50 protein-coding genes, 2 tRNA genes and 2 pseudogenes (2 of these 54 only partly in view) are annotated in these 57,671 nt (G+C 70.5%); 10 read left to right on the plus strand and 44 right to left on the minus strand.

The window, feature by feature from the left end; genetic code table 11:
* The 6 genes from recO to leuA all read right to left on the minus strand — a co-directional run.
* Window positions 1–309, minus strand: the beginning of a protein-coding gene (recO, locus tag ACFT7S_RS21075) for a DNA repair protein RecO (RefSeq protein ID WP_382734059.1). The gene continues 438 nt to the left of window position 1, outside the view; the window shows 309 of its 747 coding nt (coding positions 1–309); the start codon lies at window positions 307–309; its stop codon lies beyond the left edge, outside the window.
* A gap of 40 nt (window positions 310–349) precedes the next feature.
* Entirely contained in the window at window positions 350–1,039 is a 690-nt protein-coding gene (locus tag ACFT7S_RS21080) for a response regulator (RefSeq protein ID WP_382734062.1), read from the minus strand.
* Window positions 1,036–2,316 carry a sensor histidine kinase gene (locus ACFT7S_RS21085; protein WP_382734065.1) on the minus strand — a complete coding sequence of 427 codons (1,281 nt, stop codon included), beginning with the start codon at window positions 2,314–2,316 and terminating at the stop codon, window positions 1,036–1,038. The genes ACFT7S_RS21080 and ACFT7S_RS21085 overlap by 4 nt, the downstream gene beginning before the upstream one ends.
* Before the next feature lie 14 nt (window positions 2,317–2,330).
* On the minus strand, window positions 2,331–4,418 hold the full coding sequence (locus tag ACFT7S_RS21090; RefSeq protein WP_382734068.1) for an MMPL family transporter: 2,088 nt from the start codon (window positions 4,416–4,418) through the stop codon (window positions 2,331–2,333).
* A gap of 434 nt (window positions 4,419–4,852) precedes the next feature.
* The gene (locus ACFT7S_RS21095; RefSeq protein ID WP_382734071.1) at window positions 4,853–5,530 is read right to left on the minus strand and encodes a TerB family tellurite resistance protein; all 678 of its coding nucleotides are present in this window, start codon (window positions 5,528–5,530) and stop codon (window positions 4,853–4,855) included.
* Between the two features lie 226 nt (window positions 5,531–5,756).
* Entirely contained in the window at window positions 5,757–7,532 is a 1,776-nt protein-coding gene (gene leuA, locus ACFT7S_RS21100) for a 2-isopropylmalate synthase (RefSeq protein ID WP_382734073.1), read from the minus strand.
* A 324-nt stretch (window positions 7,533–7,856) separates the two neighbouring features.
* Here leuA and ACFT7S_RS21105 point away from each other — a divergent pair, with 324 nt between their 5' ends.
* Window positions 7,857–8,966 (plus strand): M4 family metallopeptidase, encoded by a 1,110-nt coding sequence (locus ACFT7S_RS21105; protein WP_382734075.1) that lies wholly within the window; start codon window positions 7,857–7,859, stop codon window positions 8,964–8,966.
* Window positions 8,967–9,195: 229 nt separating this feature from the next.
* On the plus strand, window positions 9,196–9,462 hold the full coding sequence (locus ACFT7S_RS21110; protein WP_382734078.1) for a protealysin inhibitor emfourin: 267 nt from the start codon (window positions 9,196–9,198) through the stop codon (window positions 9,460–9,462).
* A gap of 147 nt (window positions 9,463–9,609) precedes the next feature.
* Here ACFT7S_RS21110 and era read toward each other — a convergent pair whose 3' ends face one another.
* The 8 genes and pseudogenes from era to ACFT7S_RS21150 all read right to left on the minus strand — a co-directional run bounded on the left by era (window position 9,610) and on the right by ACFT7S_RS21150 (window position 16,241).
* Window positions 9,610–10,560: a GTPase Era gene (era, locus tag ACFT7S_RS21115; RefSeq protein ID WP_382734080.1), complete on the minus strand. Its 951-nt coding sequence runs from the start codon at window positions 10,558–10,560 to the stop codon at window positions 9,610–9,612.
* A 61-nt stretch (window positions 10,561–10,621) separates the two neighbouring features.
* Window positions 10,622–11,137: pseudogene (locus ACFT7S_RS21120) on the minus strand (DUF916 domain-containing protein); the annotation flags it as partial.
* Window positions 11,138–11,446: 309 nt separating this feature from the next.
* Window positions 11,447–11,815, minus strand: a complete 369-nt coding sequence (locus ACFT7S_RS21125; RefSeq protein ID WP_382734082.1) for a cytidine deaminase — start codon at window positions 11,813–11,815, stop codon at window positions 11,447–11,449.
* Window positions 11,816–11,856: 41 nt separating this feature from the next.
* Window positions 11,857–12,210: an MmcQ/YjbR family DNA-binding protein gene (locus tag ACFT7S_RS21130; RefSeq protein WP_382734085.1), complete on the minus strand. Its 354-nt coding sequence runs from the start codon at window positions 12,208–12,210 to the stop codon at window positions 11,857–11,859.
* Window positions 12,207–13,490 (minus strand): hemolysin family protein, encoded by a 1,284-nt coding sequence (locus ACFT7S_RS21135; RefSeq protein WP_382734088.1) that lies wholly within the window; start codon window positions 13,488–13,490, stop codon window positions 12,207–12,209. Before ACFT7S_RS21135 ends, ACFT7S_RS21130 begins: the two co-directional genes overlap by 4 nt.
* Window positions 13,487–13,984: an rRNA maturation RNase YbeY gene (gene ybeY, locus ACFT7S_RS21140; protein WP_382734090.1), complete on the minus strand. Its 498-nt coding sequence runs from the start codon at window positions 13,982–13,984 to the stop codon at window positions 13,487–13,489. Before ybeY ends, ACFT7S_RS21135 begins: the two co-directional genes overlap by 4 nt.
* A gap of 12 nt (window positions 13,985–13,996) precedes the next feature.
* On the minus strand, window positions 13,997–15,010 hold the full coding sequence (locus ACFT7S_RS21145) for a PhoH family protein (protein ID WP_382734092.1): 1,014 nt from the start codon (window positions 15,008–15,010) through the stop codon (window positions 13,997–13,999).
* A 127-nt stretch (window positions 15,011–15,137) separates the two neighbouring features.
* A complete protein-coding gene (locus ACFT7S_RS21150; protein ID WP_382734094.1) occupies window positions 15,138–16,241 on the minus strand; it encodes a carbohydrate kinase family protein in 1,104 nt (367 codons plus the stop codon).
* Between the two features lie 323 nt (window positions 16,242–16,564).
* On the opposite strand from ACFT7S_RS21150, the gene ACFT7S_RS21155 reads away from it, so the two are divergent.
* Window positions 16,565–17,923 (plus strand): MFS transporter, encoded by a 1,359-nt coding sequence (locus tag ACFT7S_RS21155; RefSeq protein WP_382734097.1) that lies wholly within the window; start codon window positions 16,565–16,567, stop codon window positions 17,921–17,923.
* On the opposite strand, the gene ACFT7S_RS21160 is transcribed toward ACFT7S_RS21155, so the two are convergent.
* The 9 genes from ACFT7S_RS21160 to hrcA all read right to left on the minus strand — a co-directional run bounded on the left by ACFT7S_RS21160 (window position 17,887) and on the right by hrcA (window position 26,816).
* Window positions 17,887–18,879: an adenosine deaminase gene (locus ACFT7S_RS21160; RefSeq protein ID WP_382734100.1), complete on the minus strand. Its 993-nt coding sequence runs from the start codon at window positions 18,877–18,879 to the stop codon at window positions 17,887–17,889. The two genes, ACFT7S_RS21155 and ACFT7S_RS21160, sit on opposite strands and share 37 nt — an antisense overlap.
* A 35-nt stretch (window positions 18,880–18,914) precedes the next feature.
* A complete protein-coding gene (locus ACFT7S_RS21165; RefSeq protein ID WP_382734103.1) occupies window positions 18,915–19,823 on the minus strand; it encodes a ribonuclease Z in 909 nt (302 codons plus the stop codon).
* Window positions 19,824–19,838: 15 nt separating this feature from the next.
* Entirely contained in the window at window positions 19,839–20,198 is a 360-nt protein-coding gene (locus ACFT7S_RS21170; RefSeq protein ID WP_382734106.1) for a histidine triad nucleotide-binding protein, read from the minus strand.
* Between the two features lie 71 nt (window positions 20,199–20,269).
* Window positions 20,270–21,331: a tetratricopeptide repeat protein gene (locus ACFT7S_RS21175; RefSeq protein WP_382734108.1), complete on the minus strand. Its 1,062-nt coding sequence runs from the start codon at window positions 21,329–21,331 to the stop codon at window positions 20,270–20,272.
* Entirely contained in the window at window positions 21,328–22,635 is a 1,308-nt protein-coding gene (locus ACFT7S_RS21180) for a tetratricopeptide repeat protein (protein ID WP_382734111.1), read from the minus strand. The genes ACFT7S_RS21175 and ACFT7S_RS21180 overlap by 4 nt, the downstream gene beginning before the upstream one ends.
* Before the next feature lie 55 nt (window positions 22,636–22,690).
* Window positions 22,691–23,437: a 16S rRNA (uracil(1498)-N(3))-methyltransferase gene (locus ACFT7S_RS21185; RefSeq protein ID WP_382734114.1), complete on the minus strand. Its 747-nt coding sequence runs from the start codon at window positions 23,435–23,437 to the stop codon at window positions 22,691–22,693.
* The gene (locus ACFT7S_RS21190) at window positions 23,434–24,507 is read right to left on the minus strand and encodes a nitronate monooxygenase (RefSeq protein WP_382734116.1); all 1,074 of its coding nucleotides are present in this window, start codon (window positions 24,505–24,507) and stop codon (window positions 23,434–23,436) included. Before ACFT7S_RS21190 ends, ACFT7S_RS21185 begins: the two co-directional genes overlap by 4 nt.
* Before the next feature lie 155 nt (window positions 24,508–24,662).
* On the minus strand, window positions 24,663–25,799 hold the full coding sequence (gene dnaJ, locus ACFT7S_RS21195) for a molecular chaperone DnaJ (RefSeq protein WP_382734119.1): 1,137 nt from the start codon (window positions 25,797–25,799) through the stop codon (window positions 24,663–24,665).
* Window positions 25,800–26,816 (minus strand): heat-inducible transcriptional repressor HrcA, encoded by a 1,017-nt coding sequence (gene hrcA, locus ACFT7S_RS21200; protein ID WP_382734122.1) that lies wholly within the window; start codon window positions 26,814–26,816, stop codon window positions 25,800–25,802.
* Between the two features lie 163 nt (window positions 26,817–26,979).
* Between hrcA and ACFT7S_RS21205 the strand changes: the two genes are divergently transcribed.
* Both ACFT7S_RS21205 and ACFT7S_RS21210 read left to right on the plus strand, forming a co-directional pair.
* On the plus strand, window positions 26,980–27,702 hold the full coding sequence (locus tag ACFT7S_RS21205; protein ID WP_382734125.1) for an MBL fold metallo-hydrolase: 723 nt from the start codon (window positions 26,980–26,982) through the stop codon (window positions 27,700–27,702).
* A 25-nt stretch (window positions 27,703–27,727) separates the two neighbouring features.
* Window positions 27,728–28,546 (plus strand): DUF3097 domain-containing protein, encoded by an 819-nt coding sequence (locus ACFT7S_RS21210; RefSeq protein WP_382734128.1) that lies wholly within the window; start codon window positions 27,728–27,730, stop codon window positions 28,544–28,546.
* 217 nt (window positions 28,547–28,763) lie between these two features.
* Here the strand turns inward: ACFT7S_RS21210 and hemW are convergent, their stop codons facing one another.
* The 4 genes from hemW to lepA all read right to left on the minus strand — a co-directional run bounded on the left by hemW (window position 28,764) and on the right by lepA (window position 36,300).
* Entirely contained in the window at window positions 28,764–30,005 is a 1,242-nt protein-coding gene (hemW, locus tag ACFT7S_RS21215; protein ID WP_382734131.1) for a radical SAM family heme chaperone HemW, read from the minus strand.
* Window positions 30,006–30,043: 38 nt separating this feature from the next.
* Window positions 30,044–32,038, minus strand: a complete 1,995-nt coding sequence (locus ACFT7S_RS21220) for a SpoIIE family protein phosphatase (RefSeq protein WP_382734132.1) — start codon at window positions 32,036–32,038, stop codon at window positions 30,044–30,046.
* Window positions 32,039–32,259: 221 nt separating this feature from the next.
* Window positions 32,260–34,149, minus strand: a complete 1,890-nt coding sequence (locus tag ACFT7S_RS21225) for an AMP-dependent synthetase/ligase (protein ID WP_382734135.1) — start codon at window positions 34,147–34,149, stop codon at window positions 32,260–32,262.
* Window positions 34,150–34,425: 276 nt separating this feature from the next.
* Window positions 34,426–36,300, minus strand: coding sequence for a translation elongation factor 4 (lepA, locus tag ACFT7S_RS21230; RefSeq protein ID WP_382734138.1), 1,875 nt, complete (start codon window positions 36,298–36,300; stop codon window positions 34,426–34,428).
* 217 nt (window positions 36,301–36,517) lie between these two features.
* On the opposite strand from lepA, the gene rpsT reads away from it, so the two are divergent.
* On the plus strand, window positions 36,518–36,784 hold the full coding sequence (gene rpsT / locus ACFT7S_RS21235) for a 30S ribosomal protein S20 (protein ID WP_382734140.1): 267 nt from the start codon (window positions 36,518–36,520) through the stop codon (window positions 36,782–36,784).
* A gap of 379 nt (window positions 36,785–37,163) precedes the next feature.
* On the opposite strand, the gene holA is transcribed toward rpsT, so the two are convergent.
* Window positions 37,164–38,150 carry a DNA polymerase III subunit delta gene (gene holA / locus ACFT7S_RS21240; RefSeq protein ID WP_382734143.1) on the minus strand — a complete coding sequence of 329 codons (987 nt, stop codon included), beginning with the start codon at window positions 38,148–38,150 and terminating at the stop codon, window positions 37,164–37,166.
* 61 nt (window positions 38,151–38,211) lie between these two features.
* Here holA and ACFT7S_RS21245 point away from each other — a divergent pair, with 61 nt between their 5' ends.
* Entirely contained in the window at window positions 38,212–38,457 is a 246-nt protein-coding gene (locus ACFT7S_RS21245) for a hypothetical protein (protein ID WP_382734146.1), read from the plus strand.
* A 25-nt stretch (window positions 38,458–38,482) separates the two neighbouring features.
* Here the strand turns inward: ACFT7S_RS21245 and ACFT7S_RS21250 are convergent.
* The 7 genes and pseudogenes from ACFT7S_RS21250 to leuS form a co-directional block, all read right to left on the minus strand.
* Window positions 38,483–38,709: pseudogene (locus tag ACFT7S_RS21250) on the minus strand (YceI family protein); the annotation flags it as partial.
* Window positions 38,685–39,548 (minus strand): arylamine N-acetyltransferase, encoded by an 864-nt coding sequence (locus ACFT7S_RS21255; protein ID WP_382734148.1) that lies wholly within the window; start codon window positions 39,546–39,548, stop codon window positions 38,685–38,687. The gene ACFT7S_RS21255 and the pseudogene ACFT7S_RS21250, both read right to left, overlap by 25 nt.
* A gap of 126 nt (window positions 39,549–39,674) precedes the next feature.
* Entirely contained in the window at window positions 39,675–42,194 is a 2,520-nt protein-coding gene (locus ACFT7S_RS21260; protein ID WP_382734151.1) for a ComEC/Rec2 family competence protein, read from the minus strand.
* A complete protein-coding gene (locus tag ACFT7S_RS21265; protein WP_382734154.1) occupies window positions 42,191–42,979 on the minus strand; it encodes a helix-hairpin-helix domain-containing protein in 789 nt (262 codons plus the stop codon). Before ACFT7S_RS21265 ends, ACFT7S_RS21260 begins: the two co-directional genes overlap by 4 nt.
* Window positions 42,980–43,535: 556 nt before the next feature.
* Complete coding sequence (locus ACFT7S_RS21270) at window positions 43,536–44,381, minus strand: DegV family protein (RefSeq protein ID WP_382734156.1); 846 nt, start codon at window positions 44,379–44,381, stop codon at window positions 43,536–43,538.
* 126 nt (window positions 44,382–44,507) lie between these two features.
* Entirely contained in the window at window positions 44,508–45,269 is a 762-nt protein-coding gene (locus ACFT7S_RS21275; RefSeq protein WP_382734158.1) for a hypothetical protein, read from the minus strand.
* 124 nt (window positions 45,270–45,393) lie between these two features.
* Complete coding sequence (gene leuS / locus ACFT7S_RS21280; RefSeq protein WP_382734160.1) at window positions 45,394–48,267, minus strand: leucine--tRNA ligase; 2,874 nt, start codon at window positions 48,265–48,267, stop codon at window positions 45,394–45,396.
* 440 nt (window positions 48,268–48,707) lie between these two features.
* Here leuS and ACFT7S_RS21285 point away from each other — a divergent pair, with 440 nt between their 5' ends.
* Window positions 48,708–49,988: a hypothetical protein gene (locus ACFT7S_RS21285; protein ID WP_382734163.1), complete on the plus strand. Its 1,281-nt coding sequence runs from the start codon at window positions 48,708–48,710 to the stop codon at window positions 49,986–49,988.
* Window positions 49,985–51,559, plus strand: a complete 1,575-nt coding sequence (locus ACFT7S_RS21290) for an NADH-ubiquinone oxidoreductase-F iron-sulfur binding region domain-containing protein (RefSeq protein WP_382734166.1) — start codon at window positions 49,985–49,987, stop codon at window positions 51,557–51,559. The genes ACFT7S_RS21285 and ACFT7S_RS21290 overlap by 4 nt, the downstream gene beginning before the upstream one ends.
* 54 nt (window positions 51,560–51,613) lie before the next feature.
* Here ACFT7S_RS21290 and ACFT7S_RS21295 read toward each other — a convergent pair.
* From ACFT7S_RS21295 to ACFT7S_RS21335, 9 genes are all read right to left on the minus strand, one after another.
* Window positions 51,614–51,686: transfer RNA gene (locus ACFT7S_RS21295), tRNA-Ala, on the minus strand.
* A 107-nt stretch (window positions 51,687–51,793) separates the two neighbouring features.
* Entirely contained in the window at window positions 51,794–52,027 is a 234-nt protein-coding gene (locus tag ACFT7S_RS21300; protein ID WP_124268198.1) for a hypothetical protein, read from the minus strand.
* 379 nt (window positions 52,028–52,406) lie between these two features.
* Window positions 52,407–52,479: transfer RNA gene (locus ACFT7S_RS21305), tRNA-Ala, on the minus strand.
* 115 nt (window positions 52,480–52,594) lie between these two features.
* Entirely contained in the window at window positions 52,595–53,248 is a 654-nt protein-coding gene (locus ACFT7S_RS21310; RefSeq protein ID WP_382734267.1) for a histidine phosphatase family protein, read from the minus strand.
* On the minus strand, window positions 53,245–53,700 hold the full coding sequence (gene rsfS / locus ACFT7S_RS21315) for a ribosome silencing factor (RefSeq protein WP_382734169.1): 456 nt from the start codon (window positions 53,698–53,700) through the stop codon (window positions 53,245–53,247). Before rsfS ends, ACFT7S_RS21310 begins: the two co-directional genes overlap by 4 nt.
* Window positions 53,701–53,802: 102 nt before the next feature.
* A complete protein-coding gene (locus tag ACFT7S_RS21320; RefSeq protein WP_382734172.1) occupies window positions 53,803–55,584 on the minus strand; it encodes an LCP family protein in 1,782 nt (593 codons plus the stop codon).
* Between the two features lie 19 nt (window positions 55,585–55,603).
* Window positions 55,604–56,221 (minus strand): nicotinate-nucleotide adenylyltransferase, encoded by a 618-nt coding sequence (gene nadD, locus ACFT7S_RS21325; protein WP_382734175.1) that lies wholly within the window; start codon window positions 56,219–56,221, stop codon window positions 55,604–55,606.
* A 38-nt stretch (window positions 56,222–56,259) separates the two neighbouring features.
* On the minus strand, window positions 56,260–56,502 hold the full coding sequence (locus ACFT7S_RS21330) for a hypothetical protein (protein ID WP_382734277.1): 243 nt from the start codon (window positions 56,500–56,502) through the stop codon (window positions 56,260–56,262).
* Between the two features lie 6 nt (window positions 56,503–56,508).
* Complete coding sequence (locus ACFT7S_RS21335; protein WP_382734178.1) at window positions 56,509–56,661, minus strand: hypothetical protein; 153 nt, start codon at window positions 56,659–56,661, stop codon at window positions 56,509–56,511.
* A 112-nt stretch (window positions 56,662–56,773) separates the two neighbouring features.
* Here ACFT7S_RS21335 and ACFT7S_RS21340 point away from each other — a divergent pair, with 112 nt between their 5' ends.
* On the plus strand, window positions 56,774–57,671 hold the 5' portion of the coding sequence (locus ACFT7S_RS21340) for a M48 family metallopeptidase (RefSeq protein ID WP_382734180.1). It continues 200 nt past the right edge of the window; the window shows 898 of its 1,098 coding nt (coding positions 1–898); its start codon is at window positions 56,774–56,776; its stop codon lies off the right edge, out of view.

Here is a 57,671-nt window from a genome sequence, read left to right on the forward strand (position 1 = left end):
CAGCATCGCGGTGCCCGCGGTGTAGCGGCCGTAGTCGGCGACGATGCCGCCACCGTACGGAGCGATCGTTTCGCTCTGGGTGCACAGGGGAAGGCCGCGGCCGACCAGCTCGCTGCCGCGCGCAAAGAACTGCACGTCGACGTGGGAGAAGGGTTCGAGCCTGGCCCCGAATTTGGATTTGGTGCGTCGGACGCCGCGTGCGACGGCACGCACGCGTCCGTGGCCGCGGGTCAGGATCGTGATGATCCGGTCGGCCTCGCCCAGTTTCTGCGTACGCAGCACGACGCCGTCGTCGCGGAACAAGCTCATGCGTCCATTGTCGCCCACCGGGGGTCCCGGCCGGTCGCCGTCATCGTTCTCCGCCGCCTTCGGGGCCGGCGGCCGGCACGACGAGCCCGGACTCGTACGCCACGATGACCAGCTGCGCGCGGTCCCGGGCGCACAGTTTGCCCATGATCCGGCTCACATGGGTCTTCGCGGTGAGCGGGCTGAGGCCCAGGGTCTCCGCGATCTCGGTGTTGTTCAGGCCCCGGGCGACGAGACCGAGCACCTGGCGTTCCCGGTCCGTGAGGCAGTCCGGTCCTGCCACGACGCCCGGGGCGGGCGCGGTGGGGGCGCTCAGCACCCGGGCGATCAGCCGGGCCGTCGGGCCGGGCGAGAGGAGGGCCTCGCCCGCGGCCACCGTGGTGATGGCGGCGAGGAGTTCGGCCGGTCTGGTGTCCTTGACCAGGAAGCCCGAAGCGCCCGCGCGCAGCGCCTCGACGACGTGTTCGTCGGTGTCGTACGTCGTCAGGACCAGCACCTTCACTGCGGCGAGGTCCTCGTCGGCGGCGATACGGCGGGTGGCCTCGATGCCGTCGAGGTCGGGCATCCGGATGTCCATGACGACGAGGTCGGCCCGTGCGCTGCGGGCCAGTTCGACCGCTTCCAGGCCGTTGCCCGCCTGGCCGACGACCGTCATCCCTGGGTCGGAGTCGACGAGCATCGCGAAGGCGGCCCTTACGAGCGTCTGGTCGTCGGCGAGCAGGACCCGGATCACAGCGCCGTCCCCCGTACCGCCGGGGCGCCCTCGGCGGGGGCCGGCGCGCTCTCCTGGAACGGCAGCACCGCCGCGACCTGGAACCCGCCGCCGGGGCGCGGACCGACGCTCAGGGTGCCGCCGGTGCTGCGCGCCCGCTCGCGCATCCCCACGATGCCGAACCTCGGCCCTGCACCGCCCTCCTGGGGGCCCGCGCCGTCGTCGGTGACCGTGACCCGCAGCGCGGGGCTGCCGGGCTCCGGTGCGACGGCCACCGTGATCCGTACGCCGGGTCCCGCGTGCCGTACCGCGTTGGTCAGGGACTCCTGCACGATCCGGTAGGCGGCGGCCCCGGTCGCCGGGGCGAGCCGGCCCGGCGGGGTCCGTACCGAGAGATCCACCTGCGCCCCGGCCGCCTCGGCCGCCCGTACGAGCCCCGGCAGTGCGGCCAGGTCCGGCAGCGGACCGTCGCTCTCGCCGGAACCGGCGCGCAGGACCTGGAGGGTGGTGCGCAGTTCGGCGCGCGCCTCGCGGCAGGTCTCGGCGATGTCGTCGAGGGACCTGGCGACCGCCTCCCGGTCCAGGCGGTCAGGGTCGACGGTCAGGATGTGCGAGGCCACCGAGGTCTGCACGCCGATCACGGTGATGCTGTGGGCCAGCAGGTCGTGCAGATCGCGGGCGATCCGCAGCCGCTCCTCGGCCACCCGGCGCGCGGCCTCCTCCTCACGGGTGCGTTCGGCCCGTTCGGCACGCTCCACCATCGAGGCGACGTACTGGCGGTAGAAGCGGACGTCGACGCCGCAGAACAGCACGGCGATGACCCAGCCGGAGATCCGCAGGAGCTCGAGCCCCTGGTGGGCGTCGATGCTGCTGACCACCGACACCATGGCGCCGAGCACGACCGCGCCGGTCAGGATGGTGCGCAGCGGTCTGCCGGTCACCGCGACGGTGTAGAGCGCGATGAAGGTCTGCGGCATCGGCGCCGAGTGCGCGTTGTCGAGCCCGTGGTACGTCATGAGGACCGGGATCATCGCGAGCAGGACGAGGACCGGGTTGCTGCGCCGCCACACCAGCGGCAGGACACTGACCACCAGCAGGACCCAGCCGAGCGCGTCGGGGACCCGACCGTCGTCGGTGACGAGGGCGAGTACGACGGAGAGCGCACCGGCGCCCCCGGCAATGAGGGCGTCGGTGCGCAGCTTGTGCGGGGCGTCCATGGGGTCGCGGTTGACGACGGCCAGGACGCGCTCGCTGCGGCGCGTGCTTCGGGGTGCGGACACGCTGCCATCCTCCGGCATGGGTACGGACACCGTCAGCGGGTCGCGACGAGTTCCGGTTCGCGGGGCGCGTCCGGACCGGCGGCCGGGGGCTTCCGGCTGAGCGCGCCGGGCCACCACACCTTGCGTCCCAGGGCCACGCTCGCCGAGGTCACCAGATACGTACGGACCAGGAAGGTGTCGAGCAGCACACCGACCGCGATGACGAAGCCCAGTTCGGCCAGCGCCACCATCGGCATGCTCATCAGCACCCCGAAGGTCGCCGCGAGCACCAGTCCGGCGGAGGCGATCACCGCGCCCGTGGTCCGCAGCGCGGTGAGCGCGGCCTCCGTCGGGCCGGCCCCGGACAGGGATTCCTCCCGCATGCGGTGCATCAGGAAGATGCCGTAGTCGACGCCGAGTGCCACCAGGAAGACGAAGGAGAGCAGCGGCAGGCCGGGATCGGTGCCCTCGAACCCGAGGATCGGTTCGAAGACGAGTCCGGCGATGCCGAGCGAAGCTCCCCAGACGGCGACGACGGCGGCGACGAGCATCAGCGGGGCGAGGAGGCTGCGCAGCAGCACGACGAGGATCAGCAGGACGGAGAGGATGACGAGCGGCACGACGATCTTCAGGTCGCGGGCGTTGGTTTCCTCCAGGTCCAGTTGCTGGGCGCTGGGTCCGCCGACATGGCTGCCGTCCAGGGCGCCGCGCAGGGCCTCGATGGTGGCCTGCTCCCCCGCCGACTCGGGCCGGTCACGGGGGACGACGGACAGTTCGGTCCAGCCGCCGCCGCTGCGACCGCGTTCGACGGAGACGACGCCCTCGGTGGCGCGGGCCTCCGCAAGGGTCTCGTCGGCCCGGTCGGTGGGCGCGATCACGGTGATCGGCTGGGTCCCGCTGTCGGGGTAGGCGGTACCGAGGGTCTCCATGGCCGCGATCGAGTCCGGCTTGCTGGTGAAGAAGTCCTCCTGCTTGAGGTCACCGGGCAGGGCGAAGGCGCCGAGGGACAGCGCGCCCAGCAGGACGCCCCCGGAGACGAGCACGGCGACAGGCCTGCGCCCGGCGGAACTGCCCATCGCGGCGAACAGCGAACGGCGCCGCTTGGGCACGCTCCCGTACGCGGGCACGATCGGCCAGAAGACGCGGCGGCCCAGCACCACCAGGAGGGCGGGCAGCAGGGTCAGCATGGCGAACAGGGCGCACAGCACGCCGACGGCCGCGATGGGGCCCATGCCGCGGCTGCTGTTGAGGTCGGCGGCCATCAGGCAGAGCAGCCCGGCGGCGACGGTCCCGGACGAGGCGACGACGGCGGGCCCGCAGCCGCGCAGGGCGGCGGCCATGGCGTCGTAGGGCCGGGTGAAGCGGCTCAGTTCCTCGCGGTACCGGGCGACGATGAGCAGCGCGTAGTCCGTTCCCGCGCCGAAGACCAGGATGGTCATCACGCCGGAACTCTGGCCGCTGACCGTGACGTCGAAGCCCCGGTTGAGTCCGTATGCCACGGCCATCGACAGGAAGTCGGCCATCCCGGCGACGACGAGGGGCACCAGCCAGAGGAACGGGCTTCGGTAGATCAGGATCAGCAGGATCGCGACGACGGCGACGGTCGTGTAGAGCAGCGGCCCGCCGAGCGAGCCGTAGACCTCCTGGGCATCGGTGGTCAGCGCCCCGGGCCCACCGACCTCCACGCTCAGCCCATCGCTCCCTTTCGCGGTCTCGCGGATCTCGCCGACGAACACGGCCCTGACTTCCTCGTCCTGCCCGGGCTCGGTCGAGGAGACCGCGTACATCAGCGTCGTACCGTCCTCGGACGGCACGCCCCGGGGCGCGGCGCTCAGCTCGTGGCCGCCGGCGATCGCGGCGGTCTGTTCACTCGCCGTGGCCCGGTCGGCGGGGGTCAGCCCGCTGTCACGGTGGTAGACGAGGACGAGATCGGTGGACTCGCCGCCGGGCAGCGTGTCCTGGATCTTCGCCACCTGCGTGGAGTCGGCGTTGGCCGGCAGATAGTCGACTGCGCGGTCACGCTGTACGTCCCCGAGCTTGCCCGCGAACGGCCCGGCGACCGCGATCAGGGCCACCCAGAAGGCAACGATCACCCACGGCAACGCCCGCCGCACTCCCGGCCGCGTCCGCGCCCCACTCATTTCCCTATCGGCCCCCATGACGCGGGCCCTCCCCTCCTGGACGGTGTCTGGCTCCCTTCCAGACTCCCGGCCGGGAGCGACCAACTCATCCCACGAGGGACCGACTTCACGCCTACTGCCCCGGGCGTCACGGCCCCCTGACTACTCCCCGGGGAGTACAGCCACCGTTTCGCCCTCAATCGCCGGACGGGCTTGTCCTTTCAACCCCGCCCGTCACAATCACTCCCGGCCCAGCCAAATCAAGCCCCGCCCGCCACCAACAACCCCGGCCCAGCCAAATCAAGCCCCGCCCGCCACAATCAATCCTCGTCCGTCACAATCAATCCCGGTCCGGCCAAATCAAGCCCGTCCGGCGATTGAGGACGTCTTTTAAGCCCGTCCGGCGCTTGAGGACACCCCTTCCAGCCCGTCCGGCGCTTGAGGACACCTCTCGCCTAGGAAGGCGTGCGCGCCGCAGCCGCCAGCAACCGAGCCGTATCCTCCGCGCACAACGACAACGCACTGCCCACCGTAGCCAGCACCTCCCGCTCAGCCGGACTGTACGGCCCGTCCGCCAGCGCGATCCGGGCCCCCTGAAGCAGCACCGACTCACGCCCCGCCGTGGCCAGATGAGGGGCGAGCGGCTTCAGCACCTCGTGCAGCTCGATCGCGAGCGTCGCCCCGCACGCCTCCGCCGCCGGGTCGGAGCCGGGTCCGTGCCCGGTGTCGGCGGCGAGCACCTCGACGATGACGGAGAGCTTTTCCGCGGTGCAGTCGTCGACCCCGGCGTCGCGCACGGTGGCGACCGCGGTGTCCAGGACCGTACGGGAGCCCGTACCACCCGCCGCGAGGACACCCAGGGTGACGGTGTGCACGGCATCCCGGAGCATCGCGGAGAACCGGGTGGTGGTGGGGTGGTCGAGGGCGTCGGTCGGGAAGTGCTCCCGGCAGACGGCGCATTCCACGACGGGCCCGGCACTGCCGCGCCGCAGCAGCGGCACCCCGAGGACGGCGAAACGGCGGCGCCCGGAGAGGCGCCGGTAGTTGCGGTCGCCCCCGCAGCCGGGGCAGAAGAACTCCCCGTCACCGACGGTGTCCCAGACGGTGCGGATGCCGTAGATACGCAGTCTCATGGCGCGTTGTCCTTTGGCTGACCGCACGTCGCACACCTCCGTAACGCTCCGGCAACATTGCCGTGTTGGACGTGATGTTAGCCACACCCGTGATGCGACGTCAGCATCTCGGATGTCACAACCCTCGGAGATGGCCGAACCCCGCCCACCCTGAGCAGGTGAACGGGGGTCTGAACCCATGAGGTTACGCGGCTTATCGCACGTTCGTCCGCAGGGGAGCCGGACCTTATCGCGTCGCGCGGTTGACCGCGGAAACGACCGCCTTGAGCGAGGCGCGCGTGGTGTTGGCGTCGATACCGATGCCCCACAGCACCTTGCCGTCGATCGCGCACTCGATGTACGAGGCGGCCTGGGCACTCGCACCCTCGCTCATCGTGTGCTCGGTGTAGTCCAGCAGACGGGCATCGATACCGACGGCCTGCAGCGCTTCGAAGAAGGCGGAGATCGGGCCGTTCCCGGTGCCGGTCAGCACGGTGTCCGCACCGTCCACGGTCGCCTCGACGGTGAGCGTGTCCTTGCCGTCGGTGTCGGTCGTGGTCTGGCCGGAGCGGATCTGTACGCGGCCCCAGGCGTTCTCGGGGTTGGGCAGGTACTCGTCCTGGAACGTCGACCAGATCTGCGTCGGCGTGACCTCGCCGCCCTCGGCATCGGTCTTGGCCTGAATGATCCGGGAGAACTCGATCTGCATCCGGCGCGGCAGATCCAGCTTGTGCTCGTTCTTCAGGACGTACGCGATTCCGCCCTTGCCGGACTGCGAGTTGACCCGGATGACGGCCTCGTACGAGCGGCCGACGTCCTTCGGGTCGATCGGCAGGTACGGCACGGCCCACTCGATGTCGTCCACCGTCTTGCCCTGGGCGGCCGCGTCGGCCTCCATGGCGTCGAAGCCCTTCTTGATGGCGTCCTGGTGGGAGCCGGAGAAGGCGGTGTAGACCAGGTCGCCCGCGTAGGGGTGGCGCGGGTGGATCTCCATCTGGTTGCAGTACTCGGACGTACGACGGATCTCGTCGATCTGCGAGAAGTCGATCTGCGGGTCGACGCCCTGCGAGAACAGGTTCATGCCCAGCGTGACCAGGTCGACGTTGCCGGTGCGCTCGCCCTGTCCGAACAGGCAGCCCTCGATCCGGTCCGCGCCCGCCATGATCGCCAGTTCGGCGGCGGCGACGGCGGTGCCGCGGTCGTTGTGCGGGTGGACCGACAGGCAGACGTGCTCGCGGCGGGTCAGGTGGCGCGACATCCACTCGAAGCGGTCCGCGTGCGTGGACGGCGTCGAGCGCTCCACGGTGGCGGGCAGGTTCAGGATGATCTCCCGGCCCGCCTCCGGCTGCCAGACGTCGCAGACGGCCTCGCAGACCTCCAGGGCGAAGTCCAGCTCGGTGTCGGTGAAGATCTCCGGGCTGTACTGGTAGCCGAAGGTCGTCTCCGGGCCGAGGATCTTCTCGGCGTACTCCATCACCAGACGGGTGCCGTCGACGGCAATCTGCTTGATGTCGTCCTTGGAACCGCGGAAGACGACCCGGCGGAAGGTCGGCGCCGTGGCGTTGTACAGGTGCACAGTGGCCCGGTGGGCGCCACGCAGGGACTCCACAGTGCGCTCGATCAGGTCCTCGCGGGCCTGCGTCAGGACGGAGATCGTCACGTCCTCGGGGATGGCGCCCTCTTCGATGATGGAGCGCACGAAGTTGAAGTCGGTGTCACCGGAGGACGGGAAGCCGACCTCGATCTCCTTGTAGCCCATGCGTACGAGCAGATCGAACATCTCGCGCTTGCGGGCCGGGGACATCGGGTCGATCAGTGCCTGGTTGCCGTCGCGCAGGTCGGTGGACAGCCAGCGGGGCGCGCGGGTGATCCGCTGCTCCGGCCACGTGCGGTCGGGGATGTCCACGGCGTCGTACTGGCCGTACTTGTGGACGGGCATCCCGGAGGGCTTCTGGAGCTGCGTGGCGTTGGTGACGGGCGTGGGCCGGCCGACTGCGTTCTCGACGGGGTTTACGGCGGTCATGGCGTAGGGCTCCTCGGAGTCCGGCATGGAGGGGTCCCCCTGCTCTTCAAGAGCTCGGGGGAGGCCGACTGTGTCGCTGCAACACCGGACTCCGCGGGGAGGGGGTCGGCCTACGACTACAGACCCTCGCCGCGGCAGCTAAGAAGGAGCAGCCCGAAACGCATGATGCGGCGAGACTACCCGAGAGGCGCCCGGGGCGCCGGTGCCGTATCAGTATGCGGGACCGGGCCATCGGTAACGGGTGAACAGTGACCTATCACTCTATTTCGTCAATCATCTTCACAACTGGCGACAGCGGCGTCACGCAGTGCCACAGTCTTTGTCATGCAGCCTCGACTCAGCAACGGGCTCAGCCCCGTCTTCTGCACCATCGTGCCGCCCCAGATCCTCGACAAGCTGTCGCAGTCGGACGACCCCCTCCTCTCCGGTCCCGCACGCCGGACCCTGGAGGCCGACGGCGCCAAGCGCGCCCGCCGCCGACTGACCGCCCTGGCCGGCGTCCCCGCTGTCCGGACCACCGCCGGCACTCCCCCCACAACACCGCACCGCACTCTGTACGACTGCCGCCACGGCACCGATCTGCCGGGTCACAAGGTCCGCGACGAGGGCGAGGAGCCCACCCAGGACGCGAGCGTCAACCGCGCGTACGCGGGGCTCGGCGCCACGTTCGAGCTGCTGCACAAGGAGTACGGCCACAGCTCCATCGACGGCAACGGACTGCCGCTCATCGGCTCCGTGCACTACGACGAGCAGTACAACAACGCGTTCTTCGACGGCGAGCAGATGGTGTTCGGCGACGGGGACGGGGAGATCTTCCTCGACTTCACCGTCGCCATCGACGTGATCGCCCACGAGCTGGCGCACGGGCTGACGCAGTACACGGCCAACCTGGTGTACGAGGGCCAGCCGGGCGCACTCAACGAGTCCGTCTCCGACGTCTTCGGCGCGCTGGTGAAGCAGTACTCGCTGGGCCAGAGCGCGCAGGAGGCCGACTGGCTGATCGGCGCGGGACTGCTCGCGCCCCGGGTCAGCGGGGTCGCCCTGCGCTCGATGAAGGCTCCGGGCACGGCGTACGACGACGACGTACTCGGCAAGGACCCGCAGCCCGCGACGATGGACGACTACATCGAGACGGAGGAGGACAACGGCGGGGTCCACCTCAACTCGGGCATCCCCAACCGCGCGTTCTACCTGCTGGCCACCGCACTCGGCGGCAACGCGTGGGAGCGGGCGGGCCGGATCTGGTTCGACGTACTGACAGGCGGCGAGCTGGCATCGGACGCCGACTTCGAGGCCTTCGCCCGGCTGACCGTGACAGCGGCAAAGACCCGGTTCGGCGCGGGCGACGAGGCGGAGGCGGTGGTCAAGGCATGGTCGGAGGTAGGCGTACCGACCCTTTCGAGCCCGCCCGACCCAAGCCCGTCCGGCGCGTGACGGTATCCGGCGCGGACATCCTTTTGAGCCCGCACGGTACTTGACCGCACCTTTCCAGCCCTCCCGGCCACCTCAAGCCCGTCCGGCGATTGAGGACATCCTTTAAGCCCGCCCGGCGATTGAGGGCATCTTTCAAGCCCGTCCGGCGTTTGAGGACACGGCACGACCACACGGCACGACCACACGGCACGACCACATGTCGCGCACCACCAACCCAGGCAGGGGACCCATGCGGATTCAGGTGAGCCGGACCGGCGGATTCGCCGGCATCGCACGCCACCGCGAGGTGGACACCGCGGCCCTGCCCGACGCGGCGGAGTGGGAGGCCCTGGCCGAATCCGCACTCACCACCGGCCGGAGCAAGCCTCCGGCCGGCGTCCCGGACGGCTTCCGCTACCGGATCACCGTCGGCGACCGGACCGTCCACTGCGCGGACCCCGGACTGACCGAGGCCCAGCGCACGCTGATCTCACGCATCCTCAAGGAGGGTGCGTGAGACACGCGTAGCGCTAGAACCTAGAACCCCAGCTTGCGCAGCTGCTTCGGGGACCACTCCCACGGCCGTCCTCGCACCCCTCGGCCCCAGGGGGCCTCAGCGGCTTCGACCGGCTGCGTCGGCCCCCCGGCCGCCGGTCCCCCGGGACTAGAACCCCAGCTTGCGCAGCTGCTTCGGGTCGCGCTGCCAGTCCTTGGCGACCTTGACGTGCAGGTCAAGGTAGACCGGCGTGCCGAGCAGCGCCTCGATGTGCTTGCGCGACTTCGTGCCGACTTCCTTCAGCCGCTTGCCCTGCGGGCCGATGATGATGCCCTTCTGGCTGGGCCGCTCGATGTAGACGTTCGCGTGGATGTCCAGCAGCGGCTTGTCCGCCGGCCGGTCCTCGCGCGGCAGCATCTCCTCGACGACCACCGCGATCGAGTGCGGCAACTCGTCCCGTACGCCTTCCAGCGCGGCCTCGCGGATCAGTTCCGCGACCATGACCATCTCGGGCTCGTCGGTGAGGTCGCCCTCCGGGTAGAGCGGCGGGCTCTCCGGGAGCAGCGGGGCGATCAGGTCGGCCAGCAGCTCCACCTGGTCGCCCTTGACCGCGGAGACCGGGATGATCTCGGCCCACTCGAAGCCGAGCTCCTCGCCGAGGCGGGAGACGGCCAGCAGCTGCTCGGCGAGCGTCTTGGAGTCGACCAGGTCGGTCTTGGTGATAATCGCGATCTTCGGCGTCTTCTTGATGCCCGCGAGTTCCTTGATGATGAACTTGTCGCCGGGGCCCAGCTTCTGGTCGGCGGGCAGGCAGAAGCCGATGACGTCGACCTCGGCCCAGGTGGTCCGCACGACGTCGTTCAGCCGCTCTCCAAGCAGCGTGCGCGGCTTGTGGAGGCCGGGGGTGTCGACCAGGATCAGCTGCGCGTCCTCGCGGTGCACGATGCCGCGCACCGTGTGCCGGGTGGTCTGGGGGCGGTTCGAGGTGATCGCCACCTTCTGACCGACCAGAGCGTTCGTGAGGGTGGACTTGCCCGCGTTGGGGCGGCCCACGAAGCAGGCGAAGCCGGCCCGGTGGGGGGCGTTGTTCTCAAGGGTACGAGCGCTCATGGCGCCCATTCTCCCCGATCGCGGCGGCTGCGGCGTACAACGGGCCGCCGCGGACCTCGTCGCGGACGCCTCAGGAGGGCTGCGGACGGCGCCGACGTGCCCGTATCCACAGGCCCGTACCCGTTCCGACGATCACCAGCAGGACCGCCGCGAACGGCCAGGGCAGCGCGACGTACGAGACCGCGGCCGTCTCGCGGGTGTCCCGCGCACCCGCGGTGAGCTCGATCCTGCCCCATTCCAGTTGGGGCGCGCCGGCCCAGGGTTCCGTCAGCCGGACCTTCTGGCGGGGCAGTAGTTCGGAGGGGATCTTCTTCAGGTCGCGGGCGAGGAGCGTCCGGCCGAAGAGCCCCTCGGCCTTCAGGGCGACCTTGGGGTTGAGCGTGACGTTGCCGCGGTTGTGGAGGGTATACGAGATGACGGCCCGGCTCGTCCCGGTGCCGGGGATCAGCGGCCGGGTGTGCTCGACGGACAGGTCGTCGACGGTGAGGGCGGGCATGGTCGGCCCGTTCACCCGCAGATAGACCCGGGCGCCGACCGCCTTCTGCACGCCGACGGCGACCGCGCCCTGTCCGTCGGCGCCGACTCTGCGCCGGGGCTCGTCGCGGGTGCGGACAGTCTGCGCTGCGTGGAGGGTGTGCGCGGACCGCCCGCGGGCGGGGAGCGCGCCGCACGGAGGGTGGACGGCCGAACGCGGTACGGGGCTGCGGCTCGCGCCCCGGACCCGGCCGCCTGGTGAATCTGACGGTCCGCCGGATGAACTGCTGTTCATTGATGCGCAGCGGGGCAGCGATTGCAAGGGAAAGTCCCTTGATTCTTCAGGGACTCGGGGAGGTTTCACTACTGTCCGGCCGCCCGCACGGGCTCCGTCGAGGAGCCCGCACGGGCGGGACGGCTGTCAGCCGGCCGGAGTGGTGAGCCGCAGTGTGCCGTCGGGGCCCGCGAGCAGTACCGGGGTCTGCGGGCCGCCCAGGTCGCGTACCGCCGCACGGTCCGCGTCCGCAGCGGTCCCGGCCTCGGTGACCACGGCCGCGGCCTCCAGGGACTTCGCGCCGCTCGCCACGGCCATCGCGACCGCGGTCTGCAGGGCGCTGAGCTTCAGCGAGCCGAGGTCGACGGTGCCCGCGACGTACGTACGCCCTGTCTCGTCACGGACGGCGGCGCCCTCGGGCACTCCGTTGCGCGCCCTCGTGGAGCGGGCCAGCGTGATGAGCTTGCGGTCCTCGGCGGCGGGTCCGGTGCTCTGGGGGTCGGTGCTCTCGGTCATGGCCCGAGCATAGGCCAGGGCCATGACCGCGGCCCGGCCGGTCAGGGACGGTCGAGGCGGAGCCGTTCCGACTTCGGCAGGCCCGCCACCACGAGGTCGTAGGAGTCCTCGATCAGCTCGCGGACCATCCCGTCGGGGAGACCGGAAACCGTCACGGTGTTCCAGTGGCGCTTGTTCATGTGCCAGCCCGGAGCGATCGCGGCGTGCTCCTCGCGGAGCCGGATCGCGTCGTCCGGGTCGCACTTCAGATTCACCGTCAGGGGGCGGGCGTCCAGCACGCTGAGCGCGAACATCTTGCCGAGCACCTTGAAGACCGAGGCCTCGGGCCCGAACGGGAATTCCTCCACGCTCGCGTTGAATTCCAGGCAGAACGCCCTCAGTTCCTGCGGCGTCATCGGGTCTCCGCCTCCTCCGGTTCCGCGAGCACCGTGACGATCTTGTTCCGGCGGCCCGCCGGGGACTCGGCGGTCAGCCGGAGCCTGCGGCCGTCGGGAAGGTCCACCACGGACGAGGCGCCCGCGATCGGGACCCGGCCGAGCGCCTTGGCGAGGAGGCCGCCGACCGTCTCGACGTCCTCGTCGTCGTACTCGTCGAGGCCGAACAGCTCCCCGAGGTCGCCGATGTCGAGCCTGGCCGTGACCCGGAAGCTGCCGTTCTCCAGTGCCTGGACCGGCGGCAGCTCGCGGTCGTACTCGTCGGTGATCTCGCCGACGATCTCCTCGAGGATGTCCTCGATGGTGACGATGCCCGCTGTGCCGCCGTACTCGTCGATGACGACGGCGACGTGGCTGCGGTCCTGCTGCATCTCGCGCAGCAGATCACCGGCGTTCTTCGTGTCCGGCACGAACGCGGCAGGGCGCATCGCCGTGGAGACCAGATCGGCCTCAGACTCCCGGTTGATGTGCGTCTTGCGGACCAGGTCCTTCAGATACACGATGCCGACGATGTCGTCCTCGTTCTCCCCGGTCACCGGGATGCGCGAGAAGCCCGAGCGCAGCGCCAGCGTCAGTGCCTGGCGGATCGTCTTGTAGCGCTCGATGCAGACCAGGTCCGTGCGCGGCACCATCACCTCACGTACGAGCGTGTCGCCGAGCTCGAAGACCGAGTGCACCATGCGGCGTTCGTCGTCCTCGATCAGTGATTCCTGCTCGGCCAGGTCGACCATGGCGCGCAGCTCGGCCTCGCTGGCGAACGGCCCCTTGCGGAAGCCCTTGCCGGGCGTCAGCGCGTTGCCGAGGAGGATCAGCAGTTGCGGGATCGGGCCCATGATCCTGGCCAGCGGCAACAGGACGTACGCCGCGGCCGTCGCCGTGTTCAGCGGGTGCTGGCGTCCGATGGTGCGCGGGGAGACCCCGATGGCGACGTACGAGACGAGGACCATGACGCCCATCGCCACGGCCAGCGCCTCCCAGGTCTCCGGGAATTCCTTCAGGCAGGCGTACGTGACGAGCACCCCGGCCGACATCTCGCAGGCGACCCGCACCAGCAGGGCGACATTGAGATAGCGGGTCGGGTCGGCCGCGACCTGTTCCAGCTTGGCGCTGCCGCGCCGCCCGGCCCGGACCGCCTCGGCGGCCCGGAAGCTCGACGTACGGGCGATGCCCGCCTCGGCGCAGGCCGCGAGCCAGCCGACGACGACCAGCAGGACGGCACCGGAAATGAGGGGCATGCTCACGAGACGGTGGGGGCCGGAGAGGGACCCGTCATCCCGCGCTCACCGCGCCAGCCGTCGACGATCGCCGCCTGGAGGCCGAACATCTCGGCCTTCTCGTTCGGCTCCTCGTGGTCGTAGCCCAGGAGGTGCAGCACACCGTGGACGGTGAGGAGCTGAAGCTCCTCGTCCATGGAGTGCCCCGTCTCCGCCTCCTCGCCCTGCCGCTTCGCGACCTCCGGGCAGAGCACGATGTCACCGAGGAGCCCCTGCGGGGGCTCCTCGTCGTCCTTGACCGGCGGACGCAGCTCGTCCATCGGGAAGGACATGACATCCGTCGGGCCGGGAAGGTCCATCCACTGGATGTGGAGCTGCTCCATGGCGTCGCTGTCCACCACGATCACCGAGAGCTCGGAAAGCGCGTGGATGCGCATCCGTGCCAGTGCGTAGCGGGCGATGTCGAGGATCGCCTGCTCGTCGACCTCGGTTCCGGACTCGTTGTTGACGTCGATCGACATGGTGCGCTGTGACTACTTCCCGTTGGGGCTTTCTCGGCTGTCGTACTTCTCGTACGCGTCGACGATACGGCCGACCAGCTTGTGCCGGACCACATCCTCGGAGGTGAGCCGGGAGAAGTGGACGTCCTTGATGCCGTCAAGGATGTCCTGGACCTGACGCAGACCGCTCTTGGTGCCGCTCGGCAGGTCGACCTGGGTGACGTCGCCGGTGACGACGATCTTCGAGTCGAAGCCGAGCCGGGTCAGGAACATCTTCATCTGCTCGGCGCTGGTGTTCTGCGCCTCGTCGAGAATGATGAAAGCGTCATTCAGGGTTCTTCCACGCATGTATGCCAGCGGCGCCACCTCGATCGTGCCCGCCGCCATCAGCCGCGGGATCGAGTCGGGGTCGAGCATGTCGTGCAGTGCGTCGTAGAGCGGGCGCAGATACGGGTCGATCTTGTCGAAGAGCGTGCCGGGCAGGAAGCCGAGCCGCTCTCCCGCCTCGACGGCGGGCCGGGTCAGGATGATCCGGCTGACCTGCTTGGACTGGAGCGCCTGGACCGCCTTCGCCATGGCGAGATAGGTCTTGCCGGTGCCCGCGGGGCCGATACTGAAGACGATCGTGTGCTTGTCGATCGCGTCGACGTACCGCTTCTGGTTGAGGGTCTTGGGGCGGATGGTGCGGCCGCGACTGGACAAAATGTTCTGGGTGAGTACGTCAGCGGGGGTCTCGGACCCGTCCCCGCCGCCGTTCTCGCTCGCCCTGAGCATGGCGATCGAGCGTTCCACTGCGTCCTCCGTCATCGGCAGACCGGTGCGGAGCACCAGCACCATCTCGTCGAACAGGCGCTGGATCAGGGTGACTTCCGATGCATCCCCGATAGCGCTGATTTCGTTGCCCCGGACGTGGATGTCGACTGCCGGGAATGCCGTTTCGATCACGCGCAGCAGCGAGTCACCCGATCCCAGGAGCATCACCATGGGGTGTGCGGCCGGAATCCTGATCTGGGCACGCGCCTGCGGCTGTGTGGGTGTCTGAGTCATGGGCCGGCCCTCGGGCCTGCACATACCTCCCGTTGCAGGGTTCTCGCTGCTCGACAACCTCTGGATCACCAAGCCTACGACTCCGCACTGACAACACCGAGGGATTTTCGAAGCCCGTGCTACTGCCCTATTGCCGGAAGCCGATCGTCGGTACGGCGCGGCGCAGCGGCCAGGAGCGGGTCGCGGCCGGCAGCAGGTCCTCCAGGAAGGCGTACCGCTCCAAGGCCGCCGGGTCCTGCTCGGCGTGGGTGTGCACCTGCTGCCACCAGGCGGCGATCTCCGACCAGCCGGGGGCGGACAGCGAGCCGCCGAACTCCTGCACGGAGAGTGCCGCGGTGAGCCCGGCGAAGGCCAGGCGGTCGGCGAGGGGCCAGTCCGCCAGCGTGCCGGTGACGAAGCCGGCGACGAAGACGTCGCCCGCCCCCGTCGGGTCGAGGGCCTCCACCTCGATGGCGGGCACTTCGGCGGCGGTGCCGGTCGTCCGGTCGACCGCGTAGGCGCCTTCCGCCCCGAGGGTGACCACGGCGAGGGGCACCCGCTCGGCCAGGGCGTGGGCAGCCGCGCGCGGGCAGTCGGTCCGGGTGTAGCGCATCGCTTCCTCTGCGTTGGGGAGGAAGGCCGCGCAGTGTGCGAGGTCGGGCAGGGCGTCCAGGTCCCAGCGGCCGGTCTCGTCCCAGCCGACGTCGGCGAAGATCAGGGCGCCGTTGCGTGCAGCGGTGGCCACCCAGGGCTCGCTGCGGCCAGGGACCAGGGAGGCGACAGCGGCACGGGCACGCGGCGGGCAGTGCGGGAACGTCCGGCCGGGGACGGTGTCCCTCGCGGGAGCGGGGGCCTCGTGGCCGTGCGAGACCATGGTGCGTTCGCCCTCGTACGCCATGGAGACGGTGACGGGCGAGTGCCAGCCGGGCACGGTGTACGACATCGACAGGTCGATGCCCTCGCCCTGTTCGAGGGCGTCCCGGCAGTACTCCCCGTAGTGGTCGTCGCCGAAGGCCGCGGCCATCGAGGTGCGCAGGCCGAGCCGGGCGAGTGCGGTGGCCATGTTGGCGACGCCGCCGGGGCTCGATCCCATGCCGCGCGCCCAGGACTCCGTACCGCGCACGGGGGCGCTGTCCAGGCCGGTGAAGATGATGTCGAGGAAGACCGTGCCCGTCAGGAAGACGTCGCATGCCGGGTCCTGCGGGACCCGCAGTCCCACGAGCGGGTCGATGCCTGTGCTGCCTGTGCTCACCGTGCGCTCCCGGTCGTGCGAGATCTGAACAGTGCGAGATCCGGCCAGTCTGCCTGATCCGCCTCCGCATCCGGGGCCGCACGCCGCACACAGTCGCCCTGACCTGCGCAAACGTGCGCTACTACCCGAGCCTCACAACTGCAAACACAAAAGTGACCCAGATCACACCTTGGCGACTTTCGGTCGGGTCTTCGCACTTGATACAAATTGCCCGCGAGCACCGTTGGGGACAGTTCCTGACGAGTGCCCCGACTCCCCCTTTTTTCCCGCCGTACCCTCCCCTGCCTTCTTCTGCCTCTTCTGGCATGTCTTCAGGAACGCCCATGTCCCCGCGCCCGCGCGCCGCGTGGCCCTTGGTCGCCGTGTTCACCGCCGGTTACCTCGCCGCCTATCTGCTCCCCACCATCGTCGGCCGGCTCAGCACCTATCTGGGCCTCGGTTCGGCCCAGGCCGGTCTGGTCGGCAGCGCCCTCCTGCTGAGCTCCGCCTCCGCCGGCTTCACACTGGCGGGCCGCGTCGAGCGGTACGGGGCGCGGAGACCGGCGCGTATCGGACTGGTACTGGCCATCTTGGGCTACGGCTGCGCCGCGTCGGCCGGGTCCGTACCCCTGGTGGTCCTGGGTGTGGTCATCGGCGGCTTCGGCTCCGGTACGGCGACCGCCGTCGCCGCTGCGGGCATCGCCGCGCAGAGCGATCCGCACCGGACCTCGTCCCTGGGGCTGCTCAGCGTGTCCGCGACCGCAGGCGCCCTGTATCTGACGATCCCGCACCTCGGCGGCGGCCACCGGCTGCCGTTCGCCGCGATCGCGCTCGTCGCGCTGCTCGTCTGGCCCGCCACCTCGCGCCTGGGCGCTCCCGGGCCCGTGGAGTCCGCGGTCCCGGTGTCCGGGCGGCTTCCGCACCGCCGTTCCGGTCTGGTGCTGGCGGGCGGCATGCTCGTCTGGTCCATGGCACAGAACGCCCTGTGGGGCGTGAGCAGCCGGATCGGTGTCGTGCAGGTGGGGCTCTCCGAGGTCACCGTCGGCGCGGTGTTCGCCGCCGCGCTGGGGGCGGGGCTCCTCGGAGTGATGGGAGCCGGACTGCTCGGGGCCCGGCTCGGCCGGGCCGTACCGATCGGCCTCGGCACGATGATCATCGCCGGGAGCATCGTGCTCAGCTCCTCGGCCGGGAGCCTCGGTTCGTTCGCGACCGGGGAGATCATGTGGAACGCCTTCTACCCGGTGGTGCTGTCATATCTGATCGGCCTGGCCGCGTCGCTCGACGTACGGGGCCGCTGGGCGGTCCTCGCGGGCTCCGCCTCGTCCGTCGGGGTGGCCTGCGGGCCGGTGCTCGGCAGTGTGCTGTCCGAGGCGGCGGGTTACGCGGTGATGGGCCTGATCCTGGGGGCCGTCACGCTCCTGGTCGCGGCGCCCGTGACCGCTGTCGCCCTGCACACCGGTGGCCGTCCGCTGGTGCCCGGTTCGGTCCGCCGCAGGGGTGGCGCCCCTGCCGCCCTCCTCGCCGCCATCACCGGTTCCCTCCCGGGCGCCGTGCCCAAGCTGGGCTCACCGGAGCAGGCCGTCACGGAACTGGCCGTTCCCGCGCTGCGCCGCAGGCGCCTCGGCAGGAACGCGTTCCGGACGGCCGGTCCGGCGGGCGGGTCCGGTCAGTCGAACGCGTACGCCTCGACCTCGGAGAGGTAACGCGCCCTGCGCTCCTCGTCGTGGTCGAGGAAGGCCGCCTCGAAGGAGTTGCGGGCCAGTGTGCGCAGCTGCTCGTTGTCCAGGCCGAGTGCCTCGTGAACGGCGTGGAAGGTGTCTCCGACGTATCCGCCGAAGTAGGCCGGGTCGTCGGAGTTCACCGTGCAGAGCAGTCCGGCGTCCATCATGGCCCGCAGGGGGTGCTCCTCCAGGATGTCGATGGCGCGCAGCCGTACATTGGACAGCGGGCAGAGCGTCAGCGGTACGCGGTCCGTGACCAGCCTCTTCACCAGGTCCGGGTCCTCCATGCAGCGCAGCCCGTGATCGATGCGCTCGACGCCGAGGACGTCCAGGGCCTCCAGGATGTACGCGGGCGGGCCCTCCTCGCCCGCGTGGGCGACCTTGCGCAGTCCGAGGGCGCCGGCCGCCTCGTACACCTCGCGGAATTTCGCCGGCGGGTGGCCGACCTCGGCGGAGTCGAGGCCGACGGCACTGATCCGGTGCAGATGCGGCTTCGCCGCCTCCAGGGTCTCCAGCGCCGATTCGGCCGACTGGTCGCGCAGGAAGCACATGATCAGCTGGGTGGAGATGCCGTGCGTCTCCTCGCTGCGGTCCAGGGCCCGGCCGAGTCCTTCGACGACGGTGCCGATCGGGACACCGCGGGCGGTATGGGCCTGCGGGTCGAAGAAGATCTCCGCGTGGCGGACCCCCTGGGCCGCGGCGCGGGTGAGGTAGGCGTTCGCGAGGTCCTCGAAGTCCTCCTCGGTGCGCAGCACGGCCATCAGCGCGTAGTAGAGGTCGAGGAAGGTCTGGAGATCGTCGAAGAGGTAGGCGGTGCGCAGCTCTTCGGTGTCGGCGAAGGGCAGCGTCACCCCGTTTCGTCCGGCGAGTGCGAAGGCCAGCTCGGGTTCGAGGGTGCCTTCGATGTGGAGGTGGAGTTCTGCCTTGGGGAGGTGCACGTTGTCTCGCTCACGAATGGTGGTGCTGGTGTGTTTCAGAGGTGCCTGGTGGGCATGGGGACCCGCATCAGGTCCTGGGCGACGGTCAGTTCGCCCTCGAACCCCACAGCCCGGGCCTGGTCCTCGAAGACGCCCGGGTCGTTGTACCGCTGCGAGAAGTGGGTCAGCACGAGGTGCCGTACGCCCGCTTCCGCCGCCACCCGGGCGGCCTGCCCGGCGGTCAGATGGCCGTGGTCGGTGGCGAGCCGCTCGTCCTCGTCGAGGAAGGTCGACTCGATGACGAGCATGTCGCAGCCCTCGGCGAGCGCGTACACGCCGTCGCACAGTCGCGTGTCCATGATGAACGCGAACCGCTGTCCCCGTCTGCGCTCGGAGACCTCGTCGAGCGTGACCCCGCCGAGGGAGCCCTCGCGCTGGATGCGGCCGACGTCCGGACCCTTGATGCCGTGCTCGGCGAGTTTCGCGGAGAGCATGCGCCGCCCGTCGGGCTCGGTCAGCCGGTAGCCGTAGGACTCGACGGGGTGCGAGAGCCGGTGGCTGTCCAGGGTGTACGCGTCCGTGGTGGCGATCGGCCCGTCGGCGGCGACGGGCGCCTCGGTCAGCTGCACGGACTCGCGGTAGGCGGTCGCGTACCGCAGCCGCTCGAAGAAGTGCTGTCCGCTCGCCGGGTAGTGCGCGGTGACGGGGTGCGGGACCTGGTCGAGGTTGATGCGCTGGATCACCCCGGCCAGTCCGAGCGAGTGGTCCCCGTGGAAGTGCGTGACGCAGATCCGGTTGATGTCGTGCGCGGCGACTCCGCCCCGCAGCATCTGGCGCTGGGTGCCCTCGCCGGGGTCGAAGAGGATGCCCTCGCCGTCCCACCGGAGCAGATAGCCGTTGTGGTTACGGTGCCGGGTAGGGACCTGGCTCGCGGTGCCGAGGACGACCAGTTCGCGTACGGACATCGGTTGAGTAGCTCGCTATCCGGGGGGCCACTGGAGTCCGCGTCCGCCCAGGAGGTGGGCGTGCGCGTGGAACACGGTCTGTCCCGCACCGGAACCGGTGTTGAGGACGATGCGGTATCCGCTGTCCACGATCTTCTCGTCGGCGGCGACCACACCGGCCTCGCGCAGCACGTCGGCGGCGATCTCCGGCTCGGCGGCGGCGAGCGAGGCGGCGTCCCTGTAGTGCACCTTCGGGATGACCAGGATGTGCGTCGGGGCCTGCGGGTTGATGTCGCGGAAGGCGACGGTGGTGTCGCTCTCGCGGACGATGGTCGCCGGGATGTCTCCCGTGACGATCTTGCAGAACAGGCAGTCGGGCTGCGGCTCTCCCGCCATGGCACGGCCTCCTCGGTCGCTGGTGATCAGTACGTGGGCATGCTATCCGGCCGGACCGGCGGGCCGGCCGGTCAGCGCGTACGGGGCCGGTCGAACCAGATCGTCAGCAGGATGGGTATCAGCCCCGTCCAGAACAGCGCCTGCGGGATGCCCCGCTCGGTCCAGGGGACGAGGAGCATCGGCAGGGCGCAGAGCGTTCCCCACATCGCCTGGACGAGCACGAGCCTGGCCCAGAAGTGCCCCCGCACCAGCTCCAGCATGCTCAGCCGCACTCCGGTACGGAGTTTGCGGTACCGCCGCCACGCGCCGAAGCCCCAGGCGGCGGCTATCAGGGTGAGCGCCCACAACCGGGTGCCGAGAGGCAGGGGCATCGCCTTCCCCTCGCCCTCGTCCGGGAAGATGTCCACCGCCAGGGCGGCCATGACGAGGCTGAGGACGGCGAGCCAGCGGGTGCCGCGCAGCATGCGGAACACGGCCCGGTGCAGTCCGGCGCGCAAGGAGGTGTCGTCGGGGGCGGCCGAGAGCGCCGTGGCGTATCCGTCGGTCACCTCGCCGAGTTTGACGCCGAGCCGGTGCTCCTGGATGGACGCCTGCTCGCCGAGGGCCCAGGAGTTGTCGGGCTCGATGCGCAGCGTTTCGCGGACGGCCCCGTCGCGCAGCTCGCGCAGGCCGCTGACCATGGCGATCTTCCAGAGCGCGTAGTGGGCTCCGACCGCTTCCGGGCCCAGCCGGACGGCTTGTTCGGCGGCCTTCAGCGACTCCGGCCGGCGTGGCGGCCAGGCCATCAGGGTCTCGGAGAGCGCGGCGTACGCCTGCCATGTCTCGGGGAGGAGCCGGACGGCATCCTCGGCTGCCGCGAGCGCCTCGTCGGGGCGGCCGGAGCGCCGGAGGCCGTACGCGCGCAGGATCAGGGCGTCGCCGTCATCCGGAGCGATGCGCAGCGCCTCGCCGGTCGTGGTGAGCACCTCCTCGAACTCCCGCATGTCCCAGTGGCAGCGGGCGAGTTCGCGCCAGGCGACGGAGTCCTCCGGGTCCTCCGCGAGCCGGCGGGCGAGCAGTTCCTTCGCCTGGTCGGTGCGGCCGAGGGAGTTGAGGGCAACTGCCTGTTCGGTGAGGGGATGCTGAGTGGTCACAGTCGGCGTGTCTTCTTCAGGTAGGCCATCAGGTCGTCGTAGCTCCCGCCGTCGTTGGCGTACATCGCGACGTTGCGGGCCGTCGCGAACCACGGCTCGGTGGAGGGCCGTACGGCCTTCGTCGCAGCCAGCAGGTCCTTCATGTTGATCAACCGGACCGTGCCGGTGCGGGCCGAATCCAGCAGGGCGGTCTCGGAGGCGGATTCGCAGACGTGGGCGAGGTCGGCTCCGGAGAAGTTCTCGGTGGCCTTGACGAGCTTGCCCAGGTCGACCGATTCGATGGGCCGCTCGCTCAGGTGGTAGCGCAGGATCGACTCGCGGGCCGGGGCGTCGGGCGGCAGGACGAGCAGGGTGCGGTCCAGTCGGCCGGGACGGCGCAGCGCGATGTCCACGTCCCAGGGGACGTTGGTGGCGGCGAGCACGAACACACCGTCGTTGGCGGCTCCGACTCCGTCGAGCTCGGTGAGGAGCTGGTTCACGGTGTTGCGCATGCCGCTGCTCGCCATACGGCTGCGCTTCGCACCGAGGGCGTCCAGCTCGTCCAGGAAGACGACGCAGGGCGCCTGGCGGCGGGCGGTCCGGAAGATCTCGTGCATGTTGCGCTCGGAGTTGCCGATCCACATGTCGAGTACGTCGTTGACCGAGACGGACATGAAACTGGCGCCGAGCTCGCCCGCGACCGCCCGGGCTATGAACGTCTTGCCGCAGCCGGGCGGACCGTACAGGAGGAGTCCGCCGCGCAGGCTCTTGCCGTACAGCTTGCGCAGCTCTGGGTTGCGCAGGGGCGCGAGGAACGCCGCCTCCAGGCGCTCCTTGACCTCCTCCATGCCGCCGACGTCGGCGAGGCGCAGCGTGGGCACCTCCGTCTCCCAGGCCGAGGCGTCGCCGGGGTCGCCGCTGCCGTCCGCGGCGAGCGGGGCCTCGGGGGTCGTAGCCGACTCCGGTGCCACGAAGCGGGGCGGGACGGCGCCCTTGACCTCGTTCTCGGCGGCCTTCCAGTCGAACCCGTCGGCAGGCGTGGGGGGTTCGGCCGCACTCCGGACCTGCTGGTGCTGCTGAACCGGCTGAACCGACTGTTGCGGTTGTTGCGGTTGTTGCGGCCCGCCCATCGCGCGCAGCATCAGGGCACGTGCCGCCTCGTCCCCCGGTGCGTGTTGGAGCGCCACCGCCGCCTCGGCGACCGCCGCGTCCGGGCGGCCCTCGGCGATCAGGAGTTCGGCGAGGTGCAGCCGCAGGGGTACGTCGCCGGGCGCCGCCTCCACAGCGGTGCGCAGGCTCGCGATCAAGGGGGAGTCGTGGGACATGTGATCAGCCTACGGAGGGGGTCAGACAACGGGCGGCCCCGGGGGTGACGGGGCTTCAGCCCCAGCGCCCGGTGCGGCCCATCAGGAGTGCGGCGGCGGCCGTCCCCGCGGTCGAGGTGCGCAGCACGCTGGGGCCGAGGCGGTACGCCGGTGCCCCTGCCTCGGCGAACACGGCGAGCTCCTGCGGGGAGACGCCGCCCTCGGGGCCCACGACCAGCACGATCGAGCCCCGGTCGGGGAGTTCGGCGGCGGCGAGCGCCCGGCTGGCGTGCTCCCGGTCCTCGTGCAGCACACCCGCGAAGTCGGCGGCGGCCAGAAGTGCGGCCACCTGCTTGGTCGTCATCGCCTCGGTCACCTCGGGGAAGCGCACCCGACGGGACTGCTTCCCCGCCTCGCGGGCCGTACTCCGCCACTTGGCCAGCGACTTGAGACCGCGGTCGCCCTTCCACTGGGTGATGCAGCGCGAAGCCTGCCACGGCACGATCGCGTCGATGCCCGTCTCCGTCATGGTCTCGACGGCGACCTCGCCGCGGTCGCCCTTGGGCAGTGCCTGGACCACGGTGATACGGGGGCTGGGCACCGGTTCCTCGTACACCGGCTCCAGATCCGTGATCAGGAGCCGGTCCTTGCCCTCGACGGCCCGGACGACGCCTTCCGCCCAGCGGCCCCGCCCGTCGGTGAGGACGACCTCCTCGCCCGCGTGCAGCCGCTTCACGGAGACGGCGTGCCGTCCCTCGGGGCCGTCCAGGACGAACTCGGCCCCGCCGGGGAGCTGTTCGACGACGAAGACCGGTGCCGTCACTCGGCACTCCTCACACTCAGGGCCGCACGCGCGGCTTCCAGTTCGGCGGCGAGCAGGTCGATCAGTTCCCCGGCGGGCAGCTCGCGTGCCATCCGGTGCCCCTGGCCCGCCCACAGCGCCATGCCCTGGGCGTCCCCGGCCTTGGCCGCGGCCTTGCGCAGGCCGCTCGTCAGATGGTGCACCTGCGGGTAGGCGGCCGGGGCGTAGGGGCCGTGTTCGGTCACGAAGCGGTTGACGAGACCGCGCGCGGGACGCCCGGAGAACGCCCGGGTCATCGCGGTCCGTACGAACAGCGGGTTGGTCAGTGCCTGCTTGTGCAGCAGGTGGGCGCCGGACTCGGGGGTGGCCAGGAAGGCGGTGCCGAGCTGCGCCGCGTCGGCGCCCGCCGCGAGGACGGCGGCGATCTGGGAGCCGCGCATCAGCCCGCCCGTCGCGATGAGCGGCAGCTGCACGCTCTCGCGTACCTGGGCGAGGAGGGACAGCAGCCCGATTCCGGTGTGGTCTGCCTGCGGGTCGTCGCGGTGCGTGGACTGGTGGCCGCCGGCCTCCACGCCCTGGACGCAGACGGCGTCGGCGCCCGCCCACTGCGCGGCCTGCGCCTCCTCGGCGGAGGTGACCGTCACGACGGTGTACGTGCCCGCCTGGGCGAACGCGTCGAGGGTTTCCCGGGAGGGGCAGCCGAAGGTGAAGGAGACGACCGCCACCGGGTCCTCCAGGAGGATCGCGACCTTGGCCTCGTAGCCGTCGTCCCCGCAGGAGTCCACCTCACCGAGCGCAGTCTCGTACCAGAGGGCCTCACCGGCGAGCTGGTGCCGGTACACCTCGACCTCGCTCGGGTCGGCGTGGCCGGTCTGCGGCATGAAGAGGTTCACGCCGAAGGGCTGCCTGGTCAGTCCGCGCACCCTTTTGATCTCGTTGTACATGCCGTCCGCCGTCTTGTACCCGGCGGCGAGGAAACCGAGCCCACCGGCCTCGGCGACAGCGCCGACGAGCTGCGGGCCGGACACTCCGCCCGCCATGGGGGCCTGCACGATCGGATACCGGCAGAGATCGGTCAACGCGGAGGACATGCCCGCATCGTGCCACGTCCGGTGCACCGCGCCGAATCAGCCAGGGGGCGGAGCGGACGGTATACCAGCGCAGGTCGCACCACATGCCGCACCGCCCGCCGGTACGAGACCGACGGGCGGTGCGGGACAAGGCCACAAGCGGTGCGGATCGCCGGTCAGCGACCGTTGAACGCGTCCTTCAGCCGGGAGAAGAGCCCCTGCTGGCCTGGCTGAAACTGGCCGGTGGGCCGCTCCTCGCCGCGCAGCTGCGCGAGCTCGCGCAGGACCCGCTCCTGTTCCGCATCCAGCTTCGACGGGGTCATGACCTCGACGTGCACGATCAGATCCCCGCGCCCGCCGCCCCGCAGATGCGTGATGCCGCGCCCGTGCAACGGAACCGACTGGCCGGACTGCGTGCCCGGCCTGATGTCGATCTCCTCCATGCCGTCCAGCGTCTCCAGCGGCACCTGGGTGCCGAGGGCCGCCGCCGTCATCGGGATGGTGACCGTGCAGTGCAGGTCGTCGCCGCGCCGCTGGAACACCGCGTGCGCCACCTCGTGGATCTCGACGTACAGATCGCCGGCCGGGCCGCCGCCGGGGCCGACCTCTCCCTCGCCCGCGAGCTGGATGCGGGTGCCGTTGTCGACACCTGCCGGGATCTTCACCGTGAGGGTGCGCCGCGAGCGGATGCGGCCGTCTCCGGCGCACTCCGGGCAGGGGGTCGGCACGACCGTACCGAAGCCCTGGCACTGCGGGCAGGGCCGCGAGGTCATGACCTGGCCGAGGAAGGACCGGGTGACCTGGGAGACCTCGCCGCGGCCGCGGCACATGTCACAGGTCTGGGCGGAGGTACCGGGTGCGGCGCCCTCACCACTGCAGGTCGTACAGACGACCGCAGTGTCGACCTGGATGTCCTTGGTCGTACCGAAGGCCGCCTCGGAGAGGTCGATCTCCAGCCGGATCATGGCGTCCTGGCCGCGCCGGGTCCGCGAACGGGGCCCGCGCTGGGACGCCGTACCGAAGAACGCGTCCATGATGTCGGAGAAGTTGCCGAAGCCACCCTGTCCGAATCCGCCCGCGCCACCGCCGCCCGAGGCGGACAGCGGGTCGCCGCCGAGGTCGTAGACCTGCTTCTTCTGCGCGTCCGACAACACCTCGTAAGCGGCGTTGATCTCCTTGAACCGCTCCTGGGTCTTCGGATCGGGGTTGACATCCGGGTGCAGCTCGCGGGCGAGCCTGCGGAATGCCTTCTTGATCTCGTCCTGAGATGCGTCGCGGCGCACGCCGAGTACGGCGTAGTAGTCCGTGGCCACTTACGACTCCGCCAGGATCTGTCCGACGTAACGTGCCACTGCGCGTACCGCTCCCATCGTTCCGGGGTAGTCCATGCGGGTCGGTCCGACCACGCCGAGTTTGGCGACTGCCTCGTCGCCCGAACCGTAGCCGACCGCGACCACGGACGTGGAGTTGAGGCCCTCGTGGGCGTTCTCGTGACCGATACGTACGGTCATGCCCGAGTCCTTGGCCTCGCCGAGCAGCTTCAGCAGCACGACCTGCTCCTCCAATGCCTCCAGCACCGGCCGGATCATCACAGGGAAGTCATGCCCGAAGCGGGTGAGGTTGGAGGTGCCGCCGATCATCAGCCGCTCCTCCGTCTCCTCCACCAGAGTTTCGAGAAGGATCGAGAGGACCGTGGAAACGGTTCCTCTGTCCTCGCCCTCGAAGGACTCCGGCAAGTCCTGCACCAGTTGCGGGACATCCGCGAAACGGCGTCCCACGACACGGCTGTTGAGCCGCGCGCGGAGGTCCGCCAGAGATGTCTCACCGAACGGCGCAGGGCAGTCGATCATACGCTGTTCGACCCGGCCGGTATCCGTGATCAGTACGAGCATCAGCCGGGCCGGAGCCAGCAGAAGCAGCTCCACGTGCCGCACCGTCGAACGGGTCAGCGAGGGGTACTGCACGACGGCGACCTGCCGGGTCAGCTGCGCGAGCAGCCGCACCGTCCGGCCCACGACGTCGTCGAGGTCGACCGCGCCGTCGAGGAAGTTCTGAATGGCCCTGCGCTCCGGCGACGACAGGGGCTTGACGCCCGCGAGCCGGTCGACGAAGAGCCGGTAGCCCTTGTCCGTCGGAATGCGCCCCGCGCTGGTGTGGGGCTGGGCGATGAAGCCCTCGTCCTCCAGCACCGCCATGTCGTTGCGGACCGTGGCCGGGGAGACCCCGAGCTTGTGCCGCTCGGTCAGCGCCTTGGAGCCGACCGGCTCCTCGGTGCCGACATAGTCCTGGACGATGGCGCGCAGCACTTCGAGTCTGCGTTCGCTGAGCATCGCGCACACCTCCAGCTTGGTTCTCGGTCTCGGCCTGGCACTCTGTGCGTTCGAGTGCCAGCAATCCCTTCGGTCAGTGTACGGGGGCGGGGTGGCCCCCGGGCAAGGGCGACCGGCCAAGCTACCGCGAGACTGTGCAGGTCGTTGCCGATAGCGTCGTTGTATGGACGTCTCTTGGGAAGAGCTGGGCTGGGAGCGGTTGGGCAACGGTGTGGGCCGTCGGCGCCTTCCGGTGTGGGACGCGACGGCCGCACTGGTGGCGGGAGGGGACCGTGTCCTGCTCTTCGACACCGGTTCCTCGCTCCGTGAGGGCGCCGAGCTGCGCTCCCAGGCGCAGCGTCTGCTCGGCCGGAGGGTGACGCATATCGCACTGAGCCACCCGCACTTCGATCATGTTCTGGGCACCGCGGCGTTCTCCGGGGCCGAGGTGTTCGGGGCGGTCGGCATCGCCGGTCTGCTCCGGAACGGGGCGGACGAGCTGCACAGCTCGGCGGTGCACCACGGAGTGTCCGAGCACGATGCCGCGGAGGCGGTGGACGTGCTGGTCGCCCCGCACCACGAGGTGTGCGGGGAGTGGACGCTCGATCTGGGCGGCGGGCTCCAGGTGCTTCTGGCCAATGTGGGGCCGGGTCACAGCGGTCACGACCTGGCCGTACTGGTGCCGGGCTCACCCGCCGTGGTGTTCTGCGGCGATCTGGTCGAGCAGTCCGGGGAGCCACAGGCCGGCCGCGACGCCATCCCGTCCCGCTGGCCGGCCGCCCTGGACCGGCTGCTGGCTCTGGGCGGCGAGGACGCGGTGTACGTACCGGGGCACGGGGCGGTGGTGGACGCGGCGTTCGTACGGATGCAACGTGATCAACTGGCGGCGCAGTTCGGCGTGTCGTGACCGTCCGCCGCCGTATCGTCGTCCGATGCGCAGCTACCAGCCGGACCTGACCCCGCCGTGGAAGAAGTCCGTACCGGCCCCCGAGGTCCCCGCCGAGCCCGATCTGGTCGTCGAGGAGGCCGCCACCGGCTTCTGCGGGGCGGTGATCCGCTGCGAGAAGACGGCCGAGGGCCCGACGGTCACCCTGGAGGACCGCTTCGGTAAGCACCGGGTGTTCCCGATGGAGCCGCGCGGCTTCCTGCTGGAGGGCCGGGTGGTCACGCTGGTCCGCCCCACCTCCGCGGCCCCCGCCCGCCCCGCCCGCACGGCCTCCGGCTCGCTGGCGGTCCCCGGGGCGCGTGCACGGGTGGCACGGGCGGGCCGGATCTATGTGGAGGGCCGCCACGACGCGGAACTGGTCGAGCGGGTCTGGGGCGACGACCTCCGTATCGAGGGCGTGGTCGTCGAGTACCTGGAGGGGATCGACGACCTCCCGGCGATCGTCCGCGACTTCTCCCCCGGCCCGGACGCGCGACTGGGCGTACTGGTCGACCACCTGGTCCCGGGCTCGAAGGAGTCCCGCATCGCCGCCCAGGTCTCGGACAGCAACGTCCTGGTGGTGGGCCACCCGTACATCGACATCTGGGAAGCGGTGAAACCGTCCTCGGTGGGCATCACGTCCTGGCCGAGGGTCCCGCACGGCCAGGACTGGAAGACGGGCGTATGCCGCGCCCTGTCGTGGCCGGAGAACACGGGCGCGGCCTGGCAGCGCATCCTGTCGACGGTGCGCTCGTACCGCGACCTGGAACCGGAACTGCTGGGCCGGGTGGAAGAACTGATCGACTTCGTCACGGCCCCTGAGTAGGCCCGCCGACCACCCGGCCACTGTCCTCAATCGCCGGACGGGCTCGAAGGCTGTCCTCAATCGCCGGACGGGGCTTGATTCCTCGCCTGGCCCCACCCTGCAAACCCACCCCGGCCACCCCCAGCCCGCCCGGCGCTTGAGGGCACGCATTTCAGCCGGTCCGGCGCTTGCGGACCGGGGCCCGGGGCGGAGCCCCGGAACACCCCGCCGCAGGCGTTCAGTCCACCAGGTCCCGGACCACCGCATCGGCCAGCAACCGCCCCCGCAACGTCAGCACCGCCCGTCCCGAAGCAAACGCCCCCTCCTCCAGCAGCCCGTCCCCCACCGCACGCCCCGCCGCCGCCAGCCCCGCCGGAGCCAGCAGCGACAGCGGGCAGCCGTCCACCAGCCGCAGCTCCAGCAGAATCCGTTCCACCCGTCGGTCCTCCGCGGACAGGACCTCACGCCCCGCCCCCGGCGACCGCCCTTCGGCCAGGGCCTGCGCGTACGCTCCCGGGTGCTTCACGTTCCACCAGCGCACCCCGCCCACATGGCTGTGCGCTCCGGGCCCCGCACCCCACCAGTCGGCCCCGCGCCAGTACAGCTCGTTGTGCAGGCACCGGCCCTCCGGCGTCCGGGACCAGTTCGACACCTCGTACCAGGAGAAGCCCGCCGCGGCCATCGCCTCGTCCGCGATCAGATAGCGGTCCGCGTGCGCGTCGTCATCGGTCATCGGGATCTCCCCGCGCCGGATGCGCCGGGCCAGCTGGGTGCCCTCCTCGACGATCAGCGCGTATGCCGACACATGGTCGGGCCCGGCACCGATCGCCGCGTCCAGCGTGGCGCGCCAGTCGTCGTCGGACTCCCCGGGCGTGCCGTAGATCAGGTCGAGGTTGACGTGCTCGAAGCCCGCCTCCCGCGCCTCGGCGACGCACGCCTCCGGCCGGCCGGGCGTATGCGTCCGGTCGAGGATCTTCAGCACGTGCTGCTTCGCGCTCTGCATCCCGAAGGAGACCCGGTTGAAGCCGCCTTCCCGCAGCGCCGCCAGATACGCCGGATCGACGGACTCCGGATTCGCCTCCGTCGTCACCTCAGCGTCGTCCGCGAGCCCGAACTCGTCACGGATCGCCCCCAGCATCCGTACGAGATCGGCGGCGGGCAGCAGCGTCGGCGTCCCGCCCCCGACGAAGACCGTGCGAACCGGCCGCGGGTCGTCGCCGAGCACCTTGCGGGCCTGGCGGACCTCTTCGATCAGGTGTGCCGCGTAGTTGTCCCGGGAAGCCAGCGCACCGCCGGAGCCACGCAGCTCGGTGGCGGTGTAGGTGTTGAAGTCGCAGTACCCGCAGCGCGTCGCGCAGTACGGGACGTGCAGGTAGAAGCCGAGCGGTCGGTCGGCGGCGCCGTCCAGGGCGTGGCTGGGCAGCGCCCCGTCCTCGGGCACGGGCTCACCATCGGGCAGTACGGAAGGCATACCGTCCATTGTCACTCGCCGCCGGACCTGCCCCGCACATCCGCGTCTCAGTCGACCTGGAGCACCAGAAGAGCCAGATCGTCGTCTGGCGGCCGCTCGGCGAAGTCGTGGACGGCCCGTTTGATCCGGTCCGCGATCCCTTCCGCGGGCAGCCCCGCGCAGCCGGCCAGGGCCCGCGCCAGCCCGTCCCCGTCGTCGAACATGGCCGGCCCGGAACGCCGCTCCGTCACCCCGTCGGTGACACAGAGCAGGCTCTCGCCCGGCGCCAGATCGAAGCTCTGGCTCTCGTACGCGACGTCCTCGACGACCCCGAGCAGCACCTGCGGCTCCGCGGCGGGCCGTACGGAACCGTCCGGGCTCAGGAGCAGCGGCAGCGGATGGCCGGCGCTGGCGACGGTGCAGCGCACCCCGCCGCCGGGGAGCGGCACCACCTCCCCGTACAGGAGGGAGAGGAACCGGGACTGCGAGCCGTCCAGGATCTGCTGGCCGCCCGCTGCCGCGACCATCAGCGCGGCGGCCTCGGCCGCTTCCATCGCGTCGTCGAGGAGCAGCCGGTTGAGCCGGTCCAGGACCTTGCCGACGCCGAAGCCCTCGCGGGACAGGAGCCGCAGCCAGGGCCGGGCGAGCCCGGTGACGACGGCGGCCTCGGGGCCGCTGCCCTGGACGTCGCCGAGGACGAAGCACCAGCGGTCGCCCGGGCACGGGAAGATGTCGTAGAAGTCACCGCCCACGACGCCGTCGTCGCCCGGTTCGTATACCAGGGCGCTGGTGACGCCGGGAATCTCGGCGACCTTGCTGGGCAGCAGTCCGCGCTGGAGGATGCGGCTGATGGTGGCCTGCCGGGTATAGGCGCGGGCGGCTCCGACGGCGAGGCCGACGCGGCGTACGAAGTCCTCGATCAGCGAGGCCACGTCGTCGGGCACACGGGGAACGCCCTCCCGGCCGACGAGCACGGTGCCGAGCGTGCGGCCGCCGGCGGTGATGCGGTACGCGAGCGCTGCCCCGTCACGGCCCCCGGGCAGCGGACCCGCCCCGTCGCCCGGCTCCCGCTCCGCCCCGGGCTCCGTCTCCGCTCCCGGCCGGCGGCCCCCCGAAGCGTCCCCTGCGCCCTCCCCGGGCCACGGCACGGGCACCGGGCCCGTACCGACGCTGCCGGGCAGCCTGAGCGGTTCCTTCTCCAGCGCCGTACGCAGCTGTTCGGTCCCGTTCTCGTCGCTGTGCCAGACGCGGGCCAGCCGTGGGTCCGCGCAGGGCCCCGCGCCCTCGCTCTCCAGCCAGATCGCACACCAGTCGGCGAGCCTCGGCACGAGCAGCTGGCCCGCTATGGCCGCCACCAGGTCCTCGTCGAGCTGGCCGGCGAGCAGATCGGACGCTTCGGCGAGGAAGGAGAGCGCGGCCCGGCTGTCCCAGTCGGCGTCGTCGCGTTCGACGCGCCAGGACGCGGGGGCGAGGATCTCCGCGGCGGGCAGACCGTGCTGGACCGCCGCCTCCTCCGACGGGGCGGTTGCCCCTCTCCAGGCGTCGACGCAGAGGCGGGCCCAGACGGTCTTGAGGCCGGTGCGGTAGGTAATGCCCCAGGACTCGGCGAGGGTGGCTACGAGGCGTAACCCGCGGCCGTACTCCGCAGGGTCGGGGTGGGCCGCCCGCTCGGTCCCGGAAGCGGTCCCCTCCCCGCTCACGGTGCGGGCGGGGTGGTGGTCGGTGACTTCCATCACCAGGGCCGCCGTTTCGCCCTCGGATGCCTCTTCGAGGCGCAGGAGCAGTTCGACCGTCGTCCCGGCGTGCACGACCGCGTTGGTGACCAGCTCGTTGGCCACGGTCACCGCGTCGTCGGCGAGCCGGTCGCTGAACCCCACGGCCGCAGGCACACCGAGCCCGGTCCAGTCGGCGAGGGCGGCACGGACGAACCCACGGGCCGCGGAGGGAGTGAGAGCGATTCCGGGCAGGCTCGTTCGAACCACCTGGCGCGGATCGTCGCGGTGACCCGCGACGGCGGTGACGGGACGGTGAATGATGTCCCGCTGCAAGGGAATTGGCCCCACGGTGCGGCTCCTACCGGGTCTCACGAGATGCGGCCGACGACACACGACAGAGTGACAGACCGACCGCGTACATAAGCACCGAGTTACCGAAGTGGGCGCAGAAGCGGGCGCGAACGAACAGGAGATGAGCTCATGGGAACGCGGACGGGGCCGGTGGGTGATCAGCCCCCACCGGCCCCGTTCCCGCGTGCGCGTCGCTCACACGCGGTCCCGCCCGCGCGTCACGCCTCGCGGGACCCCGCGTACATGTCCTCGATGAGCTGCTTGTACTCGCGCTCGACGACCGGCCGCTTCAGCTTCAGACTCGGGGTCAGCTCGCCGTGCTCGATGTCGAGGTCACGCGGCAGCAGCCGGAACTGCTTGATGGTCTGCCAGCGCTGGAGACCCTCGTTGAGGCGCTTCACATAGCCGTCGACGAGCTCCACCGTCTGCGGCGACGCCACCACCTGCGCGTACGACTTGCCGCCGAGGCCGTTCTCGGCAGCCCAGCCGAGCAGAGTCTGCTCGTCGAGGGCGATCAGGGCGGTGCAGAAGTTACGGTCCGCGCCGTGCACCAGGATGTTGGAGACGAACGGGCACACCGCCTTGAACTGGCCCTCGACCTCGGCCGGGGCGATGTACTTGCCACCGGACGTCTTGATCAGGTCCTTCTTGCGGTCGGTGATCCGCAGGTAGCCGTCGGCGGAGAGTTCGCCGATGTCGCCCGTGTGGAACCAGCCGTCGGACTCCATCACCTCGGCGGTCTTCTCGGGCAGCCGGTGGTAGCCCTCCATCAGGCCCGGGCCGCGCAGCAGGATCTCGCCGTCGTCCGCGATCCGGACCTCGGTGCCGGGGAACGGCTTGCCGACCGTGCCGGTGCGGTAGGCGTCGCCCGGGTTCACGAAGGAGGCGGCGCTGGTCTCGGTGAGCCCGTAGCCCTCCAGGATGTGGATGCCGGCGCCCGCGAAGAAGAACCCGATGTCGGGGGCGAGCGCCGCGGAGCCGGAGACGCAGGCGCGGAGCCGGCCGCCGAACGCCTCGCGGATCTTGGAGAAGACGAGGGCGTCGGCGACCTTGTGCTTGGCGCCGAGCGCGAACGGCACGGAGGCCTTGCCGGTGCGGCGGAAGTTGTCCTGCGACACCTTCGCGTACTCCCGGGCGACCCCGGCGGCCCACTGGAAGATCTTGTACTTGGCGCCGCCACCGGCCCGCGCCTTGGAGGCGACCCCGTTGTAGACCTTCTCGAAGATCCGGGGGACGGCCGCCATGTAGGTCGGCTGGACCACCGGAAGGTTCTCGATGATCTTGTCGACGCGGCCGTCGACCGCGGTGACGTGACCGATCTCGATCTGACCTGAGGTGAGGACCTTGCCGAAGACGTGCGCGAGCGGCAGCCAGAGGTACTGGACGTCGTCCGTGCTGAGCTCGACGGCGGTGACGGTGGCCTTGGCCATGTACGACCAGTTGTCGTGCGGCAGCCGTACGCCCTTGGGGCGGCCGGTGGTGCCCGAGGTGTAGATCAGGGTCGCCAGCTGGTCGGCGGTGATCGCCGAGACCCGGTCCGTGACCGCGTCCGGGTTCTTCTCCAGGTATGCGGTGCCCTTGGCCTCCAGGTCCGCCAGGGTGAGAATCCAGCCCTCGGGGTCGTCGTCGGCGGGCTCGACGCCCGCCGGGTCGATGACGACGACATGGGCCAGGTCCGCCAGCTCGGAACGGCGCTCCCGTACCTTCGCCAGCTGGGCGGCGTCCTCGGCGATCAGGAAGCGGCTCTCGGAGTCGGTCAGGATGAAGGCGGACTCTTCGGCGTTCGTGGAGGGGTAGATCGTGGTGGTGGCGGCACCCGCGCACATCACGCCGAGGTCGGCGAGGATCCACTCGACCCGGGTGGAGGAGGCGAGCGCGACCCGCTCCTCCGGCTGGGCGCCCAGCGTGATCAGTCCGGCTGCGATGGCGTAGACCCGTTCGGCGGCCTGCGCCCAGCTGAGCGACTTCCACTCGTCGGGGCCCTGGCCGGACGCGGCGGGCACTGGATAGCGGTACGCCTCTCCGTCCGGCGTGGCGGCCACGCGCTCGATGAAGAGATTCGCCACGGAGGGCGGTCGGTTATCGATCAGGGTCATTGTGTCGCTCACGACGTCCTCCGGGCCTGCGGCATTGCTACGACCGGCTATTTGATGCTGCTCAGGTGCCTGCTTCTGTCCTGCTCTGTACCTGCGGTGTCCTGCTGCGCGTTCCCGCTCGATCACGCTTGTTTAACTGGCGAGTAACCACCGAGCCGTGATCAGGGTAGAGCGCACACGTCCGCCGCGTAAGGGGCAACAGGCCGCCGCTTTGATAACGAACGGACCCCTGTGCCGCAGGGTGCTGCGGCACAGGGGTCCGTGAAACTACTCATCGGTACGACGGGGCTACTTCTTGGCCTTGCCCTCGCCGGCCGACTCGTCCGTCGACAGCACGGAGATGAAGGCGTCCTGCGGAACTTCCACATTGCCGACCATCTTCATGCGCTTCTTGCCTTCCTTCTGCTTCTCCAGCAGCTTCCGCTTACGGGAGATGTCACCGCCGTAACACTTGGCGAGGACGTCCTTGCGGATGGCGCGGACGGTCTCACGGGCGATCACCCGGGAGCCGATGGCGGCCTGGATCGGCACCTCGAAGTTCTGCCGCGGAATGAGCTTCTGCAGCTTGGCGACGAGCCGGACGCCGTACGCGTACGCCTTGTCCTTGTGCGTGACCGCGGAGAACGCGTCGACCTTGTCGCCGTGCAGCAGGATGTCGACCTTGACGAGCTCGGCGGACTGCTCACCCGTGGGCTCGTAGTCGAGCGAGGCGTAACCGCGGGTCTTGGACTTCAGCTGGTCGAAGAAGTCGAAGACGATCTCGGCGAGCGGCAGGGTGTAGCGGATCTCGACCCGGTCCTCGGAGAGGTAGTCCATGCCGAGCAGGGTCCCGCGGCGCTGCTGGCAGAGCTCCATGATCGCGCCGATGAACTCGCTGGGCGCCAGGACCGTGGCACGCACGACGGGCTCGTGCACCGCGTCGATCTTGCCCTCGGGGAACTCGCTCGGGTTGGTGACGATGTGCTCGGTGCCGTCCTCCATCTCGACGCGGTAGACCACGTTCGGGGCGGTGGCGATGAGCTCCAGACCGAATTCGCGCTCCAGGCGCTCACGGACCACGTCGAGGTGGAGCAGTCCGAGGAAGCCGACACGGAAGCCGAAGCCGAGTGCCGCGGAGGTCTCCGGCTCGTACACCAGGGCGGCGTCGTTGAGCTGGAGCTTGTCGAGGGCCTCGCGCAGGTCGGGATAGTCCGAGCCGTCCAGCGGATAGAGACCGGAGAACACCATCGGCTTGGGGTCCTTGTAGCCGCCCAGCGCCTCGGTCGCCCCGTTGTGCAGGGAGGTGATGGTGTCACCGACCTTGGACTGCCGGACGTCCTTCACACCGGTGATGATGTAGCCGACCTCTCCCACGCCGATGCCGTCGGCCGGGGTCATCTCCGGGGAGGAGACACCGATCTCCAGCAGCTCGTGGGTGGCGCCCGTGGACATCATCCGGATGCGCTCGCGCTTGTTGAGCTGGCCGTCGATGACACGGACGTAGGTGACGACACCCCGGTAGGGGTCGTAGACCGAGTCGAAGATCATCGCGCGGGCCGCTTCGTCCGCCTGACCCACGGGGGCTGGGACATCCCTGACCACCCGGTTGAGCAGGGCGTCCACACCGACACCGGTCTTCGCCGAGACCTTGAGCACGTCCTCCGGCTGGCAGCCGATGAGGTTGGCCAGTTCCTCGGAGAACTTCTCGGGCTGCGCGGCCGGCAGGTCGATCTTGTTGAGCACCGGAACGATGGTGAGGTCGTTCTCCATCGCGAGGTAGAGGTTGGCGAGCGTCTGGGCCTCGATGCCCTGCGCCGCGTCCACCAGCAGAACCGTGCCCTCGCAGGCGGCGAGCGAACGGGAGACCTCGTACGTGAAGTCCACGTGGCCCGGGGTGTCGATCATGTTGAGGATGTGGGTGGTGCCCTGGTCCTCACCCACAGTGGGCGCCCACGGCAGACGTACTGCCTGGGACTTGATGGTGATGCCGCGCTCGCGCTCGATATCCATCCGGTCGAGGTACTGAGCACGCATCTGCCGCACGTCGACCACACCGGTCAGCTGAAGCATCCGGTCGGCAAGCGTCGACTTGCCGTGGTCGATGTGGGCGATGATGCAGAAGTTGCGGATCAGCGCCGGGTCGGTACGGCTCGGCTCGGGCACGTTGGTAGGAGTCGCGGGCACGCAGGGTCCTGATTCTTGAGACGCCGAACGCCGTGTCTCGGGTCGATGTCGGGTCGGTCGGATCGATACGTAAGCTCTATCGTCCCACGCCTGCGGGGCAGGGACCGGTTTGGGCCGGTAGGACGGCGGCTGGTACCGTGGGCAGCTGTGCCTCGTGGCCCTCAGAAGCGGCGTGGCGCACATAGAAGATCCAACGAACCTGAAAAGGCTCTATCTCGTGGCGAACATCAAGTCCCAGATCAAGCGGAACAAGACGAACGAGAAGGCGCGCCTGCGCAACAAGGCCGTCAAGTCGTCGCTCAAGACCTCGATCCGCAAGGCCCGTGAGGCTGCCGCTTCCGGCGACGTCGAGAAGGCCACTGTGGCCGTCCGTGAGGCCTCGCGTCAGCTCGACAAGGCTGTCTCGAAGAACGTCATCCACAAGAACGCTGCCGCCAACAAGAAGTCGGCGCTCGCGCTCAAGGTTGCCTCCCTTCAGGGCTGAGCTACTGATGTGATCGCCGGAACGGACTCAGCGGGCCCTCTCTCCCGCTCCTGACCGGCACCCCGCGCCGCACACCGAACCTGCGTTCGCCACGCGGGTGCGGCGCACCAAAGCCTGAACCGAAGCCCCGGAACCGCCCTCCCCAGGGCGGACCGGGGCTTTCGGTATGTCCGCGGCTCGGGCGTTTCGCGGCTCGGACGATTCCGCGGCTCGGGCGATTCCGCGGCCACCCGGCATCTCCGGGGCCACCCGGCATTTCAAGCCCGTCCGGCGATTGAGGACGTCTCTTTAGCCCGTCCGGCGTTTCGAGGACACCCTTCAAGCCCGTCCGGCGCTTGAGGACAAAGCGGCAACCGGACGCGCCCGGCACCCCTCCCCGCTACCTACCCGCCCGCGCTGCCCGCGCAACGGCAACCACGGCCTTCTCCAGGGCGTACTCCGGATCGTCCCCGCCGCCCTTCACCCCCGCATCCGCCGCCGCAACCGCACGCAACGCGTCCGAGACCCCGTCCGGTGTCCAGCCACGCATCTGCTGGCGCACCCGGTCGATCTTCCACGGCGGCATCCCGAGCTCACGGGCGAGATCCGCCGGCCGTCCGCCCCGCGCCGAGGAGAGCTTCCCGATCGCACGGACGCCCTGTGCGAGGGCGCTGGTGATCAGGACGGGGGCGACGCCGGTCGACAGCGACCAGCGCAGGGCCTCCAGGGCCTCCGCCGCCCGGCCCTCGACCGCGCGGTCGGCGACGGCGAAGGAGGAGGCTTCCGCGCGCCCCGTGTAGTAACGCCCGACGACCGCCTCGTCGATGGTGCCCTCGACGTCGGCCACCAGCTGGGAGGCCGCGCTCGCCAGCTCCCGCAGATCGCTCCCGATGGAATCAACGAGGGCCTGGCACGCCTCGGGGGTCGCGGAACGCCCCAGCGCCCGGAACTCCGACCGTACGAAGGAGAGCCGCTCGGCGGGCTTCGTGGTCTTGGGGCAGGCGACCTCGCGCGCACCGGCCTTCCGGACCGCGTCCAGCAGCCCCTTGCCCTTGGCCCCGCCCGCGTGCAGCAGGACGAGGGTGATCTCCTCGGCCGGCGCGGTCGCGTACGCCTTGACGTCCTTGATCGTGTCGGCGGAGAGATCGTGTGCGTTGCGCACGATCACCACCTTGCGCTCGGCGAAGAGCGAAGGGCTGGTCAGCTCGGCGAGGGTGCCCGGCTGCAGCTGGTCGGAGCTGAGATCGCGGACGTCCGTATCGGCGTCGGAAGCGCGGGCCGCCGCCACCACCTGCTGCACGGCACGGTCGAGGAGGAGGTCCTCCTGGCCCACGGCGAGCGTGATGGGAGCGAGCAGGTTGTCGGTGGAATTACTTCTGGTGGCCATCGCGCTCCAGCATCCCACGCCCCACTGACAGCCCCCTGTGCCCGTACCCGAGAATGGGCGGGTGAGCGATGTGAGACATGTACTGGTGCTGCCCGACCGCGATATGGCGGAGGAGGTGGCCGGGGAGCTCTCGGGCCGCTTCGGCGTCACCGAGGAGCCCCAGCTCGTACGCGACGCCCTGGCCGGCGAGGACGATGCCGAGGACGCCCAGTGGCTGGTGATCGTGGAGGACCCTGCCGGACGGCTCGATTCCGCGGCGCTCGATGCCTTCGCCGCGGAGTACGACGGGTGGCTGGAGCAGCCTTAGGGCATCTCCGGCCGGCGTTTCCGGGTCAGTCCTTGGGGACGATCTGGATGCCCATGTCGATCTCGATGCTGGGGCCCACGACCGCGATCCCGCGGGCCGGCATCGTCTGCCAGGTGAGGGTGAAGTCTCGCGGTGCAGTTCGGTGGTGGCACAGCAGGCGGCGCGGGTCTCGCCCTCCAGGCCGTTGCCCTGGCCCAGGTACTGGGTGTCCAGCGTCACCGAACGGCTCACGCCGTGCAGGGTCGGCGAACCGCGTCGAGAGCCCCCCGCACCTCGGGGAGCCGTTCGAGCAGCAGCCCGAAGTGGTCGCGGTAGGCGGCCAGCACCTCGGCGTCGGTGGCCAGGGGCGTCTCGTGCCGTACGCCCCGCACGGTGGTGACCAGCTTCCGGCCGCTGAGCGTGACCCGGCCGTCGTCCGTGACCCGGGAGCAGACGACGGACCGGACGAAGTGCGAGTCGGGAGAGGTGCGGTGGTACCAGGCTCCCACCCGGAATTCGGCCAGTGACCTCGGTCGCAGGTCGAGACGGAACTCCCGTGAGCCGTCGCGCAGCAGATCCACATCGCCCTGCGGAGCCTCCCGGAACCGGAACACACCGCGCGGGTCCTCCTGCTCGGTCCGGTCGTCGAGTGCGAGCGGCCGCTGGGCATGGTCGCCGAATCCGACATCGGCCAGCCAGGGGCCCGTGCTGTCGTCGGTCTCGACGCGCAGGGCCATGTGGTCGTACGGGATGCCGAGCTGTCCGCCGTCGCCGAAGACCCGGGCCTGGAGCAGCGTGACGCGGAAGCCGAGGGCGCGCAGCAGGAAGGCGAAGGCGCCGTTCAGCTCGTAACAGAAGCCACCGCGGCGGGCTCCCACCACCTTGTCGAGGAGGGCGCCCTCCTCCAGGACGATGTCCTCGCCGAAGTGGACCGAGAGGTTCTCGAAGGGGACCGCTGTCAGGTGGCGGAGCTGGAGCTCGCGCAGGGCCGCCGCGTCGGCGCGCGCAGGGCGGGCGGCGCCGATGCGCTCCAGGTAGGCATCGACCCGGGCATCCGCAGGCATGTCGGCGTGCGAGGGAACAGTGACCATCTGCGGGGCATCCGGATTCATAACGAGATTCTGTCCTGGCTACCCACCCCCGCGCCAGCACCCTTGGTCCTACGACCACGGCCCGCCGCACGCTCATGAACTGCCGACAGCTCATGAACTGCCGCACGCTCATGAACTGCCGACAGCTCATGAACTGCCGACCGCTGTCAGTGCCGCGCCTGACCCCGTGATCGCGATGGCACCGTCCCTGTCCGTACGCAGCACTCTCGCTCCCCCGCCGGTCAGCGCCTCGACCGTACGGGCCGATGGATGCCCGTACGGGTTGTCCGTACCGCAGGAGATGAGGGCGAACCTCGGCCGTGCGCCACGCAGCAACGCGGCGTCCTGGTAGGCGGAGCCGTGGTGCGCCACCTTCAGGACGTCCACCCGGGGCAGCGCCGGGTAGCTGCGCAACAGCCCTCGCTGGGCCGGAGGTTCGAGATCGCCGAGGAGCAGCAGGGTCAGCTCCCCCGACCGGACAAGGAGGGTGACGCTGGAGTCGTTCGGCTCCTCCGTCACGAAGCCGGGCCCGATGCCCCGCCCCTCGTCCCCCGGCCACAGAACCCTCCAGTCGAGCGGGCCGATCCTGCGACGCTCCCCCGGGGCCGCCCGCACCAGGGGCACCTTGGCCGCCGATGCCGTCCTCCGTACGAACTCCGCCTGCTCGGGCGGCTCGTCGAGGCTCGTCGTCTGGATCGCCCCCACCCCCCGGCCGCGCAACACCCCGGGAAGGCCCCTGACGTGGTCGGCATGGAAGTGGGTGAGGAGCAGCAACGGCACCCGGGTGACGCCGAGATCGCGCAGGCACCGGTCGACGAGCCGGGGCTCGGGACCCGTGTCGACGACCACGCCCGTACCGTCGCCCGCCGCGAGGACCATGGCGTCCCCCTGCCCCACATCGCACAGGGCGAAGGCCCAGTGGGGCGGCGGCCATCCGGTCATGATCCGGGTGAGCGGCACGGGCCGGAGCACCGCGAGGACCAGGAGCAGCGCGGCGGCCGAACAGACCCAGGGGCGCCGGGCCAGTCGCCGGGCAAGGAGCACGAGCAGAACGGTGAGGGCGGCGAGCAACGCCGCGCCCCGCCAGCCGCCGGGCCAGTCGGCCTCCGCCCCGGGAAGCGCCGCCCCGGTACGCGCCACGGACGCGATCCACCCGACCGGCCATCCCGCGACCCGGGCCAGCAGTTCGGCCACGGGCAGGGCAACCGGGGCAACGGCGAGCGCCGCGAACCCGAGCACCGTCGCGGGCGCCACGGCGAACTCGGCGAGCAGATTGCACGGAACCGCCACCAGACTCACCCGCGAGGCAAGGACGACCACAACGGGTGCGCACACCGCCTGGGCGGCGGCTGCCGCGGCGACCACTTCAGCGATCCGAGGCGGAACCCGGCGGCTGCGCAGCGCGGCGCTCCACCTGGGTGCGAGGGTGAGCAGCGCCCCGGTGGCCAGGACGGAGAGCAGGAACCCATAACTCCGGGCCAGCCACGGGTCGTACAGCACCAGCAGCAGAACGGCGGCGGCCAGAGCGGGAATCAGGGATCTGCGGCGGCCCGTTCCGATGGCGAGCAGGGTGATCAGCCCGCAGGCTGCTGCGCGCAGAACACTCGGCTCGGGACGGCAGACCACGATGAAGGCGAGCGTGAGCCCGCCGCCGATGAGCGCGGTCGTCCGCAAGGAGATCCCCAACCGGGGTGCCAGGCCTCGGCGTTCGATGCGCAGGGCCGTGCCGGGTGGCCCGATGAGCAGAAAGAGCAGGATCGATAGATTCGCACCCGAAACGGACAACAGGTGGGTGAGGTCGGTGGCCTTGAAGGCGTCCTGCAGCTCGGGGCCGACCCGCGAGGTGTCGCCGACGACCAGCCCCGGCAGCAGCGCCCGTGCGTCCGCGTCCAGCCCGTCGGTCGCCTCTCGCAGACCGGAGCGCAGTGCCCCCGCCGTGCGTTGGAGGAGGGTGGGGCGGCCGATGACCCGTGGTGGGTCGTCCGCGTCGGTGCGCAGGACCGCTGCGACGCGTTCGCCGTCGTGTTGCGGGGGCGCGAGTCCGCCGTTCAGACGGACGCGGGTGGAGGGCAGCAGTCGCTGCCAGCTCGCCGCCGCATCACCGGGCGAGACCATGACGAGTACCGGCGTACGGAGTCGGATCACGGCCCCGTCGGCGGTGGTCAGTCGCTCGACCTCGGCATCCAGGAGCAGGGAGACCGGTGTGCTGTGGTCGCCCCGCACGCGAGGCCGCGTCTGCCGCGGGTCCGAGGTGACCGTGGCCTCCACCGTGACCCTGCTGTAGGTGTCCGCCAGTCCGGGGAGCGGCCCCTGCCTGACATCGGCGCCGTACAGCCCGGCGGCCGCAGCCCCTGCCGCCGCGGACAGCAACACGGCGGCGACCGCGGTGGCCCGCAGCCGCCGGCCCGGCGGTGCGGACTCCCCCAAGGTCCCGGCCGTCTCTGGCCGCGCCGTCCGCGCCCCCCGGATCAGGAAGCCCACAGCCACGCAGACGCACGCCACCACTCCTACGACCACCCACAGCCCCGGCGCCCCGAGCGCGAGTGCCGCGGCGGCCCATACCGCCAGTGCGGGCGGGACCAGGCGCAGGTCGGCAGGTCCTTCCTGTCGCGGGTCGGACGCGCCCAGCCTCCCGCCCGATGCCGTGTGGACGTCGGGGGCGCTCATGGCCGGACCAGCGGCTGGAGGTCCTCGAACCGGCGGTCGCCGATCCCGTTGACTTCGCGGAGTTCGTCGACGGACCGGTATCCGCCGTGCTCGGCGCGGTAGTCGACGATGTGCTGAGCAAGTACCGGCCCCACGCCGGGCAGGGTTTCGAGCTGTTCGACGGTCGCCGTACTGAGGCTCAGGGGCGCCACCGGGCCTGTTGCCCCCGCCGTCCCCGCTCCACCTCCTCCCGCTCCACCGCCTCCCGGTCCACCGCCTCCCGAACCACCCGTGGACCAGGGCCCGGCGGGCCCGCCCACCACCACCTGCTCCCCGTCCGTCAGGACCCTCGCCCGGTTGAGACCCGTGACATCCGCACCGCCGCGCACCCCACCAGCGGCACGCAGCGCGTCCGCCACCCTCGACCCGGGTGGCAGGAACTGGATGCCTGGCCGGCGCACCTTGCCGCTCACATCGACGACGATCTGCCCGCCCGCCGCGCGGGTGGGCGGCGGACCGGCCGGCGGCTGTGGCCGCGGCCCCGAGCCCTCGGGAAGCGAGACCCCCGGCGCCGCAGGAGCGCTGGCACCGTCCTTCACTGGTTCGGGAGCACTGACTGCCTGCGGCCGGCCCGACCAGAAGTGCACCGCCGCCAGAATCGCAGCCGCGACCATCACCACACCGAGCGCCGCGAGGGTTCTCGGCTCCAGGCCGCAGCGCAGTTGCAGCCACAACGGCAGCCGCTCCCGCAGCGCGGGAACCGCCCGGTCCCGCCACCCCGGCCGGCCCCCCTCCGCTACCCCCACATCTGGCACAGAGGCGGGGACGGACGGCGAGGACGGCCCGGCGGTAGCGCCGTACGACCCCGCCATCAGCTCGTCCGCCCTCCGCCGCGAAGCCGCCGCGACAGCCGCCGCTCGCCCGCGCGCCGACCGCCGCCGCCCATGGCGAGCACCGTGGCGAGCACCGGGCCCCACGCCCGCCCCGGCCGCACCGCGTCCGGGCCCACGACCGGCCCCACCGGCCGGCCGACGCCCCGCGCGCGAGCCGGGGCGCGCGTCAGGGGACAGAGCCACGTCAGAGGATTCAGAGGATGGGGACGGACCCGCGTGCGGACCTGTCTGCGGGTCTGGGGACGAGTCCGGAGACAGAGAGACGGAACGGGCTGCGTGAAGCGATCGGAGGGCCATGCCTCATGACGTTAGGCATATCTGCCCGAACCTGCCGAGCACCCTCAATTCCGGTGGAAAACCATGTAGTTGTGGATAACTCCCTCACCCGCCGGAGTGAGTTCAGCATGGCGAGTTCAGCGCAGTGAGACCAGCGCAGTGAGACCAGCGCAGTGAGATCAGCGCGGCGAGATCACCGCGGCGAGATCACCGCTCCGAGCAGCCCCGGCCCGGTGTGCGCCCCGATCACCGCACCCACCTCGCTGACATGCAGATCCACCAGGCCCGGCACCCGCTCACGCAGCCGCTCGGCCAGCCGTTCCGCCCGGTCCGGGGCGGTCAGATGGTGCACGGCGATGTCCACGGCACCCGCCCCCGCCCGCTCCACCACAAGCTCCTCCAGCCGGGCGATCGCCTTCGAGGCCGTCCGTACCTTCTCCAGCAGCTCGATCCGGCCGCCGTCCAGCTGTAGCAGCGGCTTCACGGCGAGCGCGGACCCCAGCAGCGCCTGTGCGGCGCCGATGCGACCGCCCCGGCGCAGATAGTCCAGCGTGTCGACATAGAAATAAGCGGATGTGGCCGCCGCCCGCTTCTCCGCGGCGGAGACCGCATCGTCCAGGCTGCCGCCCGCCTCAGCGGTCTCCGCCGCGGACAGAGCACAGAACCCCAGGGCCATGGCGACCATGCCGGTGTCCACCACACGTACGGGCACGGGTGCGTCCTTGGAGGCGAGCAGCGCGGAGTCGTACGTCCCCGAGATCTCGGCCGACAGATGCAGGGACACAATGGCCGTCGCCCCGGCCTCGGCCGCTGCGCGGTACGCGGCGGCGAAAACTTCGGGACTGGGCCGGGACGTCGTCACGGAGCGGCGCTTCTGCAGCGCGGCGGCCAGCGAGCGGGCCGAGATCTCCGTGCCCTCCTCCAGAGCCTGATCACCCAGGACGACGGTCAGCGGCACCGTGATGATGCCGTGCCGTTCCATCGTCTCGGGCGGCAGGTAGGCCGTTGAATCGGTGACGATCGCGACATGGCGGGACATGAGCCGGAGGTTACCTTCCGGGGTGGGGGTGCAGCAGCCCGGCCCCAGGACTTCGCACCGTCCAGAAGCCGCCCACAGCGCGGCCGACCTGGGCCGACCCGTTCAGTTGCTCGATCAGTTGGTCGATCAGTTGGTCGTTTCCGGCCTTGCCGACTTCTGCCACGGGTAGTCGGCCGCGCGCCTCGGGTCCGCGGCCGCGATCGCCTGCGGCGCGTCCGCACCGCCCGGTCCGGACGCACCGGGCCGACCCCCCTCGCCATCACCGTGCCGCGCCCGCGTCGGCGTCTGCGTCTGCGCCTGCGTCGACGGCTGCATCGGCGTCTGCGTCGGCATCGACGGCTCCTCCACCGTCCAGTGCCGCAGCGCCCCCGCCTCCACGTCGATCTGCGCGTTCAGCGTGTCCAAGTCGTCGTCGGCGAACTGCCGGGCCCGGTCGCGCGCCGCCCACCGCAGCGACTCCGCCGAGTGCGTGATCCGCTCGGTGCGTTCCTTCAGGCCCGGCAGCAGCGAAGCCACCGTCGTCCGGTCCGGTTCGCGCTCCAGCCGCTTCAGTTCGTCGTCGAGCTCACGGCCGTGCACACTCAGCCGCTCGAACAGCCCCAGCGACTCCGAGAGGGACGCGTCCTCCGCCACCCCGGCGTGCAACGCGTCCTGCGTGGCCCGCATCGACGTACGCAGCGTGAGCCGCAGTTGTGCCAGCTCGCCCGGCACACCCGGCTGCCCGTAGCTCTTCGCCCGGAGCGTGGTCTCCTCCACGGTGCGGCGTGCCTGCGTGATCGTACGGTCCACTCCGCGCCGCGCGGCGCCGACGACCTTGATGCCCGCGTACACGCCCAACGCCACGAACGCGACGAAGAGCAGCGCCAGAATCGTGATCACGGCTTCCATGAGCGCCCCTCGATGTCCGATTCGGCTGCCGGTGTGCCGGTCGCCACTCCTACCGTAAACGGAACAGGCAGGCCAGGGGTTCCAACGGAACCCCCAACCTGCCCGTAGGGGAAAGCCCCGACCGTCACGCAGGGACGATGTTGACCAGCTTCGGTGCGCGCACGATCACCTTGCGGATGCCTGCCCCGCCCAGCGCCGCGACGACGCCTTCGTCGGCCAGTGCCAGCGCTTCCAGTTCCTCGTCCGTGATCGACGGCGAGATCTCCAGGCGGGCCTTGACCTTGCCCTTGATCTGCACGACGCAGGTCACGGTCTCGTCCACGACGTACGCCGGGTCGGCGACCGGGAAGTCCTGGTGCACGACGGACTCCGTGTGGCCCAGTCGGCGCCACAGCTCCTCCGCCACGTGCGGCGCCAGCGGCGCCACCAGCAGCACCAGCGACTCGGCGACGGACCGCGACAGCGGGCCGCCGGCCTTGGTCAGGTGGTTGTTCAGCTCGGTGACCTTGGCGATGGCAGTGTTGAACCGCATGCCCGCCATGTCCTGGCCGACCCCGTCGATGGCCTTGTGCAGCGCACGCAGTGTGTCCTCACCGGGCTCCGTGTCCACGACGGTGACCTCGCCGGTCTCCTCGTCCACGACGTTGCGCCACAGCCGCTGCAGCAGGCGGTACTGGCCGACCACGGCACGCGTGTCCCAGGGGCGCGAGACGTCCAGGGGACCCATCGCCATCTCGTACAGACGCAGCGTGTCCGCCCCGTACTCGCCGCAGATCTCGTCGGGCGTCACGGCGTTCTTCAGGGACTTGCCCATCTTGCCCAGGACGCGGCTGACCTTCTCGCCCTCGTAGTAGTACGCCCCGTCGCGCTCCTCGACCTCGGCGGCCGGGACCGCGATGCCGCGGCTGTCGCGGTAGACGAACGCCTGGATCATGCCCTGGTTGTACAGCTTGTGGAACGGCTCGACGGACGAGATGTGTCCCAGGTCGTGCAGCACCTTGGACCAGAAGCGGGCGTACAGCAGGTGCAGCACGGCGTGCTCGGCACCGCCGACGTACAGGTCGACGCCGCCGGTCGGCTGCCCCTCGCGCGGGCCCATCCAGTACTGCTCGATCGCGGGGTCGACCAGCTTCTCGCCGTTGTTCGGGTCCAGGTAGCGCAGCTCGTACCAGCAGGAGCCCGCCCAGTTGGGCATGGTGTTGGTCTCGCGGCGGTACTTCTTCGGACCGTTGCCGTCACCCAGATCCAGCGTGACGTTGACCCAGTCGGCGTTGCGGGACAGCGGGGTCTCGGGCTGGGTGTCGGCGTCCTCGGGGTCGAAGGTGCGCGGCGAGTAGTCCTCGACCTCCGGCAGCTCCAGGGGCAGCATCGACTCGGGCAGCGGGTGGGCGATGCCCTCCTCGTCGTACACGATCGGGAAGGGCTCGCCCCAGTAGCGCTGACGGCTGAACAGCCAGTCGCGCAGCCGGAAGTTGACGGTGCCCTCACCGACGCCGTGCTCCTTCAGCCACTCGGTGATCTTCGCCTTCGCGTCGACCACACCCAGACCGTCCAGCGAGATCTCGTCGTTCGCCGAGTTGACCAGCTTCGCCTCGTACGAGGCGAAGGCGTCGTCCCAGGTCGTGGTGTCCGTGCCGCGGTCGTCCGAGGGCTCGACGACACAGCGCATCGGCAGCTCGAAGGCGCGCGCGAAGGCGAAGTCGCGCGCGTCGTGCGCCGGTACGGCCATGATCGCGCCGGTGCCATAGCCCATCAGGACGTAGTCGGCGATGAAGACGGGCACCTTGTCGCCGCTGACCGGGTTGGTCGCGTAGGCGCCGGTGAAGACACCGGTCTTGTCCTTGGCCTCGGCCTGCCGCTCCACGTCCGACTTGGCGGCGGCCTGCTTGCGGTACGCGGTGACGGCCTCGGCCGGGCTGGCGTGACCACCCGTCCACACCGGGTGCGTGCCCTCGGGCCACGCGGCGGGGATGATCCGCTCGACCAGCTCGTGCTCGGGCGCCAGCACCATGTAGGTGGCACCGAACAGGGTGTCCTGGCGGGTGGTGAACACGGTGACGGCACCGGCGCCGTCGACCGGGAAGTCGACCCGCGCGCCTTCCGAGCGGCCGATCCAGTTGCGCTGCTGCAGCTTGATGGCCTCGGGCCAGTCCAGCCCGTCCAGGTCGTTCAGCAGCCGGTCGGCGTAGGCGGTGATGCGCATGTTCCACTGGCGCAGCTTGGCCTTGAAGACCGGGAAGTTGCCGCGCTCGGAGCGGCCGTCGGCCGTCACCTCTTCGTTCGCCAGGACGGTGCCCAGCCCCGGGGACCAGTTGACGGGCGCGTCCGAGGCGTACGCCAGGCGGTAATCGCCCAGGACGTCGGCGCGCTCGGCGGCGTTCAGCGCGCTCCAGCCACGGCCGTCCGGGGTGGCACGCGAACCGCTCTCGAACTGTGCGACCAGCTCGGCGATCGGGCGGGCCCTGTCGGCCTCGCTGTCGTACCAGGAGTTGAAGATCTGCAGGAAGATCCACTGCGTCCACTTGTAGTACTCCGCCTCGATCGTCGCGAACGAACGGCGGTTGTCGTGCCCCAGGCCCAGCCGGCGCAGCTGGACCTTCATGTTCTCCATGTTGGCCTCGGTGGAGGCCCGCGGGTGCGTCCCGGTCTGCACGGCGTACTGCTCCGCGGGCAGGCCGAAGGCGTCGAAGCCCAGGGTGTGCAGGACGTTGTGGCCGGTCATGCGCTGGTGGCGGGCGTAGACATCGGTGGCGATGTAACCCAGCGGGTGGCCCACGTGCAGACCCGCACCCGAGGGGTACGGGAACATGTCCATGATGAACTTCTTCGGCTTGGCGGCCAGCTCCGGATCGCCCGCCAGGTCACCGCTCGGGTTCGGCGCCTCGTACGTCCCCTGGGCGTCCCAGAAGTCCTGCCAGCGTGCCTCGATGTCGGCGGCCATCGCCGCCGTGTAGCGGTGCGGCGCAGCTGTCTCGGCTGCGGTATTCGTCTCGCTCATGATCCTCAAAGCTCCATCGATCGTCATCTGCCGGCGCCCACGTCTACGGACACGTCTACGGAAACGAAAAATCCCCTCGCACAGGAGGGGACGCCGCGCCGAGTCCGACCAGGCATTCTCACCGGTCGGGAGTGATCAGCGCGGCTCGCTAAGCAGAAGGCGTACGGCACGCATGGCGTCAGGGTACCGCACAGGCCCGGAGCCCGGCCGGGTACCGCCGGTCCCTGGACAGCAGGCACGGACGGAACGTCCGGGAAGCGGGGGTTACTCCGCGTACCTACCTCTATCGGGGCAACCGTGCAATCCCCGTACTGGCCGGTATGGAGCGTCCTAGCATGCCGCAACGGGACCGCTTTGCCGAACCATTCGGAGTCGCCCCAATGAACCCTCATCGCAAGATCCGCTCATCCCCCACAATGAGCCCCGGAATGAGCCGCCCCATGCAAGGGGGACTGACTGTCGCCCTGCTGGTCCTCATCCCGCTGCTCGCCGTCGCAGGGAGCGACGACTTGCGCGCCACGTTCGACTTCACCACCGGCGTCCTTTCCCTGGTGTCGCTCACCGCTACCGTCGCCTGGGGCCTGCTGGCCACCGACCGGTTGTTCCTCTCCACCCGTCAGCGGCTGCTCGCCCAGGGCATCCACCGGGCCACCGCCGTGGCCTCGCTCGGCTTCCTCCTGCTGCACGTCACCGTGAAGGTGGCGCTCGGCCACGTGGCGCTCATAGGTGCCCTCATACCGTTCGGCCTCGGCGTGCGCGGCACAGCCGGCCTCATCGGCTTCGGCTCGCTTGCCGGACTCCTGATGATCGTCGCCGCCGCGACCGGCGCCCTGCGCAGCGCCTTCGCCCACCCGTCCCCCGCCACCGGCCTGCTGGGGAACTCGCTGCGCTCCCCCCTGAGCGGGGGCCGGTTCGCGAGCCGCTGGCGCGCTCTGCACGGGCTGGCCTACCCCGCCTGGTGCTCGGCACTGATCCATGGCCTGTACGCCGGCCGGGCGGCCGCTACCTGGGTCGTCGTGATGTACGGCCTGTGCCTGCTCGCGGTGGCTGCGGCGCTCTGCCTGCGGCTGCTCCCGCCCCCGGCGAAGCGCCGGATCGCCGCCCGGATCACCGCGCTGATCAGCCCCGATACGCTGCCGGCCGAGCCGGATCCGGATGTGCGCTCCGCCCCGCTGCCCGGAACGGGACGCGCACCGTCCCCCGACGCTCCCGGACGGTTCGAGCCGATGTGGAACGATCCCGACCGCGAGGTGCGGGGCGTTCCCGTCCGCCCCCGGACCCTCCCGGCGCCCTCCCCTCCCCTGTACGAGGCCCCGCCGCGCAGCTCCGAGCGGCTCGGCGGGGGGCCGCCGGCTGCGGAGGCGCCGCTCAAGGGACCCGGGATCGCCGCCGCGTACCGGGCCGTCTCCCTCTCCGCCGAGCCGCCACCGGCCCAGCCGGGTGGCCGCTGGCCCACACCGTCCCCGGCACCCCCCACACAGGCGGCCCGGCCCCCGCAGGACCCCGGCCACGCCTACGCCCCCGCGCAGGAAGGCCCGTACGACGCCTTCCCGCACACCGCACCCCCGTACAGCGCAACCCCGCACACCGCATCCCCGCAAGGCACGTCCCCGTACAGCGCCACCGGCGATACGGCCCGCCTCGCCGGCCCCCTGCCGGGGCCGCTCTATCCGCCACCCGCCGGAGAACCCTGGCACGCACCCGCTGGAGACCGACCGTGAACGTCCCCCTCCCCGATGTTCCCGAGGTACGTGTCGTCGGCCTGCCCCAGCTGACCAGCGGCTTCGACCTGGTGGAGCGGCTCGACCTCACCATGCATCTGAAGGTGCACGGGCCGCTCGAACCGATGACCGGCGAGCGCCTCGCCGAGCTGGCCGAAGCCATCTCCCTGTGCGGCCGCGGCGGTGCCGGCTTCCCGTTCGGTCGGAAGCTGCGCGCTGTCGCGAAGGCGTCCATCCGGCGCGGGGTCCGACCGGTCGTCGTCATCAACGGAAGCGAGGGCGAACCCGCCTGCCGCAAGGACACCGTGCTGCTCAACCGCGCCCCGCACCTCATCCTGGACGGCGCACTGCTGGCCGCCGAGGCCCTCGGTGCGCGCACCCTGGTCGTCGCGGTCACCCGTAACTCCACGGAGATATCCGTCCGGGCGGCCCTGGCCGAGCGCGGGCTGTCCGACAGACGCGGGCAGCAGCTGCGGGCCCGGGTGGTGCGCACCCCGGAGCGGATGGTCTCGGGCGAGGCTTCGGCGGTCATCCGGGCAGCGAGCGGCGGCCCTGCCCTGCCGCCGGGCCGCCGGGAGCGGGCCGCCGAGGCAGGTGTCGGCGGCGCCCCGACGCTGCTGTCGAACGCGGAGACCTACGCCCAGCTCGCCGTCGCCGCCCGGATCGGCCCCCGTCGCTACGGCCACACAGGGCTGCCCGACGAGCCCGGCACGGTCCTGCTCACCGTCTCCGGCTCCGTATCGCGCCCCATGGTCATCGAGGTGCCGACCGGCGTACCCCTGCGGTACGTCCTCCAGCTCGCCGGTGCGCCGCCCCTGCCCCAGGGCGTGCTGACCGGCGGGTATCACGGCAACTGGATCGACGCGGAGGCCGCGCACGATGCCGTCGTCTCCGTCAGGTCCCTCGCCGCGGTGGGCGGCGCACTCGGGGCCGGCGCGATCCTGCCGATCGCCCCCGGGACCTGTCCGCTCGGGGAGTCGCTGCGCATCGCGAACTGGCTGGCCGCCGAGACCGCGGGCCAGTGCGGGCCGTGCAAGCTCGGGCTTCCCGCCGCCGCCGGCGGCCTCTCCGACGTGCTGAACGGTGGCGGACCCGCTGCGCTGGCGGCGTTGCGCGAGGTGACCCAGGCGGTGAAGGGCCGGGGCGCGTGCAAGCACCCGGACGGCTCGGCACGCTTCCTGTCCTCGACGCTCTCCGCGTTCACCGACGACCTCGCCGCGCATGTCCTGGACGGCGGGTGCGGCCGGGACACCCTCGGGGTGCTGCCACTGCCCGCACCCGGCTACCAGGATCTGGAGGAGTCCATTCCGAGTGGCGGGAAACTGGCGGTCGACTGGACGCTCTGTCAGGGCCACGCTCTGTGCGCCGACATCGTTCCGGAGCTGATCCGGCTGGGCCCCGACGGGTATCCGGCGCTCGCGGACGCCGCCGTTCCGATGCATCTGCGAGGGCGTGCCGAGCGGGCCGTGCGACGCTGCCCGGCACTGGCGCTCCGTATCGAGCAGGCACCGATGGAGCGCCCCGCACTGCCGGGCGCCCAACGCAAGGCCCTGGGCAGCGGACGCGGTTGAGCGGGAACGACAAAAGAGCGGGTCATCCGATCCGGATGACCCGCTCTTTCACTGTGGAGCTAAGGAGAATTGAACTCCTGACCTCCTGCATGCCATGCAGGCGCTCTACCAACTGAGCTATAGCCCCTCGCTGCTTGCCGCCCGGTTTCCCTTGGCGACATCGAGAACATTACACGGTCCCCCCGGTCCTCCACCAAATCGTTTCCCTTCTGGGCCGATTTGCCCGATTCCTGGTCAGGCGGTGGCGAAGGAGTAGAACCGCTTGAGGGTGCAGTGCTCCTCCAGGAGCCGCCCGTAGATCGGCTCCCCCTCGAGCTCCCGGTAGGTCTCGATGGGGTCGCCTTTTATGATCAGCGCCCGCGCGCACTCCTCGCACCAGTACTGGTAGTCCGGGTTGACCGGGTCCATGTCCCGGACGATGGGCGTACCACTGCCGCACCAGTCGCACTTACGCCTGTGTGCACCCATCAGTCAGCTCCAGCTGTGGCCGCAGGCCGTGCACACGTAGGAAACCCCGCCGTTGTCGCCCAGGACCTGGGCCACTTGGGACGAACCGCAGGACGGACAGCCAAGGAGATCTCGGTCTCGGGAGGTGGGGGCAGCAGAAGAATCAAGGGGCGAGGCGGGAGGAGCGGGGGAACAGGAACGAGAGTTGGCGGCGGGCGTGACGGGCAGGTCCGGGACCTGTTCGCGACTCGCAGGCATCGCGCTCCCTCCCGATCGGTCCGTCGCCCCCTCCGGCGCTCCGATTCTGCCATGGCCCCGCAAGGGGGTCAGCCCGCTGAGGAGCCGGTCTTCCGGACAACGAAAAGATCCCGCCCCCAAACCGGGGACGGGATCTTGATTGTGGAGCTAAGGAGAATTGAACTCCTGACCTCCTGCATGCCATGCAGGCGCTCTACCAACTGAGCTATAGCCCCGCTGTTCGCTTTGTTTCCCGCGTTTCCGCGCTGCGAACAAGAAGAACTTTAGCCTGCGACCAGCCAGAAAGTGAAATCCGGCCGACGTCGCCCGGAGGTGGCCTCCGGGCAGCCGTCACACGTCGTCGCCCAGCACCGGTTCCGGCAGGGTGCCGGCGTTGTGCTCGAGCAGACGCCAGCCGCGCGCACCCTCGCCGAGGACGGACCAGCAGCAGTTCGAGAGACCGCCGAGTCCTTCCCAGTGGTGCGCCTCCAGGCCGAGCAGACGGCCGATGGTCGTCCGGATCGTGCCGCCGTGACTCGCCACGACGAGCGTGCCGCCGTCGGGCAGCTTGTCGGCGTGCTCGAGCACCACGGGGGCGGCCCGGTCGGCGACCTCGGTCTCCAGCTCGCCGCCGCCCCGGCGCACGGGCTCGCCGCGCTTCCAGGCGGCGTACTGCTCGGCGTACCGCCCGATGATCTCCTCGTGCGTGAGCCCCTGCCAGGCGCCCGCGTACGTCTCGCGCAGCGCGGCGTCGTGCGCGACCGCGAGACCGGTGACCGCGGCGAGCTCAGCCGCTGTGGCCGATGCCCTCCGCAGGTCCGAGGCGACAATCGCGTCCGGCTTCAGCGAGGCGAGCAGCCGGGCGGCCCGACGGGCCTGCCCGATGCCGTCTTCGGTGAGCTCGATGTCCGTGGAGCCCTGAAAACGGCGCTCCAGATTCCACGCCGTCTGACCGTGACGCCAGAGGACGATCCTGCGGCCCCTGCCGCTGCTGCTGCCGTTCAGTGCTGCTCACCTTCCGGGACACCGTTGAGCTGGGCTTCCGGGACACCGTTGAGCTGGGCGTGCTCGGCGGCCTTGCCGCGGGTCTTGATCGCGTCCTCGGGGAGGCCGATCTCGGGGCAGTCCTTCCACAGGCGCTCGAGCGCGTAGAACACACGCTCCTCGCTGTGCTGGACGTGGATCACGATGTCGACGTAGTCGAGGAGGATCCAGCGGGCGTCGCGGTCTCCCTCGCGGCGCACCGGCTTGACGCCGAGCTCCTTCTGCAGCCGCTCCTCGATCTCGTCGACGATCGACTTGACCTGGCGGTCGTTGGGGGCCGAGGCCAGCAGGAAGGCGTCGGTGATCGACAGCACGTCGCTGACGTCGTAGGCGATGATGTCGTGCGCGAGCCGGTCGGCGGCCGCCTGAGCGGCGGCGTTGATGAGCTCGATGGAGCGGTCCGTGGCGGTCACATGCAGGCTTTCGTCGGCGGTCAGATCAACCTCTAGGGTCTCACGGACCGCCGACAGCCCCTACGACGATCGTTCGATCGCGTCGTTTCGCTCTGTGCTTCGCTATTTGACCGTGTAGTTCTGGCCGAGTACGACGGACACATCGGCGTTCGCGGCGGGCTCGCCCTTGCGTACCGAGCTCGTCGGCAGTCCCAGCGTCTTGGCGACCTCGGTCGCCTTCGCCTTGTCCTCGGCTGTCCTGTAGAGGACCGTGGACGATGCCGCCGGGTCGCTCTTCCCGCCGTCGACGAAGGCATAGCCACCGTTGACCAGCTGCACTCTGGCCTTCTCAGGGGCATCCGTGTTCCCGGTGGCGTTCTTGATGCCCACCCGGACGGCCGCGTCCTTGTCCGGCGCCTTCACCGTCCCGCCGAGCACGTCCTTGACCACACTGGCCGTGGCCTTCTCGGTGAGGGTTCCGTCGGGCTGGACCGGCAGCAGAGCGGTCTTGTAGTCGCCGACCTTGGCGCGCCCGGCGAGCTTCGCGAGAGATGCTCCGAGGTCCCGCTCGGGCAGGGACGGGTCGAGGATCTGCCCCAGTGTCTCCACGGTGACCGTCGCGGCCTTGGCGTCCTCCGAGAGCTTGCGCAGAACACTCCGCATGACCTGACCGAACCGCAGCAGTTGCTTCGCCTCGGGCTCGTCCGGGCCGCGGTAGGTGGCGTACGCGACGGCCATCTGGCCGCTCAGCGTCTGCCCCTCTCCCTTGTTCACCAGCGGCGACGCACCCTTCTGGGCGTCGGGCACATCGGTATCGGTGTCGACCTCGACGTTGCCGACCAGCTCGACCAGATTCTCCAGGTACGGAGTGTCGAGCCGCCACGTGCCGCTGATGCGGGTGCCCAGCAGGGTGTCGATCGACTCGCTCGTCGCGCTGGACCCGTCGTCGTCGACGGACTTGCCGAGTGTGGTGGTCGAGCCGTCGTCGTTGGCGACGGCGAGCGAGTTGGGCAGCAGGACGGTGGTGCCCTGCTTTGTCGTGACGTTGTCGACGAGCAGCGCCGTGGAGGTGCCGCCCTTCTTGGTGTTGTGGAGGTGGACCACGATGACGTCCCGCTGCTGCGAACCCGCCTCCGCTGCCTTCGGCTCGTCCGATCCGGAGAGGCCGGGGATGCCGTCGGTGGCCCAGAGGTAACCCGTGCCGCCGATCACCATGAGCACCGCGACGACTATCAGGGCAACGATCCGGTTGCGGCCGCGGCGCCGTGCCTCTTCGCGCCGCTCGCTGCGGCTCTCGGTGAACTTCAGCCAGTCGATGACGTCTTCGGAGTCCTCGTCGGGCTCCTCGATGAACGAGAACTGTTCGGTGCGGTAGTCGGGAGCGGCGCGGCGCTGTCCGGGGACGACCGATTCCGGGTCGGGTTCGAACGGCCGCTCGGGCTCGGGCGGGGCCATCGCGGGAGCGGCACCCTGCTGCGGCATGCTCCACTGCTGGATGTTGGTGTCGGCCGCTGCGGGCTGCTGCCGGCCCGGGTCGTAGCCGTAGTCCCCGTAGCCACTGTCGTAGCCGTGCCCCTGGGGCTGCGAGGGCTGCCCGGGCTGGTGCTGCGGAGCGGCCTGCGGCTGCTGGGGAGTGTATGGGTCGTACTGCTGGGGCTGCTGCGGCAGCTGGGCGTACGGGTCGTATCCGTAGCCCTGATCGCTGCCCTGCCCCTGCTGACCGTGCTGGGGCTGCTGGGACTGGTGGGTCTGCTGACCCTGCTGGGTCTGCTCCGCGTACGGGTCGTACGGCTGCTGCCCCTGCTGCTGTCCCGGCTGCTGATACACCGGCTGCCCGTACTCGTCGTAGCCGACGATCTGAGGCTGCTGATAGTACGGGTCGTACGGGTTCTGTCGGTCGTTCACCGGTGCCCCTCTCCGTGGCTCATTCGCCGCGGTACAGCTGGCGCTTGTCGATGTACCGGACCACTCCGTCCGGCACCAAATACCAGACCGGATCTCCCTGCGCGACTCTCGCACGGCAGTCCGTGGATGAGATGGCCAGCGCCGGAACCTCCACGAGGGAGACGCCGCCCTCCGGCAGTCCGTCGTCCGTGAGCACATGCCCCGGGCGGGTCACGCCGATGAAGTGGGAGAGCGAGAACAGCTCCTCCGCATCACGCCAGGTGAGGATCTGAGAAAGCGCGTCGGCGCCGGTGATGAAGAAGAGGTCCGCGTCACCGTGAAGCGCGCGCAGGTCCCGCAGCGTATCGATGGTGTACGTCGGTCCGTCACGGTCGATCTCCAGGCGGCTCACGGAGAACTGCGGGTTCGAGGCCGTGGCGATGACCGTCATCAGATAGCGGTCCTCGGCCGGCGAGACCTGCTTGTGGCTCTTCTGCCACGGCTGCCCGGTCGGGACGAAGACGACCTCGTCGAGGTGGAAATGGGCGGCCACTTCACTGGCCGCCACCAGGTGTCCATGATGGATCGGGTCAAACGTCCCGCCCATCACGCCGAGTCGGCGTTTACCGCGGCCGGTAGGCACTTCCTGCTCTCCCATGCGTGCAGACCCTACTGGCACCGCCCTACGCCTCTGCCTCAGCGGTCGCGGTTGAAGCGGGTGGTGATCCACAGCAGGAGCAGCAGCGCGAGGAACGCACCGCCGCCGGTGAGGTACGGGTTGAGGCTTTCGTGGTTACCACCGGACTCGCCGCCTTCGGAGGCGAGAGTGACCAGCTGGTGCGCGGTGCTCGTGAGGCTCATCTTCGGCGGGACCTTTTCGTCGGGAGTCGGAAGGAAGACGTCGCCGACATCGTATGCGGGCGCCTCGGGCACGCTCACGCCGACTCAGTCGTTGTTGTCGTCGTTGCCGTATCCACGCAGCAGGAACCAGGCGAGCAGGGCGGCGCCGACGATCGAGACGAGCAGCACGATCCGAAGCGTGTCGCCCGGTCCCTGCTCCTCGGATGCGGCGGCGAGCAGTGCGACGGTGTACGGCATTTCGGGCGCTCCTCAGCGTTATCCACAGCCCTCCCGCACTCCGTAGCCCCAGCACATACGCTGGGAATTGCCAGGGGGACGAGCGACATCTCGTACGAACAGGGGGCCTTCCATGACCGAAAGCAGCCACGAGAACGTGCCGAGTAGGCAGCGCAAGCGATTCCCGGGAATCTCCTCCCGGGCGTACGAGCATCCGGCGGACCGCTCGGCGCTCGTTGCCCTGCGCAGGCTGACCGGGTTCGACACCGTCTTCAAGGCGCTCAGCGGGCTTCTTCCCGAGCGCAGTCTGCGGTTGCTCTTCCTCTCGGACTCCGTCCGGGTGAGCGACGCCCAGTTCACCCACCTCAACGCCATGCTGCGGGACGCCTGTTACATCCTGGACCTGGAGAAGGTCCCCCCGATGTACGTCAGTCAGAACCCGCAGCCGAACGCGATGTGCATCGGTCTCGACGAGCCGATCATCGTGGTGACGACGGGCCTGGTCGAGCTCCTGGACGAGGAGGAGATGCGGGCCGTCGTGGGACACGAGGTGGGCCACGCGCTCTCCGGCCACTCGGTGTACCGCACGATATTGCTCTTCCTCACGAACCTGGCCCTCAAGGTGGCCTGGATTCCCCTCGGCAACGTCGCGATCATGACGATCGTGACGGCGCTGCGCGAGTGGTTCCGCAAGTCCGAGCTGTCGGCGGACCGGGCGGGTCTGCTGGCCGGGCAGGATCTGCAGGCTTCGATGCGCGGCCTGATGAAGATCGCCGGTGGCAACCATCTGCACGAGATGAACGTGGACGCGTTCCTCGCCCAGGCCGACGAGTACGAGAAGGGCGGCGACCTGCGCGACTCCGTGCTGAAGATCCTCAATGTGCTGCCCCGCTCGCACCCGTTCACCACGGTGCGGGCCGCCGAGCTGAAGAAGTGGTCGGAGACCCGCGACTACCAGCGGATCATGGACGGTCACTACCCCCGGCGGGACGAGGACAAGGACACCTCGGTCACGGACTCCTTCCGGGAGT

It is taken from the genome of Streptomyces sp. NPDC057136 (genome assembly GCF_042670885.1).
In the GTDB taxonomy this organism is placed as follows: domain Bacteria; phylum Actinomycetota; class Actinomycetes; order Streptomycetales; family Streptomycetaceae; genus Streptomyces.

Coding starts and splice junctions, on each gene's coding strand:
- ACFT7S_RS21170 (WP_382734106.1), bottom strand. CDS start 20,198: ATGGCGGGAGAGCCGCAGCCCGACTGCCTGTTCTGCAAGATCGTCACG.
- ACFT7S_RS21110 (WP_382734078.1), top strand. CDS start 9,196: ATGCGGATTCAGGTGAGCCGGACCGGCGGATTCGCCGGCATCGCACGC.
- ACFT7S_RS21105 (WP_382734075.1), top strand. CDS start 7,857: ATGCAGCCTCGACTCAGCAACGGGCTCAGCCCCGTCTTCTGCACCATC.
- ACFT7S_RS21130 (WP_382734085.1), bottom strand. CDS start 12,210: ATGACGCCGCAGGAACTGAGGGCGTTCTGCCTGGAATTCAACGCGAGC.
- ACFT7S_RS21335 (WP_382734178.1), bottom strand. CDS start 56,661: ATGCCGTACACCGTCGCACTGCTCGCCGCCGCATCCGAGGAGCAGGGA.
- ACFT7S_RS21125 (WP_382734082.1), bottom strand. CDS start 11,815: ATGACCGAGAGCACCGACCCCCAGAGCACCGGACCCGCCGCCGAGGAC.
- leuA (WP_382734073.1), bottom strand. CDS start 7,532: ATGACCGCCGTAAACCCCGTCGAGAACGCAGTCGGCCGGCCCACGCCC.
- ACFT7S_RS21085 (WP_382734065.1), bottom strand. CDS start 2,316: ATGCCGGAGGATGGCAGCGTGTCCGCACCCCGAAGCACGCGCCGCAGC.
- hemW (WP_382734131.1), bottom strand. CDS start 30,005: ATGGACGGTATGCCTTCCGTACTGCCCGATGGTGAGCCCGTGCCCGAG.
- ybeY (WP_382734090.1), bottom strand. CDS start 13,984: ATGTCGATCGACGTCAACAACGAGTCCGGAACCGAGGTCGACGAGCAG.
- ACFT7S_RS21190 (WP_382734116.1), bottom strand. CDS start 24,507: ATGTCCTCCGCGTTGACCGATCTCTGCCGGTATCCGATCGTGCAGGCC.
- ACFT7S_RS21275 (WP_382734158.1), bottom strand. CDS start 45,269: ATGGAAGCCGTGATCACGATTCTGGCGCTGCTCTTCGTCGCGTTCGTG.
- ACFT7S_RS21205 (WP_382734125.1), top strand. CDS start 26,980: ATGGACGTCTCTTGGGAAGAGCTGGGCTGGGAGCGGTTGGGCAACGGT.
- ACFT7S_RS21165 (WP_382734103.1), bottom strand. CDS start 19,823: ATGTCCGTACGCGAACTGGTCGTCCTCGGCACCGCGAGCCAGGTCCCT.
- ACFT7S_RS21255 (WP_382734148.1), bottom strand. CDS start 39,548: ATGAATCCGGATGCCCCGCAGATGGTCACTGTTCCCTCGCACGCCGAC.
- holA (WP_382734143.1), bottom strand. CDS start 38,150: ATGGCCACCAGAAGTAATTCCACCGACAACCTGCTCGCTCCCATCACG.
- ACFT7S_RS21095 (WP_382734071.1), bottom strand. CDS start 5,530: ATGAGACTGCGTATCTACGGCATCCGCACCGTCTGGGACACCGTCGGT.
- ACFT7S_RS21180 (WP_382734111.1), bottom strand. CDS start 22,635: ATGTCCCACGACTCCCCCTTGATCGCGAGCCTGCGCACCGCTGTGGAG.
- ACFT7S_RS21090 (WP_382734068.1), bottom strand. CDS start 4,418: ATGAGTGGGGCGCGGACGCGGCCGGGAGTGCGGCGGGCGTTGCCGTGG.
- ACFT7S_RS21285 (WP_382734163.1), top strand. CDS start 48,708: ATGCAAGGGGGACTGACTGTCGCCCTGCTGGTCCTCATCCCGCTGCTC.
- ACFT7S_RS21270 (WP_382734156.1), bottom strand. CDS start 44,381: ATGTCCCGCCATGTCGCGATCGTCACCGATTCAACGGCCTACCTGCCG.
- nadD (WP_382734175.1), bottom strand. CDS start 56,221: ATGGGAGAGCAGGAAGTGCCTACCGGCCGCGGTAAACGCCGACTCGGC.
- ACFT7S_RS21210 (WP_382734128.1), top strand. CDS start 27,728: ATGCGCAGCTACCAGCCGGACCTGACCCCGCCGTGGAAGAAGTCCGTA.
- era (WP_382734080.1), bottom strand. CDS start 10,560: ATGGGCGCCATGAGCGCTCGTACCCTTGAGAACAACGCCCCCCACCGG.
- ACFT7S_RS21155 (WP_382734097.1), top strand. CDS start 16,565: ATGTCCCCGCGCCCGCGCGCCGCGTGGCCCTTGGTCGCCGTGTTCACC.
- ACFT7S_RS21300 (WP_124268198.1), bottom strand. CDS start 52,027: ATGGGTGCACACAGGCGTAAGTGCGACTGGTGCGGCAGTGGTACGCCC.
- leuS (WP_382734160.1), bottom strand. CDS start 48,267: ATGAGCGAGACGAATACCGCAGCCGAGACAGCTGCGCCGCACCGCTAC.
- ACFT7S_RS21260 (WP_382734151.1), bottom strand. CDS start 42,194: ATGAGCGCCCCCGACGTCCACACGGCATCGGGCGGGAGGCTGGGCGCG.
- ACFT7S_RS21145 (WP_382734092.1), bottom strand. CDS start 15,010: ATGACTCAGACACCCACACAGCCGCAGGCGCGTGCCCAGATCAGGATT.
- hrcA (WP_382734122.1), bottom strand. CDS start 26,816: ATGCTCAGCGAACGCAGACTCGAAGTGCTGCGCGCCATCGTCCAGGAC.